Here is a 50,912-nt window from a genome sequence, read left to right as displayed (position 1 = left end):
TTCGAATATAGACAGACTCTTATACTTCTTTTCCATAAAATCAGCGTTTAACGACAATATAGCCTTATTCCAACCATTTAACAAACGCCTTATTCAATAGTTATTTTCCAAAACACTATACCTGACATTGTTTTTTAAATAACCCACCAACCGACATGAAATTCCATTTTCCAACACATCCCGTTTCCCGGTATGTAGTACTTGCCCTTGCCCTGGTAATTTTTTCTTCCTGGCAGCAGCGACCCGATCGAAGTGAGTTGGATAGTTTGCTGGAGAAGGTTCGCCGGCAGATTGATGTGTATGCCCTTGATTCCGCTAACCGTACATTGGATCTGGCGCTAGACCAAGCCCTTTATCTGGGCGATTCCAACCGTATCCGAAGAATCTATGGCGACAGGGGATACATACTAAACCTTACCGGAGAGTACGAGGCCAGTATTACGGCCTACAAACTTGCCTACGCCTACGCAGAAGGACTCCGGGATTCCAGCCTGATGGTCGCTTTCTCCAGAAGCATCGGACTTAATTTCCAGCGAATGGGCCTCCATGCCGTCGCCCTCGATCAGTATTTGGCAACCCTGGAATTGGCAAAGAATGTTTCTGATAAGAAAATAGTGGCCAATTTAAATAACTCTATCGGTGTGCTGTACCAGCAAAACAATGCGCCCGATGTGTCTATGAACTACCTGCGACAGGCGCTAGCGCTTTACAACGCTATTGGTGACCAGGAGGGTGTGGCCTATGTATACAATAACATGGCGATCAATTTTCAACAAAAAAGCGAGTTCGATTCCTGTATTTATTACAATGAACTGGCACTTGAACAAAAGAAAACCTTGGGTGACTTGCGAGACATTTCCTCCACCTTCAATAATTTGGGAGAAATTTTCCTGGATCTGGCACTTTTGGATTCCGCCTACGCGTATTTACAGGAGGCCTATTCCATCCATCGCCAATTAAATGAACCGGAGTCGATGGTAATCAGCTATAACAATTTTGCTGACTACTGGCTAAAAAAGGGCGACTACTCCCGCAGTGGAGAATATTTGGATTCGGCTGCGCAAATTATCCGGGAGATCCAAACCAAAGAACTGGCCATCAAAAACGCCGCCTTACGCGTGCAGCTGTACGAAATCACCCATCGCTATGACCGGGCACTTCAAACCTATAAGATTTGGGACAGCCTGAAAACCGATTTGTTTATGAATGAAAAAATCCAGGTACAAGAGCTTGGAAACATGTATTTACTGCGGGAAAAAGAGTTTGAGAAAGAACAAGTCGCCCAACAAGCCAATTTGTTCGAAATCAAGTCCGCCCAATTCCAAACCACCAGTCTGCTGCTCGGTGTCGTGGGAGTATTGCTCACCTTCTTTTCGCTAATCACGTACCGAAACCTCAACACCCAAAAACAGCAATCCAAACTGATACAGGAGCAAAACTATGTAATTAAGGCACAGCAAACCGAAATTCGGCACCGCACCAGCAATAGCCTGGCCAAGATTCAAACCGTAATCCATACCATCCGAAGGAAAGCCACCGACTCCGGTACCAAGTCGGAACTGGTATTGGCAGGACGTATCCTGCAAACGGCGGCTTCCCTGGAACGGCATCTGTACGACGTAGAGGACGAACTCGAGGTGCCATTGGCTGAATACCTTACCGGACTGCTGGACCTTCACCGGGAACTATTCCGATTGGAAAAAAGTACGACACAACTTACTCTGGACTGCAGAGAAGACATTGTGCTTCCGGTCAATCAAATCCTGAGCCTGGGAATTCTTCTGGACGAATGGCTGCGAAATAGTAGCAAATATGCCTTTGCAAACACCCAAAATCCCCAGATCTCCATTCAACTCCAGGAGGAAAACCAAGTTCTTACGCTGCACTACCGGGATAACGGATCCGGCTTGACGGAGAATCAGCAAAGGAGGGGTACCGGAACCGAGTTGATCGAAAAATTTGCTCAAGACCTCGACGCAACACTAACCACCGAAAGCGATGCGGGAATTCACCATTGCCTTCGCTTCAAAATCGAAACAAAACCCACCCAAACAGACGTATGAAAATCCTGATCGTAGAAGACAATCCCTCCATTGGCGAAGAAATTGCGCTTTCCATAAGCGAACACTTTGCCGAGGACCCCCACGAAATCCTTGGGCCGGCCGAAACCTACCAGGCAGCACTGGAAATCGTGCTGCACCAGCAACCGGAAGTGGCCCTACTGGACATTGCACTCGGAACCGATGTGGATGCCGGAATCCGCCTGGCACAATACCTCAATCGTTCGTACCCCATCCCGATCGTATTCTTATCCGGTTTACCCCGCAGCCTGGGATTTAATTTGGCCAAGTACCTCATGCCCTTTGATTTTATCCCGAAGCCAGTGGACTATGATCGATTAATGGACAAAATCGAACTTGCCACCATCTTTCAATCTCAACGCAGCAAAGTGGAGTCCATGGAGCCCAACCAGAATGGCATTCAGAATAAATCCATCTTTGTCGCTACCTCGCACAACGAGGCCACGGCCATACCGATTAAAGAGCTCATTCTGCTGGAAGCCGATGACAAGCTCATACGTGCCTATACTACCGACAATAGTACCCCCATTCCCTTTACCAGCCCCGGACTCAAAAACTTTTACCGGGACAACCTGTACCTGCTCAAAGATTTTCACCGGATCAATCGAAAGTACGTGATCAATCTTCCCATGGTCACGCAGGTTAAGGACAATCACGTGATCCTTCCGCGGAAGGCAAAAACCGGCGAAGATCCCTTTTTCCGCATCCCGATCCCCAGAAATGGCGACGCCAGAAAGCTCCTCTATGCGCGGCTGGGTTTTAAACTTAGACCCGACTGACCCGCCGGGAAGGAAAAAATCTGCCGAAACGGAATCGTTTCGGCAGTACTGTAAATAAAAATAACCCGTCAAAATTGATGCAACCCCTTCCGGAATAACTGGAGAAGGAATTAACTTCCGATTGACTCCTCTACTTTCACGAGCTCAATATTTTCAAAGGAAAGCTCAACGGTACCCAAGGGTTGATCACTTTCCTCAGAAAGTAAATTCCCTTTTACTGAACCCGAGGCAAGCCCTGATCCAACATCCAATTTCTGAAACGTCAGTTCTACTTCATTGACTAGTCTGGAAACGTAATCGTCATCACTTCCCACACTGTGTAGGCCTACAAAGGTTTCGTCAGAAGAATTCCCATAGGTAACCCCCGCAATAATGTCATTGCTGAAAGAGGTAAGGCTTATGAAAATCATTTCATTTCTGTCGGGTTTCAAAACCATTCCGACCAAACTAACCATTTTATAAGTTATACCAGGGATACCCTGAAAATCGGTATACATTACCGATTTCAGTTCTGCGGTAAAGGATTCGTTTCCAATTCTTCCGCTGAATTCCCCCTTGGTAAATAATTCGATACCATCGGCGGTTGCCAGAAATTCACTCGGGATTTCAGCGATAAGGTCCTCCTCAGGTTCCATGTCATCATCTGAGGAACACCCGGAAACAATCATGGCGGCAATTAGACAATAACGTGTCAATAAAGATTTCATGTTTATATACATATCTAGTGGTAAAGAAAGTAACAGTTGAGGTAGATACTACCCATCAATAGGACCTTCGGATCTAATCGTTGATTACACGTGATCAGGCCCGCTCAAAACGCTGCATATCGGCCAATACGGCCCACCGAGATCCTTTTGGTATCGGAAGTAGTCGCTGTTGCAACCGAGCCGATAGTAGCGTCGGGTAAAACCTCCCGAAGGTCTTAATCGAAGACCCTCCCCTTGTTTCTTTATGGATGTCCGTCGACGGTGTCGACAAGCTCCCGGGCCTGTTTTTCGCTCAATCAATCCCGCCGGAAACAATCCAGACAACTTCGGTGATTTTCTACAAGGGGGTCGGTGCGTGGCTGAGGTTGCGTTCCGAATAATTGAAAGGCAGACTTATGCCAATTCCGACTAGTTCTCGACACAACCTCCGCACCCATTCAGAAACGTTTACCGCCCAAAGGTGACTCCCACATTGATCCCTGTCCCCATGCCGGTGTTTCCCCGGGAGGAATACTCCAGCATCAGACCGAATTTTCTGGAATCTCCAGGGTACCAGCGGGTACCCAAAACCACCCCAAATCCACTGAAGCTGAGAAGCGATCCGATCTCATCAAAGGGCTGAGGCATATAATAGCCATAGGTAAGCCCAAAATAAGGTTCCAATCCGGCAGCATTTACCTCTCCACCGGAAAATTTCTCTACTGCCTGCAAGGCATAACCGACAAAACGGCCAGTAATTCCGACAGCAACTGTGCTCTCGGTGGATACCCACTCGCGCATATCAGCGCCAACGGCAAGACCAACACTCAAAAAATCAGCAACCCCTTTTTCCATGTAGAGTGCTACGGGCGGAACAGATACGAAACTACTATTGCCACCGAAAGTCGGATCCACAGCGATTGTGTAAAAGGATTTGTTCGGTTCCGATTGGGCAAGTAGGACCCCACTGTTAAGAAAATAGCCGAACATACAAGCTACTACGAAAATGATTTTTGTTTTTAAACGATTCATGATTTTTATGTTTACGTTTTTAATTTTTTTTATAATAAATTTTGTTTTTACCGGCTTTCAGACCAAGTCAGTAAAGCATCCATTATCGGCCGCAAACTCGGACCAATAGGTAGTTCTGAGCCAGGTCGCTAATTATCCGCGACCGGACCGGGTAGTTACGTGCAAGCGCCGTTTCGATTTTTGACTTTTTTCATTTTTTTTGCTTTTGTAGCGAATTCATTGTACAATTGGGAATTGATGCATCGGTACCCACGAAGCAATCCACGATTGATGGAAGCGGGAGCAGCGGGGTACCCTACAACCGGGCCGTTTTTTTACCGCTACTACCTGCCGATCTGTGGCTGTTTCTTGATCCAATGTACCCATCCCCAGGGTATGGATCGGTCTAAAATTCGGCAAGCTGCCCTACAATTCCGTAAAGATGGCGTATCTGGGAGTAAGGCCATTTGTGGTAAACCCCGTTAATCTACGGATGAGCTGCAAATTTTTTCGAATAAGCTACGGAATCACCCCCTTTACCCGCAGTAAAAGGCAATGGGCGAAAGGTCCAACAAGGTATCGGACACATTGCAAAAGCCATCGGGAGGACAAAAATTGCAGAAAAAACTGGAATGAGCAGACCGAGTCTTTACAAAGCATTGGCCGATGGAGCGAACCCACCATTCGAGACAATCATGAACGTTTTAAAAGCTATCGGTGGACAAATAAATGTGACACCAAGTGCTTAAAAAAAAATAAAAAACGACACCACAACAATGGGTACAATGCGTAAGCTCCTAAGGTCGTTTACGACATCTTACCCGGGGCCGTTTCAGTAGGAGATCACCCCGGATTGAAGGAATCGATCTGCAGCACAGGCACTGGCCACACGGACAGATGGTCTTTGCTCCTCGAATCCGCCGCCCAACCCAAGGACACCTATACCGAGTTAGTTCCCAGCAGCCTCCATCCGCTAGTATCCCTGCGGCTAATCGAGCCGAATGCCTCGCTCCCGAACGAAGGCCAACCAGGCCTCGGCCTTCGCCCCTTTCAATACCCGGGGAAATTTGTTTTGACCGCCTTCTTTTCCCTGGGACCGCAGCCAGTCGTAAAAAAAGGAAACTGGTAGCTTGGTCAGAACCACTTTTTTAAGGGCATGGGCCCGCTCTACGGCGTAATCGTCGTTCAGCCGCTTTAGCGTCGCGTCGATGCGGTCCATCAGCTGCTGCGCATCTACCTCGTCCTCGGTGCCCACAAACCAATGATGCATAAACAGGGCACCATCCGGCAAGCCCAATACGGTAAACTCGGAGCTATTCATAGTCAGCTCCCTGGACACCAACTCCATCGCGCGGTTCATGTTGTCCATGGACAAATGCTCTCCGCACAAACTCAGAAAATGCTTCGTGCGTCCGGTGATCCGTATTTCACTCTCCAAAACCGAATCAAACCGGATCACATCGCCTATCAAGTATCGCCAGGCACCGGCACAGGTGCTAATAAGCAAGGCATAGTCGGTATGCGGATGCACCTGATCGATTGACAGCGTTTGGGCTTCGGGATGCATGTCCCCATTTTCGTCGAAGTTGGCGTCGGTAAAGGGAATAAATTCGTAAAAAATTCCGTTGTTCAGCACCAGGCGCATGGATTTCCGGTTCGGTAGGGCCTGAAAAGCCAAAAAGCCCTCGGAAGCCAGGTAGGTTTCCATGTAGATCAAAGGCCTACCCAGCAATTTTTCGAACCCCTTTCGGTAGGGTTCAAAGGAAACCCCGCCGTGAACAAAAATTCGTAGGTTGGGCCAGATTGCGTGGATACTGTCCACCCGATAGGTGGCAACAATTTTCTCCAGCAAGATCTGTAGCCAGGCAGGAACACCCACGATGATCCCAATATCCCAGTTGGGTGCCATTTCTACAATGCGATCGATTTTCTCTCCCCAGTTTTTATTCCTGGAAATTTTCTTGCCCGGCTTGTAAAAGCGCTGGAACCAGACCGGGAGTCTTCCGGTGGTAATCCCACTCAGGTCTCCCGAAAAAAACGTCCCATTGAATTCCAAATCCGTGCTTCCTCCCAACATCAAAATGCCCTTGGTAAATAACTCATCCGGAAGATCGTATTTCGATAAGGAGAGGATTTGCCGAACGCCGGTTTTGCGTATCGCCCTCACCATGTCTTTACTGATCGGGATGTATTTTGAGGCCGCACCGGAGGTGCCGGAGGTCAGGGCAAAATACCGGATGGCTCCCGGCCAGGTAAGGTTTTTACTTCCCTCCTTTAGTCGGAACCACCATTCCGCATACATCTTTTCGTAATCGTACCGGGGAACCCGGGAAGAAAATACCCGGTAAAAATCATCGTTGCTCGTTTTAAACGCTCGCAGAATGTGATCGAATTCGTATTTTTTTCCGAATTCGGTGTCCCTGGCCCGTATCATCAGCTTTTTCAGTTCCTGCTTTTGCAATTCATGCGGAGAACTGTATTCCTGCTCCAGGGATTCCCGCAGGCGAATACCTTTTTTAAGCAATGTACCAAGGATAGCCATTTTCCTGAGATGACGATTTGATCAAATTTACTGGATTGCATGCAACTACCTAGCAATCATTCAAAAAATATTTTTACCTATCCGGTAACCCTGGACCCGCCTTGGGATACCTGGAAAAAAAATCCAACCAAATTTGACTCATCGATCGTAGGAGCGGCCGACTCGAAACCCGTTGTTACGTTTCAATTCGTTCGGCAGAAAACGGGCAAAAAAAAACAGAGGTTTCGACGCGAATCGAAACCTCTGCTTGGGATAGTAATCCTGAGTCAGGAAGGAATTAATTTCCTCCGTCCCACCAGGTACGTGTGATCCAATCATCGCCTCCCATTCGGGAAACGGCGGCATTCAGGGATTCCCCGTTTACTCCGCTTTCACCGGCTGGATAAGGCTGTCGGCGAGGAATCTGACCGGAGGAAAAGTTACCCGGAAAGTTAACGGGCGTCAACTCAGGATAACCGGTTCGTTTCCAGTTATTCCATGCCTCCACGAAATTGGCAAAAAGACTGGTGGTAACCCAGATTTGTTCGTTGATCATTTTCAGCGAAGCGTCTGTGGTAGACTGATCCAGTGGATTGGCATCCGTATAGTCCGTGATGTCTTCGATAGCTACGGTTCTGCCTCCAAATTTACCGATGGAAACAAAGGCCGCTTCCACGCCATTTTTGTAATACTCGGCTGCTGAGCCGGAAGCCAAACCGCGCACGGCGGCATCGGCCAACAGCAGTTGTACTTCTGCGTAGGTTAGCGCGAATACGGGCGCATCCCGGTCTCTGTAAATTGCCGTTGGTCGGGAATAGGCGCCAATGATGGCGATATCTCCACCCGTACCGGTTGGTCCGGGGTACTCCGGATGCGTGGTAATATCAAACGCGCCTCCGGTCAGGTCAAAGCCATTGGGCAGGCCGATTTGAACGGCCGGATCGCTGTTTCCTTCCACCACGCCGTCTCTATTGGCAGCCAGTCCCGCAGGGGGTACCTCGGCAACAATGGATAGTCGTGGATCGTTGGTGGCTTGCAGGAAGTCGATCGTTTTATCGGACCACCTTACTTCGTAGATGTCATCCACCACGTTCAGTGCGTTGGCACTTTGGTTGGAATAGCCATTTGCCTGATCGGAAGGTATCAGCGCGTCGTCATCCGGGGAAGTAAACACCCCACCGGCGACCGCTTTTTGCACCCATGTCTGAGCGGCAGCAGGATCCACCTTCACAAGGCGCAGCGCCATTTTTAGCATCACGGAGTAGCCAAACTTCCGCCATTTTTCCAGGTCTCCCCCATACATCACGTCGTTACGGATAGGGTCGCCTGCTGGATTCAAACTAGCAAGGGAAGTCTCCAGATCAGTCAACATGGCCATGTAGGCTTCCGATTGGCTGTCGTACTTGGGTTGGGTGATTCCCTCTTCTGCCTGCAGCCCTTCGGTGTAAGGAACGTCCCCGTATACATCCGACACAAAGGCCAAGGTGCTTGCTTTGAAAATCCCGCCCACGGCATCCAGATTGCTTAGATCCTTGGTTCGGGCAAGGCTCTGCATCTGATTGATACGGGAAGCGATTTGATAGCCGTTGTTCCAAACGCCCTGAATATAGGAGTTGGTACTTCCGGAAATCACGTACTTATCTGCGTTCGAATAGTAATTGGCCCCTCCGGTGGAGGTAGAAGCCAGGGACTGAATCCACATACTTTGAAACAAAATCGGTCCGGAATAGCCCGTTAGCATGTTGCCATAGCCATAGGTGGCCACCGGCAAAATCAGGTTCGGATCGAAAACATCTGCACCGGGCCTGTTGGGATCCGTATTCAGCTCTGCAAATCGGTCGTCACAGGAGGTGACCACCAGAAAGCTGCTTAGAAGAAATAAACTTATGTACTTTTTCATGATTAGTGCAATTTGAAATTTAAATTGAATCCAATGGAACGGGTAGGAGGCAAACTGGTACCTTCTATACCGAGGTAATTGATGTTGGATCCAAATGTTGCCTCGGGATCGATATTATCCGTCTTTCTCATTAAAATCGCCAGGTTTCGTCCGACCAGTGAAGCCGTCAACCCTTTGAATACCGGTACGGAATTAAACCACTTCTGCGGGAAGGTATACCCCAGGGTCAACTGCCGGAGTTTGATAAAATCGCCGTCCACGACGCTGGTACGCGTCACGTTTTGTACGAGGGCCTGGTAATAGTTTTCTGCCGGAGCGGTAATTTCGTTCGTGGTTATGCCCTCTTCTCTACCCACCAAGGTATTTTGGTGCAATCCGCGGAAGTGCGAATAAAACTCCGTTGCAGACAATACCTTGTTTCCAAAGCTGTAATCCACCAAAAACGAGAAACCGATTCCCTTGTAATTGAATTCGTTATTCCATCCACCGTAATGGGTTGGAAGGACCGAACCCCAGTTTTTGAGTTCTCCTCTAACCGGCAGGCCGGCATCGTTCACGACGATATCGCCATTGGCATCGTACTGGTAATCGTAGGCCCGTATCTGGGGACCGGGAAGACCGGGAACGTAAGCCGTTACGGCATTTCCCAGGGTAGCCCTGTTCTGTCCGAGGTTGATCGGGTTGTTGTCCAGATTCGTGCTCAATACTTCGTTTCTCACGTTGGTGAAATTCAACGAAGTCCTCCAGGTGAAATCGCTGGTCTGTATGGGAACGCCGGTGATCATTACTTCCAATCCTTTGTTGTTGGTCGAACCGGTGGCTACTACTGCACTGCTGAAGCCAGAGGCGATGCTGTAGCTGGCATTCATGATCTCGTTATTGGTAGTTTTGGAAAAGTACGCCACGTCAAACGTCAATCGACTGTTGTAGAAACTCAAGTCAAACCCGAATTCAATTTCATCCGTAGTAAACGGTTTCAAGAACAGGTTGGGCAAACCCAGGGGAGAAGATCCCGCGGCCACGCCATTGAAGGAATTGGCCGAGTTGTAGTAAAACTGCGTCTGATAAGCCGCAAACGGCTCTCCACTCGTTACCGCATAGGAAGCACGAAGTTTACCGAAGTCCAACGCAGGAACATTCAGAAACTGATCAAACAGGAATGCACCCGTCACCGATGGAGAGAAAATGCTGTTGTTATCCGTAGGCAAGGTACTGTAGACATCGTATCGTCCGGTGGTGGTCAAGGTAAGGTAATCCTTGTAGCCGAAGCCCATGGAATAAAATCCCGAAAGCACTTCCCGTTCGTTGAATCCATAGGAACGGTTAAACACCTCCACGTTGAATGGCGAGTACAGCTCGGGGATTACAAATCGGGTTCCTCCCACGCCTACTTGCTCAAATCGGTTGTTCCGGAAGGTTCCTCCAGCCAATGCATCGAGCGAGATGTCGTTGGTCAGCATCAGGTCTGCCCCAAACAAGGCATCCACGTTTAATTCCGATCGGGTAGAGAGGCCTCTACCATTCAAGTTTCCTTTCAAGTCGGAAGAATAGGCCAGTCCGGTAGGGTCCACGGAGAAAAAGTCGTCGTTGGACACGTCATTACCAACCCGTAGCAAGGCATAAATTTTCGGTGCGAAGCTGTACTTTGCAGACAGCGTGGAGATGGTTCGCTTTCTACCCCGGTCGTTTATCCCCTTATTGGCGATAAAATACGGGTTGGTCACGAAGATATCGTCACTGAATACGATCTCCCGTCCTTCTTCGTCGTAGCCCGGAGCAAAAATGCTGGGCGCTACGTTCGGTGCCAGGAACAAGAAGTTATTCGGATTTTTCGGACCGTCACTCAAGGCTGGAATGTTGGTACTTTTCTGGTCAATGTAATTGATCATTGCGGACACATTGAGTTTATCCGTAATGTTCTGATCCACATTCAAATTGATATTCAACCGGTCATTTCCACTATTTGGAACAATGGAATTGGAGTTCAAATTGGATAGGGACAGTCGGAAGGCACCGTCATCGCCCAGGCCTTTTGATACCGCTACCGTATTGGTCACGTTGGTACCTACATCGTAGAAATCCAGGTAAGTTTCGTCAGAAGGAACATAGGGATACTGATTGCCATCGTATGCGATCGCAGAACCTCCCATGGGCTCACCCCAGGCAAACCTACCTGTAGTACGCGCGTCGGAAGCCGATTGGGGCCTACGTCCGCCTCTACCCTGACCGTATTCGTTTTGGAAATTGGTGAAATCCATCGCCTGATCGGTCATTACGTTTAGGTTGTAAGACAGGGCCCAATCTTCACCTTTTTTTGCACTTTTGGTCGTTACCAAGATGACACCATTGGAAGCCCTGGCACCGTACAGTGCAGAAGCGGCCTGTCCTTTCAGTACCGTCATGGATTCGATATCATCCGGACTTAAGTTACCGATACCGTCGCCATTGTCCGATCCGCCCCATTGCCCGGCAGCTCCCCGCTGGGTATTGTCCATGGGCACGCCGTTGATAACGAATAGCGGAGATCCCGTTCCCGAGATGCTGGGAAGACCCCGAAGCACGATATTGGAAGAACCCTGCGGTCCGCCATTGGTACCCTTCACCACCAGACCGGCTACCTGGCCGATCAATGAGTTGGCTACGTTTGGCTCACGCGCCTTGTCCATCACGTCGCTACTGATCGTGGAGACCGCATACCCCAATTTTCGCTTTTCTTTGGTCAAACCCAGAGCGGTCACCACTACTTCGTTCAACTCACTTGCGTCCTCGCTAAGTTCAACGTCCAGCCGGGAACGATTCCCGACGGTGTATTCCTGGCTGGCAAATCCAATGAATGAAAATACCAAGACCGTGTTGTCGGTCACACCGATGGAATAGTTTCCGTCCATATCCGTGGCCGTTCCGGTTTGATTGGTCTTGTCCAGCACCGATACGCCAGGGATTGGCATGCCATCGGCCTCCGACACGACCGTACCTGTCAGGGTACGTGTTTGGGCATGACCTTCGAAGCTCAAAAAGAGCAGCAAAGCCAAGCCGTACGAGATTGATAAAATTTTTCTCATAACTAATTAATAATGTTAGGAATAGATTGTTGAAACCGTTTCACCGAACTTTCCGCAAGAAACCTCTTATGAAACGTAACTAGTTGACTAATTGATACTTATGACTTAATAGCGTATTGCTTACACCGCAGATCGTTTGCCGCCAAAGAAATTACCCGTTAAGTCTACCAATGAGCTTAGTTGGCATAAAGATAGGCAAATCCTAAACCCTTAGAAAAGAAATTTGTATTTTTTTTATAAAAAAACCGGATCTTTTTAAAGATTATATACAAAGTGGCGGTGATTTTTTTGAAAGTTTCCGCGAAATGCGTGTATAGGCCACACATTATTGATGAAATTTGTGGAATTTGGGTAAAAAAAATCGGATTAGTACAGCTTCCTACCGAATAAAACGCATGCGTGCGGGAACGTATCAGGTTAAATCACCCCGTTTTAATGCCGCTACCGCATGGTCTACTGCCCGGGCGGTAAAGGCCATGTAGGTCAGGCTGGGGTTTTGGGTGCCGGTAGACGTCATGGAAGCACCGTCGGTAACGTAGACATTCGGGCAGGCATGCATCTGGTGAAATTTTCCCAGCAGCGAGGTTTGAGGGTCCCTTCCCATCCGTACGCCACCCATTTCGTGGATATCCAAGCCGGGTGCCTGTCCGCTATCGTTTTGGCGAATGTCTTTGCATCCCGCTTTTTCCAGCATTTCGGCTCCCTGATCCAAAAAGTCCCGGAGGGATTTTTCGTCGTTATCGTCGTAGCCCACGTCCACACGCAACTGGGGCATCCCCCATTCGTCGGTGAGGGTCTCGTCCAGGTAAACCCGATTGCTTTGCTTGGGGATGGTCTCTCCCTGCATCATCATGTAGATGCCCCAGGGCCCCGCCTCGGCGTTGGCTGCTTTAAACTCCGCACCAAAATCTTCCGAACGGGCTCCTCCCCAACCACTTCTTCCTGCAGAATAAAAACTCATGTACCCCCGCAGAAAGTCCATTTCCTGTTTTTTTACATTCCTAAAATTAGGCAACATGACCGCAGTAGGCCGCCTTCCATAGTAATAGGAATCCAGGTGCCCTTCAATTCGGGCCGAAATGGAACCCCGGTAATTGTGAAAGGCAATATGCGTTCCCAGCAGACCGTTGTCGTTGCCCAGGCCATGGGGGAAACGGCCCGATTTGGAGTTCAGCAAAATCAGGTTCGAATTCAGCGCAGATGCGTTCACGAAAACGATCTTAGCGAAATACTCCGTGGTTTCTTTGGACAGCGCATCGACCACGCGCACCCCCGTGACTTTGCCTTTGGCATCGTCGAATATCAGGGAATGTACTACTGAATGAGGCCTCAGCGTCAGATTACCCGTGGCAGCGGCAGCCGGCAAAGTAGATGCGTTGGAACTGAAATAAGCACCAAAGGGACAGCCCCGTTGACAAAGGCTTCTGGCCATGCACTGTCCCCTTCCCTGTGCGATGTGATGCGGCTGCGGTTGGGTCAGATGGGCACAGCGTCCAATGACAAATCTGCGGTCAGGATAAGCTTTCAGGATTCGCTCCTGAACCAGTTTTTCGACGGTGTTCATTTCCCAGGGCGGCAAAAACTCCCCGTCAGGCAGCGTTTCCAATCCGTCTTTGTTGCCACTCACGCCAATAAACCGCTCCACATAACCGTACCAGGGCGCGAGGTCCTCGTACCGAATCGGCCAATCCACCGCAAAACCGTCTCTTTCGGGTCCTTCAAAGTCAAACGCACTCCACCGCTGCACTTGTCGGGCCCAGAGCAGGGACTTCCCCCCTACCTGGTAGCCACGAATCCAGTCAAACGGCTTATCCTGAATGTAGGGATGCTCCTTGTCTTTGACAAAAAAATGATCGGCATCGTCCTTAAACGCGTAGCAACGAGAAACCACGGGATTCTCTTTCCGGAGTTCCAGGGGCAACTGACCCCGTAGCGGAAACTCCCAGGGAGGCGTATGCATGGTGGGATAATCCTTCCGGTGGCTTACCTGCCTGCCCCGTTCCAGGACAAGGGTTTGCAATCCTTTTTCACACAGTTCTTTCGCCGCCCAGCCTCCGCTAATCCCGGAGCCGATAACAATGGCATCGTATGTATTCTTCGTCATCATTCGTCGTCTTTATTCGTACCGCAAGGACTCAATGGGATCCAGCCTGCTTGCTTTGTAGGCAGGCAAAAGTCCGGAGACCAGACCGACGACCACGCACACAACAAAGGCGAAAATGATCCAAACCCAGGGAACCAGGAACCCGCCCGGCCCGACGGTATTTCCCACCAGGTTGCCAATGCCAATACCCATCACTACGCCCAAAAGCCCTCCCATCACACATATAACAATGGCTTCGATCAAGAATTGTTGCCGGATCCATTTGGGCGTAGCGCCCATGGCTTTCCGAATACCGATTTCCCGGGTGCGCTCGGTCACCGATACCAACATGATATTCATCAGGCCGATAGCTGCTCCCAGGAGTGTGATGAATCCGATCCCAAAACCTCCAATCCGAAGGAATCCGGCGATTTCCTCCAACCGTTCTCCCAGGGTTTGGGATTTTACTACTTCAAAGGAATCGTCCATCCCAATCCCGTCTTCCCGGACAGCGCGCATGATACCCGTTGCCTGGCCCATTTCGTATTCCAATTTGAGTGGATCCTGTCCCGCTACCGTTATCGTGTACCGAAAAGTGCCTCGCTGATCCAGGTTTCTGGCATTGAGGATGGGGATGATAATGGCCCTATCCGGCCCGGTATCCCCCCCGACACCGCCTTGACGCTCCATGACACCAACGATCGTATACCTTCTGCCAAAAAACGTCAGGTGTTGATTGACGGGGTTTTCGCCGTCTTCAAACAAGGTGCTTTGAATCTCGGTGCCTATTACGCACACGTTGTTTCCGTATTGGATTTCAACATTGCTAAAGCTTCTTCCCTTCTCCAAGGCGATGCCTTTGATCAAAAAATAGTTTTCGTCCCCGCCAATAATTCGGCTATTGGGGTTGGTTTTTTTGGATCCCCTGGAAACTTCCGCCGAACCGGTGACACTGGTGGTAATGGTAGAAATTCCGCGTTGATTGAATTTTTCTTTGAAGGCCTCCGCCTCCCGAAAAGAAATGGCTGGATAGTTCTTCTGCGCTACTCCGGCAGTAGTAGCCCTGCCCCCGGAAAACCCCCGGCTCCTCACATCGAAATTGTTTGCCCCGAAACCGGAAAGGCTCTCCTCAATCTGCGCCTTCATGGCGTCGATGGCCGTCAGCATGCCTACCAAGGAGGTGATACCTATGGCGATGATCATGGCTGTCAATACCGTGCGCAAAAGGTTAGTGCGTACCGACCGAAAGGCCTCCCGAATATTTTCAATCAAATTCATGTCTGTTCCGATACGGACCAAAATTCATTTTCTGATCCAACTATTTTTCTAATGTTACGCATAAAATGTTTTTAGGCAAAGCTTTTCAGGTTTTTTAACACCCGCACCAGCCTTCAATGCATGCGATCTCCCCGGATTTCCAGGTGTGCCATGACCTCTTTTTCAAAATCCAACCATTCTTTCCAGCGCTTTTCCACTTTTTCCGGGTCTTGATAGGTCTTTGCCAACTGAATAAAGTTTACGTAGTGCCCTGCCTCAGAAACCATTAGCTCGTGGTAGAATTTTTTTAATTCCTCGTCATGCAGGTTTTTTGACAGCAACTTGAATCGTTCACAGGACCGGGCTTCGATCAGCGCATTCATGAGCAAATGCTCCGTGAGCTGCTCGGTGCGACTCCCCCCTTTTCGCACAAACGACTGCAATTGTACCACGTAGGCATCCTTTCGGGGATGCCCAAATCGGTAGCCGCGTTTTCGGATTTGCTGCATGACCGCTTCAAAATGTGCCCACTCCTCGGCTACAACGGGACTGAGCCGATCCACCATGACTTCAAACTCGGGAAACTTCAGAATCAACGAGATGCACGAAGAAGCGGCTTTTTGTTCGCAATACGCGTGATCCACCAAAATTGCTTCCAGGCTCATTTTCGCCACATCCACCCAGCGAGGATCGGTGGGAAGCTGCAAGCGCAACATTTTATTTTTTGTCGTTTCTTTCCAGTCCATCGTTATCCTTAGTCAAAGAAATACCAGCTAATTCCCAAATCCAACATGTTCTTTAACCCGGTATAGCCCGGGGTGATAAAGTAGCCGTCATTTTCCATAAATCCGGCATTTAGGTGGTTGTAACGAAATAATACACGGGTCCGGTTAATCCTGAAATTTAAAAAGGCATCGGCTACCGGATAGGCGTACACGTTGAATTCGTTTTGCAGGTGAAATTGTTGGGTAGCCGGCATGTACGCCGGGGCAAAGTTGCCCGAACGGTACCGTACTTCCAGCCCCATTTGTACGAAAACATTTTCATCAAACAAGGGTCCATCAAAGTAAATCCGGGAATTGATAAACCATTCCGGAATCCGAAATGCATCGGCGGCCCCGCCGGTAATGAGGGTGTAGCGAACGTCCGACTCCCAATGAAATTTCCCCGAAAGCACCAGATCTCCTGAGAATCCAGGAATGACCATAAAGGCCTCCGAACCTGCCTGATCGGGTACCTGCTCCTCGTTGTAAAACACGTAATTATTGATTCTGTTTACCGTCAGGTTGGGGCGAAGTGTACTTTTGCCCAGATTTACCTTGATCGTTCCTTTAATCTGGTCCACGCCTATGTTGGAAAAATCGTTATCCCAGCGGTAATGGTTGCCGGCATACCGTTCCTGTGCGAGTGTCGGCTTGTAGAGTGCCTTGGTATACCGCACATCCAGGTAGGGCGAGATAAACAATCCGGATATCCGGTACCCATCCGGAATCAGGTATTCGCCTTCCGCCTCAAAGATCCAGTTTTCATTGATTTCTCCCCGAAGTGCACCCCCTAAAAACAGCTCGGTAAACGAATTGTTTTCGGAGAAAAAACGGCTGGCCATGCGCCCGGTGCGAAGCTTAATGTAGGCATTGTAATACACCGGTCCCAGGTCGCCTTTAAAGCCGAATTCGTTCTTCCATTCCGAATAATGATTGTGATTATTGGTGGTATCCGGTTTGCTGTGCACCAGGCTGCTGTCTGAGGAATTAAACCGGTTTTCGTTGAAGAAATCGGCATCGGAAGTCCCCAGGTTTGAAAAGAAAGTGACCTCCTGTTTCTTTTTATCAAACACCTGGTAGACTTGCCAGCCTTTGACGATTTCGTATTGCTGGTAGAGGTGGTACGCCTGCCGCAAATCCCTGGCCCGGGAATTTCGCAACCAGACTTTGGAATCTTCATAGGTGAAATACAGTGAAGTGGTGTCGACATCCGGAGGAATGATGCCGCCTTGTTCGTTGACATTGTGCTTCATCCGGGTAAAACTTGCCAGCAATCGGTATTTCCCGTTAGGAGACACGTAATTGGTATGCATCTCGTAGGAATCGTTGACCACATTGTTGTCATCCCTTCGGGTAGGGTTCAGGGTTTTCCGGGCGCGAATGGTCCGGTAGGCGATGCCCACATTCCAGTTTGGCTGGATATTTCGTACAAATTCCACATCCAACTTGTTGCGGTTGCCGCCACCAAAAAATGCCGCAATGTGTGTATGCGGCGATTTGGTGTCAAAGTACCGGATACTATCTGGGGAATGGTAATACAGGTCATAGGCATGAAACCCAGAGGTCCGTCCGATCTGCAGGGGTACCTCGTAAAAAATGGGGCGGGCGGCTGTGCCCAGATTTCCGAGATCCTGATAGGTATACCAGGTATCGGCTACCGGCTCGTAGTTGTGAAAACCCGTCAGGGAGGTATCGAGCGCTACCTTTTCAAAGCGATTGTCCCGGACGTATTTCTCGTAGAAGTACAGGGAGGTATTGGGGCCGTAGACCATTTTCGTAGAATCATCGAGCAAGCCCCTCCTGGGGCCCTCTTCTCCGTCAGCCGGAGGGCTTTGCTGCGCCTCTGCGGTCGTCAGACCACACAGCATTGCGAATAAAAAAGCTACAAAAAAGATACCCTTGCTATGCTTCACTATCAAATTGTTTGTCGGTTATCATTTGCTCCACCTGTTGCAGGAGTTGTTGCCTGTCCCGGGAATCCATAGTCACCGCCACGGGCAAAACAAAAACGGGTATCTCCGCCAACACAGACTGAAACGCTTTATCTTTCAATTTTACGGCATCTTTTTCTGTGGTCAAAACGGCGGGCCGGTACTTCCGATAGTTCGTACAGGTCTGCTGGATTGCACGCAGGTCGTTCATCGTATAGCGGTGGTGATCGGCAAAGGCCATCACCTCCAATACGGTATGGTTTTTTGAAAGTTCTTCCACAATCGGCCCCGGATCAACGATACCCGTGACCAGGATCAAATGCCGGGGTAGTGCTTCTGACTGGGGCCCAATGCTGTAGGGCTCGCCATAGGAAAGTCCGGAAAAATAAATCGGCACCCCTTCCCGGGCATAGCGGCGAATTTCCCGGCGGTACCATTCCTCCTCCTGCAGCGACAAGGGCATGGGGCATTTGGTGACCACCACGATGTCTGCCCGGTTTGCATTTTTCCGGCTTTCCCGAAGTCTTCCCTGCGGGAGCAGTTTGTCTGAAAAAAACGGGCGCCCGTAGGTAGTTAGCAGAATCCGCAAATCGGGCGCCAGGTACCGGTGTTGATAGGCATCGTCCAACAAAATGGCCTCGACTGGGCCGCAGGTGGCCAGGATCATGGGAATGGCGAGTACCCGTTCTTCCCCGACGGCGACACGCACGCGCTCCTTAAACTTTTGGTATACCTGAGAAGGCTCGTCCCCAATTTCGGACGGGCCGGTGCTGTCATCGGCCACCAAAAACCCCCGTGTTTTTCGCCCGTACCCCCTGCTCAAAACGGCCAGGCGGTAATCATTGGCCAGCTGATGCAACAGAAATTCGATAAAGGGTGTCTTGCCGGTACCGCCTACGGCCAGATTCCCGACGACCAGGGTGGGGACGTCGAAGGCCTGACTTTTCTTCATGCCCAGATCAAACATCTTGTTTCTGAACGCCGTAGCTGCCCCATACATGCAGGCAAAGGGAAACAGCAAGAATTCAGAAAGGCGCATTGTGGTTTTTTTTGTAAGTTTGATTGGAAAAACAAACGCAAATATATGGTTTATTTGATTAAGGATGTCATATCTCATTTGGAATCCATCGCACCGCCCGCCTATCAGGAACATTACGACAACTCCCGCCTGATCACCGGCGACGCCGATGCGGAGGTTTCCGGGATTCTTTGCGCGCTGGACACAACCGAAGCGGTCGTAGAAGAAGCAAAAGACAAGGGATGCAACCTGATTATCGCCCACCATCCCATTCTGTTTAAAGGGATTAAAAGCCTCACCGGCAAAACCTACGTCGAACGAACCATCATCCGGGCCATAAAAAACGATGTTGCCATCTATGCCATCCATACCAATTTGGACGCGGTACAGCAGGGGGTTAATCAGAAGATCGCCCAAAAGATCGGCCTGCAACAGCCCCGGATTTTAGCACCGAAAAAAGGAATTTTAACCAAACTGACCACGTTTATACCGGCCGAAAATGCGGATGAGGTGCTTCAGTCCTTGTATCAGGCTGGCGGAGGCACAATCGGTCAATATGCACATTGCAGCTTTCGGGTCGCGGGAACGGGTACCTTTTTGCCCTTGGACGGCGCAACCCCTTACCTGGGCGCCGCTGGGACAGAAAGCCGGGTAGAAGAAGTGCGCGTGGAGCTCATGTTTCCCAACCACCTGCGCGCCCGCATGGTGCAAACACTGAAAGCGGCCCACCCCTACGAAGAAGTTGCCTATTACCTGCAAGCCCTGGAAAACGAACACCAGGAGGTGGGTTCGGGTATGATCGGTCAACTTCCGGAACCCATGGAAGGGCGGGAATTCTTACGCCATGTAAAAAAATCGATGGGGTTACAGGTGCTCAAACACACGGCACTCTCCGGCAAAAAAATTCAGCAGGTAGCACTTTGTGGCGGGGCCGGGATTTTCCTACTTCCTGCCGCTATTCATTTAAAGGCGGATGTATTCATCACGGCAGATATCAAATACCATGAATTTTTTGACGCCGACGGACAAATCACCCTCGCAGATATAGGGCATTACGAAAGTGAAATTTATACAAAAGAACTTTTAAAAGATTTATTGTCGCAAAAATTTAGTAATATTGCAACCTATTTGACAACTATCGTTACAAATCCAATAAGTTACCTATAGTACATGGAAAGTCCAGTCGCACAAAAGTTAGAAGCCATTCTTAATCTTCAGAACATCGATTCCCGCCTAGATGCTATTTTTAAAGTCAGGGGAGCCCTCCCCGAGGAAGTTCAGGATCTGGAAGACGAAATAATTGGCTACGAGACCCGACTGAACAAATTCAATACGGACATCGAGGCGATGGAGACTGAGATCAAAAAGCACAAAGATGCGATCAAGGAATCCGAAAAATTGATCAAAAAATACCAGGATCAACAAATGAATGTGCGGAATAACCGCGAATACGATGCCATCACCAAAGAATTGGAACTACAAGATCTGGAAATCCAGGTATCAAAAAAGAAAATAGCCGAAGCGCAGGTACGGATAGAAGGGAAACAGCAAGACATCGCCGATCTCAACGAGATCCTAAAAGACAGGCAGAATGACCTGGACCAGAAGAAAGGAGAACTGGATACCATCGTGGCAGAAAGCGAGTCGGAAGAAAAGAAATTAAAAAACGAGCGCGAAAAGGCTGCAAAAAAAGTAGAAGACCGTCTCATCAAATCCTACGATAAAATCAGAAACAACGCTAAAAACGGACTGGCGGTAGTTTTGGTGAAACGGGGTGCCTGCGGTGGCTGTTTCAATATCGTACCTCCCCAGCGGCAAGCCGAAATACGGGAACGTAAAAAAATCATTGTTTGCGAGCACTGTGGACGAATCCTCGCCGGTGTCGAGGACGAAATTGTGGAAGAGACCACGCCGAAACGAAAACGCAGCAAAGCATAACCATTCAGATCAGCTAAAACCGGAAGCCCTCCGGTTTTTTTCTTTTTTGGGCTTCAGTAAAAACTTTTGTTGGTTCGTATGCGTTTATTTTTTATATTACGAGCCTATGAAACAGGTTATTTACATCCTTCTATTCCTCGGTATTGCGCAGGTTTCGCTGGCCAAAGAAGGTCCGCAAAAGACCTTTCTGATACTTTTTGACCAAACTGAGCTGGCTGCCTATCAGTCAAGTGCCGCGAAAATGGAATTGAGTTTCATGGATTCCTTTAAAACGCGCACCTACACTGGCAATTCGGAGCATGCATTGATCGTCACCGTTCCCTTCTCCGACTGGACCGTCTGCGAAATGGGAAGTTCCCTGGTCCGCATTTCCGAGGGTCAGGAAGTTCCTCTTGAATCCGTGGCCTTCCGGATCATTGATATGAACGAATGCCAGGAAAATTTTCAGTCCTTGCTTTCCGAGTCGGCGGAGCAGTCCTCCGCAAAAAAAGTAGCTACTATCAAACTCACCTTATAAATCACGTAGCTTTTTTAACGGCGACGGGTGGTAGGTGTCCAAATAAATGGTGCTGTCTTCTTCCTGACGCAATTCATAGCAACACAGGTTTTCGTGCCGAAATACATCCATGTACCGCAAGTCATAGCCAAGCAGCACTGTCATTAGGATGCGGATTGCTCTTCCGTGCATGCAAATCAGCAGCTGATTGCCTCCCTTGGAAAAAATATGTGCCATGGCTCGTTTCAGGCGAATGACTACATCCACGGGAGATTCCCCCCCGGCGATTTTGTGATCGAGCTCCCCCTCCGACCATTTTGCCAGCATATTGAGGTAGTATTGATTTTCGTCGTGATCCATCGGTAGTCCCTCGTAATCGCCCCAGGAAATCTCGTTTAGATCCGGGAGTTCCTCGTGATAGACATCCGGGGTAAGAAACCGCTCAATGGATTGCCTCGTTCGTATCAGCGAAGAAAAATAGATCCGATCAAAGGGTACCTGTTTAAAATTTTGGTAGAATGCGGCTGCTTGTTTTTTGCCTGTTTCATTGATGGGAGCATTTATTCCACTTCCCTGCACCACGCCTTTCAGGTTGAAATCTGTCTGACCGTGCCTAACTACAAATATTTTTTTACTGCTCAAGATTCTTTATTTTTGGAATTCCGTTCAAAGAAAAAAATTTTATCCCATAAAACATGGTATTTAAGAAAAAACCCGACCTGGATTTTTTAAATCAGATGGGAAAGGACAGCATGACTGGATTTCTGGGCATCCGATACACGGCGTTTGGTGAGGACTACCTGGAAGCCGAAATGCCGGTTACCCTTAAAACCAAACAACCCTTTGGTCTGTTACATGGAGGAGCGAATGTGGTATTGGCTGAAAGTTTGGGATCGGTCGCTGCCTTGCTCTGCCTGGAGGATGCCGCTGCCTATCCAGTAGGCCTTGAAATCAACGCCAACCACCTGAAGGGGGTCAGAGAAGGTAAGGTAACCGGCAGAGCTACTCCCATTCATCTTGGAAGAAGCACCCAGGTATGGGAAATCAAAATATCCGACAAGGATGGCGATCTTTCCTGTATCAGCCGTATCACCCTGGCCATCATTCGAAAGTAACTTGCATGGAAACGATTAACGTAGCGCGCGACACTTCCCAAAAGCTTTTTCTGGAATCCTTCATCGCCAGGGCTTTTCGGGACAAGCTGCCTTTTGCCATCTGGAAGAAACCCAAGCTGGGCCTGGTGGAAATGATTCTCGACAAAGATCCCCAAACGCATACACCGGATACCCTGGACCTGGACGAACTTCCGGAAGGATTTCTAATTCATCCCTTTCAGCGCTCCGAAACCAACCAACCGGTGTACATAAAGGCTACGCTGTACGAACGGTTAATCCTGGGAGAAAATGTACCGATAGCGGGCAGGGAATGGGACCGTGAAGAAATCGCCGATCAAGCGAACGAAGCCTTTATTCGAAGCGAGATTGCGGCGCTTCCCGCCCGGAAGGACAGCAATTCCTCCAAGAAAGCGCAGTTCATTGCGACCGTTTCAAAAGCAGTCGCTTGCATTGAGCAGGGAGCGTTTTACAAAGTGGTCCCCGCTCGTTTGAAAAAAAAGAAACTCCCGCCAGACTTTGATTTGGCTGGGGTGTTTTTAGCCTTGTGTGAAGCCTATCCCAATGCCTTTGTCAATTGCTATTTCAGTGAAGGGAGTGGTTGCTGGATTGGTGCCAGCCCGGAGACCCTAATCCGAACAAAAGGAGACAGCTTCTATACCATGGCATTGGCGGGAACCCAGAAAGCAAGGGGGGACAACCCCCTGAAAAATGCCGCATGGACGCAAAAAGAAATTGAGGAACAGGCACTGGTGAGTCGGTACATCGTCAATTGTTTTAAAAAAATCCGCCTGAGAGAATACCAGGAACTTGGTCCCAAAACAACGGTGGCCGGTGGGCTACTCCATTTAAAATCGGAGTTTTTGGTCGACATGCGGGCCACGAATTTTCCGCAACTGGGCTCCGTCATGCTGAAATTACTGCACCCCACGTCTGCCGTGTGCGGCATGCCAAAGGAAAACGCACTGGATTTTTTGGATTCTGAGGAGACGTTTGACCGTACGTACTTCTCTGGCTTCGTAGGACCGGTAAATCTGGACGGAGAAACCGACCTCTTCGTAAACCTTCGTTGCGCCAGATTGGAAAATAACGAAGCACTTCTTTTTGCCGGCGCCGGCATCACGGAAGATTCCGTTCCTGAGAAAGAGTGGGAAGAGACGGAATTAAAATGCACAATTTTAGGAAAGTTCATCCAAACCAAAAAGTCCCGTTGATACTCCCTCAACTTAGCCATCTGGCCTCTATTTGCGCGAAAAGCGGCATTACACAGGCCATTTTATCGCCAGGATCCCGCTGCGCCCCGATTGCTTTGGCCTTAATACGGCATCCCCTGATCCACTGCCGAACCATCCCTGATGAACGATCTGCTGCATTTATCGCCCTGGGGATGGCTCAACAACTGAACAAACCGGTGATTCTGGTATGTACCAGCGGATCGGCCGCACTAAACTACGGCCCGGCACTGGCCGAGGCATTTTACCAACAGATCCCCTTATTGGTACTCACAGCAGACCGTCCGGCTGAATGGATCGATCAGTGGGACGGGCAAACCATCCGGCAAGACAACCTCTACGGAAGGCACGTAAAGGGCAGCTTTACCTTCCCTGACGACGCCGGAATCCCGGACAAACTTTGGCATGCCAAACGGCTGGTAAAGGAAGCCCTTTCCCTTGCCAGATGTTTCCCCATGGGGCCCGTGCATATCAACATCCCGGTACGGGAACCGTTTTATCCCAAAGCCGACGAACAGTATGGGTTTGACGTCACCGATCTCGAACCCGTATTGGAGATACAACCGGGCAACCAAATCCTGGGAACCGACGCCGACGGTAAGTTACGGAATCAACTGAAAGCTTTCCATCGAATGCTACTCATCCCGGGCCAACAACGCCCAAGTCCCAAAATTTCTGCCGCTTTAGCGGAAATTATCAGGAATCAACAGGCCGTCGTGATTACCGACACGATCAGTAACCTGGCGCAGGAGGAATCGGTTACCCACCATGATTTTTTTGTTGACGACCCGACCCGGCAGGAGGAAATGGCACCCGACCTGATCATCAGTTTTGGCAAATCCATCCTTAGCAAAGCCCTGAAGCAGTTTTTGCGAAAAAGTCAAACCGCACATTGGCACGTGCAACCCGAAGGGACTGTTCCCGACCCATTTAAAAAACTAAGCCAGATCATTCGGCTGCAGCCAGAAACCTTCTTGCAGTTCTTTTTGGGGGCGGCAAATCCTACGGACGCTGATTTTGCGCAGCAGTGGACGCAAAAAAACCAAGCCGTTCGTGACAAGCTCCCGCGGTATTTGGGAGAACTGGAAGCATTTGGGGAGCTTCAAGCGTTGCAGCAGATTTTGCCGAAGCTTCCCCCTTTCGGGAAGGTCCATTTAGCAAATAGCCTGGCTGTACGCAACGTTAATTTTCTGGGGCGGCCCCTGTCAAACGTGGAGATCATTAGTAACCGGGGAACCAGCGGGATCGACGGCTCCAATAGCACCGCGGTGGGATGCACATTTACGACCAAAGAAACCGTCACATTGATTACCGGAGACATGGCCTTCTTTTACGACCGCAATGCCTTCTGGCACCAGTACCAGCTGGCTAACCTTCGGGTATTGCTTTTCAATAATCAAGGGGGAGGTATTTTCCGGATGATCGACGGACCTGCGGCCTTGCCCGAATTAGAAGAGTATTTCGAGACCCGCCAAAAGCTATCCGGTGCGCACCTGGCGGAAGAGATGGGCTTTGATTATTGGAGCGTAGAAGATCTTTCTTCGCTACAAAACTGTCTGGATACATTTTACCAAAAATCCCTGAAACCAAAAATTCTGGAGATTAAAAGCAGCAGCGAAACCAATACCCGAAACCTAAAGCTGCTGAAGGAAAAAATTCGCATGCATTTGGATAAAAATAATTTGTAAACTATTGTTCTGAAAAACAAGGGGACTATAGAAAATACAATTAGTTTTTTCTAAATTTAGGGCAGAAAAAAGACCTGTTGACATGAACAAACAATTCACCGATAAAGAGAGCGCTCCTCTTGGAAATATTGAAGAATGGGAGGATGATTTAAAAATCAGGTATCCAAAACCCAAGTCCGAACAAGCCAAAGCAAAGGGCGATTACCGCAACTACCACGACTCCGAGCGAGTGGATACCGTCCGGGATTTTTATCGGTTGAACCACCACTACCAGACCTACGACTTCGTCACAAAAAAAGAGCAGGAGTTTCTGAAATTTGATAAGAAAGAGATGCCCTTTTGGGAGGCAATCGACTACCTCAATACCCTGGTAGACGATTCCGATCCCGATACCAGCCTGGACCAACTTCAGCACCTGTTGCAAACCTCAGAAGCCATCCGGGCTGACGGCCACCCCGATTGGTTTGTGCTGACGGGTTTTATTCACGACATGGGGAAAGTGCTTTGCCTGTTTGGAGAACCCCAATGGGCCGTGGTGGGCGACACCTTTCCGGTGGGATGCAAGCATTCGGACAAGATCGTCTATCCGGAGTTTTTTGAGGGAAATCCCGATTACGAAGACGAACGGTACAACACCAAATACGGCATTTATGAACCCAATACGGGCCTGGACAATGTAAAAATGTCCTGGGGTCACGACGAGTACCTGTACCAAATGACCAAAAATTACCTGCCCGAACCGGCCTTGTACATGATTCGATACCATTCCTTTTACGCGCAGCACCGGGAAGGTGCATACGATCACCTGCTCAATGATCACGACCGGGAAATGTTCAAATGGGTGGATAAATTCAATCCCTACGACTTGTACTCCAAAGTACCCGTGCCCCCGGATGCAAAGGCACTGCGCCCTTACTACGAGGATTTGGTAGCAAAATACCTACCGGACACACTGAAATTTTAAGCTTTTATAACCCTCATAAACCGACGTGTTGCTGCCCGGAATTCCGGGCAGCAATTTAGTTTTATACCATGCTTACAGCCCTGACGTTTATCGGATTTACCCTTTTTGTCGCATTTTTTTCCTGGTACAAATTGAGAAAAGACGATATCCGCTCCAGGGATGGGTATTTTCTGGGAGGGCGCTCCCTTACCGGTGGCGTGATCGCCGGATCGATGATTTTAACCAATATATCCACCGAGCACTTGATTGGCCTGAATGGTTCTGCCTACAAAAACGGAATGATCATCATTGCCTGGGAAGTGACCAGCGCCATCGCCCTGGTCATTGCCGCTTTGTATTTTTTGCCGATCTATTTAAAGATGGGCCTAACGACCATTCCTCAATACCTGGAAAACCGGTACGATAGCAGCACCAAGACCTTGGTCGCGTTCTTGCTGATGGTGTCTTTTGTGGTGACCCTACTCCCCATCGTGCTGTACACGGGGGCAATCAATCTGGAAAGTATTTTCAGTGTATCCGAAGTATTGGGCGTGAGTTTATCGGAAGGCATCTGGATCACCGTGGTGACCATTGGGGTGATTGGCTCCATCTATGCCATCTTTGGCGGGTTAAAAGCTGTGGCCCTGTCCGATTCCATCAATGCAATTGGCCTGGTCATCGGCGGGCTGATGGTCCCCGTTTTTGCACTCTGGGATATCGGCGAGGGTAATATCATCGATGGCATGAGTAAAGTCTATGCTTTTGCACCAGAAAAATTCAACGTCATTGGCAAAGCCGACTCTGTCCTGCCTTTCGGAACCATTTTTACCGGATTGATGATCAATCAACTGTATTTCTGGGGCATGAACCAAACCATCATCCAACGGGCATTTGGCGCCAAAAACATGGCGGAGGCACAGAAAGGACTGTTATTTACCGGTATCTTCAAAATCCTGATTCCCCTGATCATCGTGCTACCCGGCATCATTGCTTACTATTACTACAAAGATCAATACTATGACAACCAGGACTTCATCTACCCGGTTTTGCTGATGCGGGTGATGCCCTTCGGCCTGCTTGGATTTTTTGCCGCCGTGGTGCTGGGGGCCATATTGAGTACCTTCAACAGTGTCTTGAATTCCGCAGCCACGATCTTTAGCCTGGACATCTACAAAAAACTCATCAATCCCAACTGCTCAGACAGACGATTGGTCCGCGTGGGAAGATTGAGTTCACTGGTCCTTGCCCTCTTTGCCATCGGTATCGCCCCCCTGGTTGGCAATGCCCCGGAAGGTCTCTATCAACTCATGCAACAGCTCAATGGAATATTTTTTATCCCCATTGCTTCTATTTTAATCGCCGGCTTTTTCATTCCAAAGGTCACGGCAAGAGCTGCCAAAATAGGCCTGGTTACCGGCCTGACTTTTTACCTATTGACGAGTTTTGTCTTCGATTCCGGCATTCATTTCATTCACATTTGGGCGATCGAATTTGTCATGAACCTGGTGCTGATGGTTACGGTCAGCCACTATTTCCCCGGCAAGCCCAACACCTTTGTAAGTCAACCACCCGTATTGGAAATGAAACCCTGGAAATACGCAAAACCCGTATCGGCCGCTTTGTGCGTGGTAACCGTACTCATCTATATCTGGTTAGGCAGTTAATTTCTCGTCCTGGCGGGCTGATTTTCGGCCAGGTTGGAAGGAATTCGTCTTTACCGGTATCTACCATTCATTTTATCTACAACCCTTGTTTTTTTAGGAATTTTTTTCCTTTTATTAAATTATTTTCAGAATTTTAGTTTGATTATTTACTGAACGGCAACGGTTTAATTTGTTTTTATTTCTTTATTAGCGTTAATTTTCCTTTGTGAACGGTATCCTTCTTGGGAATTTTCTTGTTATTTTTGTATCGTGAATCGCAAGTATAAAAAAATAGCCGCCTTTTTGTCCAAGTACCTCCTCAGCAACCTGCTTGCGCTATTTTTGGTGGGACTTTCGGTGGCCGAAGGTGAAGAAGCGATCCATCAATTCCCTAAAACAGGGATTCACCTGGACGTGTCGGATTTTGATTACCTCGATTTTCCTACATCCCTGAGCCGGACCCAATCCAGTAGCCAGCAATCGAGAGACATGCTGCTTCCGGTTTTTTATTTGCGCAACGATCCCTTTCACCTGTTACAGTTTTTTCACTCCGTAGCACCCGGGGCCTTTCCCCCATTGGATACCTGGAACCAAATCAGGCACATTGTGTCCCTGGTGATCTGTTCCAACGCTCCCTGAGGCACATTCCTGCCACTTACGTTAGCTGGAGGATTGGCTTTTATCGAACACCTATCATCCGGAATTCCCAAAAATAACCGTAATACCGATGTGCCGCGTTGTGTGCTACGATCGCATGCTACCTGCGCATTCGTTGGCTGAAAACATTGCGTTCTATTGTTTGTTTAATCCCAATTCTGAAATGAATACGAAAAATTCTGGGCTCCGGTATTCCGGTAGCAAAATTGCCCGTTTGAAATCCCTCTGGAAAGTTATTGGTTTCCTGGCGATAGGGAGTGCTCTTTTTTCCTGTAACGAAGGAAGTGGCAAAAACAATAAAAATGCAGAGGTCCTGGAAGTACCAGTATTTACCTTGATGCCGAAAGACATAGAAGTGCCTCAAACGTACGTGTGCGATCTGCAGGCAATTCAGTTTGTGGAGGTTCGTTCCAAGTTGGAGGGTTTTGTGGAACAAATCTACGTGGACGAAGGGCAGGAAGTTCGCAAAGGCCAACCGCTATTTCAACTCTCTTCGGCAGAATACAACGAGCTCGTCAACTCGGCAACCGCCAAACTTATGCAGGCCAAAGCAGAAGAAAAAGCAGCCAGTCTGGAAGTAGAACGACTAAAAGTGCTGGTGGATAAGAAAATCTACTCTTCCTCCGAACTCGAACTGGCCCAATCTAGAAAGGAAATGGCGGAATCTGCCATCCTGGAGGCCGAATCCATGCTTAAAAATGCCCAGGTAGGCCTGTCGTATACCACCGTGAGGGCTCCCTTTGACGGCATTGTGGACCGTATTCCTTACAAGACAGGCAGTTTGGTGAAGAGTGGAGATTTGCTTACCAATATTACCGATATTAGCGAAATTTTCGCCTATTACCGCATTACGGAAAACGAATACTTGCGGTATATGCGGGGTGAACTGGACAAGGATGCCGACTCGGAACAAATGAACGAACAAGTTCGAGAAACACTATTGGACGAGCAGGAGGAAATTTCCCTTATCCTATCGGATGGGGTGGAGTACCCGTATAAAGGCAGATTGGAAACCATGGAGGCGGATTTTGAACAGGGTACCGGATCCATTGCCCTTCGGGTTCGTTTTCCCAACCCGGATGGCTTGATCAAGCACGGGGCCAGTGGCAAGGTGCAGATGAGCAACGAACTGAAAGACGTCTTCCTAATCCCCCAAAAATCTACGTTTGAAATCCAGGAATACAACTATGTATACCTGGTAGACAAAGACAATAAAGTAAATGTCCGAAGTTTTAGGCCGTTGCGGAGACACGGGCTTTTTTACGTGGCGCAGGATTTTGCCACCAACGATAAAGTGGTGTTGGAAGGAATTCAACTACTCAAAGATGAGGCTACGGTAAAGCCCAACCCGATTGGAGAAGAAGAAGTATACCGGTCCCTAAACCTATCGCTCTAGCCGTTTAAACCCCTTGACACATGTTTGATTTGTTTATAAAACGACCCATCCTGTCGACGGTAATTTCCATTTTGATTACCCTGGTAGGTTTATTAGCGCTTTTCGGATTGCCCGTCACCCAGTTTCCGGAAATTGTCCCTCCTTCGGTGACGGTGACTTCCCAATACCGGGGAGCGAATGCAGAGGTGGTAACCAAAGCAGTCACCACTCCGCTGGAACGCGCCATTAACGGTGTCCCGGGCATGACTTACATGTCATCGGTCAATACCAATGACGGTGTATCCGTTATTACGGTCTTTTTTAGTGTAGGTACGGATCCGGATCAAGCCGCCGTGAATGTGCAAAACCGCGTGGCCACGGTCGTGGACGAATTACCCGAAGAGGTAATCCGCGCAGGGGTAATGACTGAAAAAGAGGTAAACTCCATGTTGCTGTACCTCAACCTCATGACCTCTGATAGCACGCAAGACGAGAAATTTGTCTACAATTTTGCAGACATCAATATCCTTCCCGAGCTAAAACGAATAGATGGGGTAGGCCGAGCGGAAATCATGGGGAACCGGGATTATGCCATGCGCATCTGGCTGAATCCGGACCGAATGGTGGCCTACAACCTGACCCCACAGGATGTGAGCGAAGCCATTCAAAGCCAAAATGTGGAAGCCGCTCCCGGAAAATCCGGAATCAGTTCGGACCGGGACCCGCAGTCCTTGCAGTATGTTCTCAAGTACACCGGTAAGTTTAATACCAAAGAGGATTACGAAAACATTACCTTAAAATCCCTTCCGGATGGATCCCTGCTAAAAATTCGGGACGTGGCGGAAGTTGCCTTCGACTCGGAGGATTACAACATGGTATCGATGACCGATGGGCAGCCCTCCGCTTCCATCATGATCAAACAACGGCCCGGTTCCAATGCCCGGGAAGTGATACAGAACATCAAAGACAAAATGGGCGAACTGCAGGAAGCCTCCTTTCCCCCCGGGATGACCTTCAATATTTCGTACGATGTCTCCCGTTTCCTGGATGCCTCCATTTCAGAAGTTGTCAAAACGCTTATCGAAGCCTTTCTATTGGTGTCCCTGGTGGTATTTATCTTTCTTCAGGATTGGCGTTCCACACTAATACCGGCCATAGCGGTACCTGTCTCTCTGGTGGGAACCTTCTTTTTTATGAGCCTTTTTGGATTTTCGATCAACATGCTCACGCTATTTGCCATGGTATTGGCTATCGGGATTGTGGTGGACAATGCCATCGTCGTTGTGGAAGCCGTGCATGTAAAAATGCACCAAAACGGAATGAATGCCAAGGAGGCCACTTTTGCGGCCATGCACGAAATCGGCGGTGCCATTGTGGCCATCACGCTGGTGATGTCTGCCGTGTTCGTTCCGGTAAGTTTTCTCTCCGGTCCGGTGGGGATCTTTTACCGGCAATTCTCCCTGACCCTGGCCATCGCCATCGTGATTTCCGGTATCAATGCGCTTACCCTTTCCCCTGCCCTGTGTAGCTTGCTCTTAAAACCCGTACATCACGAAAAAGGAAAAGGCCTGCTCAGTCGCTTCTTTACGGGTTTCAATGAAAAATACGAGGCATTTGCTGGGAAATACGCTGGATTGATCGGCAAAACTGCCGGTAGAAAAACCCTCACATTCGGTATTTTGCTTTTGTTTTTTGGCCTTACGTATGGGATGACCTTCATTCTACCAACCGGATTCATTCCCAACGAGGATCAGGGAATGATTTATGTCAACGTGACGACCCCCCCGGGGTCCACCATGGACCGAACCCAGCAAATCATGGATGACGTGCAGGCGTCGATTTTGCCCTTTGAGGAGGTTGAAACCATCTCGACACTGGCCGGATACAGCCTGCTTACCGAAACTGCCGGAGCCTCCTACGGCATGGGCATGATCAATTTGGTGGGTTGGGATGACCGAGAGGCAAATGTCGACCAATTGATCGAAAAATACCAGGAACGGACCGCACACATTACGGGCGCTTCCGTACAGTTTTTTGCCCCCCCGCCCGTTCCAGGCTTCGGAAATGCCTCCGGTTTTGAATTGCAAATGCAAGACAAGACCGGTGGGGATTTGGCCTTCACTGCCCAAACTGTAGACGATTTTCTGACAGCTATCCGGGAAAGACCTGAAATCCAGGAAGCGTTCACCAATTTTGATCCTTCTTTTCCGCAGTACATCCTGCGGGTGGACCATGACAAAGCTGCAAAGTTGGGCGTGGATATCCGTGCTTCGATGGAGACCCTGCAAAGTTTTATTGGGAGCTATTACAGTTCCAATTTTATCCAGTTTGGGCAAATGTACAAAGTGATGCTACAGGCCTCGCCGGAATTCCGGACCAACCCGGAATCCTTGCTAAAAATGTACACCAAAAACAAGCAGGGTGAAATGGTACCCTATTCCAATTTTGTCAGCCTGGAGCGAATCTACGGACCGGAGCAACTTACGCGCTACAACATGTTTATCTCTGCCATGATCAATGGTGATGCCGCACCGGGATATTCCAGCGGTGATGCGATTCGGGCAGTCGAAGAAACTGCGGTCTCCATCCTACCCCGGGGCTTCTCCATTGATTGGTCCGGCATCACCCGGGAGCAAATTGCCTCGGGCAATCAGGCAGTATACATCTTCCTCATTTGCCTGGTCTTTGTTTATTTGCTTCTCGCCGCCCAATACGAAAGCTATTTGCTGCCACTATCGGTGATTCTGTCGCTGCCTGCCGGTGTTTTCGGTTCCTTTCTATTGCTGCAACTGACCGGATTGGAAAACAATATTTATGCGCAGGTTTCGCTAATCATGCTGATCGGACTGTTGGGCAAAAACGCAATTCTTATCATTGAAATCGCCGTACAGTCCAGGCAAAAAGGCATGGGAATCCTGGAGTCGGCCGTTCATGCGGCGGTGGAAAGGCTACGCCCAATTCTTATGACTTCGTTTGCCTTTATCAGCGGATTGATCCCACTCGCCCTCGCCACCGGCGCCGGAGCAGTCGGAAACCGAACCATCGGTACTGCCGCGGCAGGAGGTATGTTTATCGGTACGTTTGTCGGAATCATCCTTATTCCAGGTCTATTCGTAGCCTTCGAAACCCTGGCTGTTTACCTCAAAAAACAGCCCGATTCCATGCCGTCCGATCAGGCGGTTCATTCCGGTAGCCTAAAAACTTCGTAAGAGTGATGCATAGAACGAAAAACACCACCATCTCCCCCTGCCTGCTGCTATTCGCTATTGTCGGGCTGGGGCTCTATTCCTGCAAAGTAGACCAACCACTCCTCGATACCTACAACCAACCGCCGGAGGAATACCCCGAATTTGTCAACTCGAAAGCCGATAGTTCCAACATGGCGCTTGTCCGCTGGGAGTCTTTTTTTAGCGACCCACAGCTGCAGGGTCTTATTCGAAAGGGTCTGGAGCGCAACCAGGATGTTAACCGCACGCTGGCCCAAATAGAAGTTGCCCGGGCTGCACTCAGCCGGGCCCGCATGGGCCAACTGCCGGAATTGAACCTGCAGGCAGGGGCGGAAGTCAGAAAATTTGGCGATTTCACCATGGATGGCGTAGGAAACGACGATACCAATCTCTCGCCCACTGTCCCGGAAAACCGGCGCATCCCGGTTCCTTACCAGGACTTTATTCTCGGCGCCACCTTCAATTGGGAGGTGGATATATGGGGCCGGCTACAGATGCGGAAAAAGCAGGCCCTGGCCCAGTACCTGGCGTCGGAGGAAATGGTTAACCTTACCAAAACCTGGCTGATCGCCGAAATTGCGAGCACGTACTACACCATTGTCGGGCTGGACGAGGAAATTGAGACCTTGCTGACAAACATTGCCTTTCAGGAAGAAGCCTTCGAACTGGGAAAAAGCCTAAAAAACGCCGGTCAGGAGAGTCAACTGTCCATCGATCAGTTTGAGGCATTGATGCTCAATTCGAAAGGTATTCTGATCAGCAAGCGCAGGGAATTGAGACAAGCCGAGCTAAATCTGGCCTATCTGACGGGAGACTACCCCGAACGCGTGCAGCGCCAATCCTTGTCAGAGGTAACGGTGCTACCGGAGGTTTTGGAATTGGGGCTTCCCTCGGACCTGCTTCGGATGCGTCCGGATATCCGCGCAGCCGAGCAAAACCTGCAAGCCAATAACCTGGAAGTGGGTATTGCGCGAACCGCCTTTTTCCCCACATTTAATCTATACGGCATGGCCGGGTTCAACGCTTTTGAATTCAGCAAGCTCTTTTTGAATCCAGGCTCTGCCGTCTACCAACTGGGCGGTGGACTGGTGGCTCCAGTATTCAATCGGAACCGAATCAAAGCCAGCTACGAATCGGCAAAAGCCCGCCAAAAAATCGCCCTGTACGATTACGAGCAGACCGTCCTCAGTGGATACCTGGAGGTGATCGGACTGGTAAACGACTACCGCACACTGAGGGAGGAATTGCAATTAAAAACGAATGAGGTACTGGTACAGCGGCGATCGGTAGACAACGCCAATACCATGTTTAAGGTAGGCTATGCAGACTACCTGGACGTGATCAACAGCCAATCCAATTCCCTGGCTTCCGAACTGGAATACATCGAATTGAAGATGCTGCAGCTGCAGCGGCTGGTAAGCCTGTATCGTGCATTGGGTGGTGGCTGGCAGTGAGGTAGCAGTTATCCTTTTCTGCTTTTGAAAAAAGCCTGCTCCGGATGCAAACCGGAGCAGGCTTTTTTATGCATCAACCAGACAGGAGATCGAAAGGACTTCTCTACGCCGAATCCTGTACGGGTACTGCTCCTTTTGCAGGTGTCGGGAATAGACTTTTACGTTTTAGACCGGAAGGCCCCGGCCGCGGGTTCCTGCTGACTAAGGCAGTGAAACGAGCCCAGCCCCCAAATCAGGTCCCAGGAATCCACGCCGACCACCTCCCTTTCGGGAAAGCAAGCGCCTATAATATCCAATGCCCGCTCGTCCTGGGCATCCCGAAAGGTAGGCACAATCACATAGGAATTGGCAATGTAAAAATTGGCATAACTTGCTGGCAGCCGAACCCCTTCGTAGATCACGGGAGCGGGCATGGGCAATGCCACGATCTCCAGAGCACTTCCATCCAGCAGTCGAAAGGATTCCAACAGCTTTAAGTTGTCCTGCAAAACCTTGTAATTTTCATCTTTCTTGTTGGATTCAACCACAGTCAGGACTTTGTTTTTACTGACAAAACGCGTCAGGTCATCCACGTGACCATCCGTATCGTCTCCAAGGATACCGTCCTTTAGCCAAAGTATTTGCTGGACGCCATAATAGGCTTTGAGGTAGCTTTCTATCTGCTCGCGACTTAAATGAGGATTTCGGTTGGGATGCAGCAAGCAGGCTTCCGTGGTGAGCAGCGTTCCCGCCCCGTTAAAATCCACCGAGCCCCCTTCCATGACAATGCCCGGTCGAAAACAGGGGATTCCCAGGTGGAGGGCTACCTTCCCTGGAATCAGGTTATCCAGGTCATAGGGCGGGTATTTATCGCCCCATGCATTGTAGCCCCAATCTACGATCGCTTTGCTCTTGTCCGGGTTTGGATGAATCAGGAAGGCCGGACCATGATCGCGGCACCAGGCGTCGTTGGTCGGAAAATGATGAAAACGGATGCGTTCCTCCACTACACCGGCCGTTGCCAATCGATCTTCTGCCAATCGCTGCATGCGCTCGTCAGCAACCAATAGGTTTACCAGCTCGCTCCTGGACAGGTAGGCAACAAATGTTGCGTAGGCAGGATAGATTTCGTTGATCTTTCCGGGCCAGGAGGCTTCTTTGTGCGGCCAGCTTAGCCAGGTGGCATCGTGGGGATGAAATTCCGCCGGAAAGAAATAGCCCAAATCGGCGGGGTGCATGGGATCCTTCCCTAAACTACCCTTGAAAAAAAAACTGGGGTCAATCTTCATCGAGAAAACGCTTGAGTATCGGCTGGTAACTATCGATGCGGCGATCCCGGAGGAATGGCCAATGCGTGCGGTATCCGTCAGACTGAGTCAGGCTTACTTCCACCACCTCCACCTGCTCTTCGAGGTGAGGCGCCTGATACAGCACCTTACCGAAGGCATTGGTAACGAAGGAACCTCCCCAAAACTGCATCTCACCCTCAACCCCCGTTCGGTTCACGGCCACCACGGGCACGCCATTTGCCACTGCATGGGCTTTCTGAATGGTCTGCCAGGCCTGGTATTGCTCTTCATTGGTAGCCGCATCCTGGGATTGGTGCCAGCCGATTGCCGTGGGGTAAAACAGAATCTCAGCCCCCATCAGGCTGGTGATACGTGCGGCCTCGGGGTACCATTGATCCCAGCAGATCAGAATACCCAATTTGCCATAGGCCGTAGAAAAAACCTTGTACCCCAAATCCCCCGGCGTGAAGTAAAACTTTTCGTAATACCCCGGATCATCCGGAATGTGCATTTTTCGGTATTTACCCAGGTAGCTACCGTCGGCATCCAATACGGCGGTAGTGTTGTGGTAAATGCCCTCTGCCCGCTTCTCAAAAAGCGAGGCAACAATCACCACTCCCAACTCCTTGGCAACACGGCCTAGTTCTTCTGTCGCAGGCCCGGGAATTTTCTCAGCGAGCGAAAAATTTCGGTAATCCTCCACATCGCAAAAGTAAAGGGATTGGAAAAGCTCTTGTAGGCACAATACCTGCGCTCCGGATTCAGCCGCATTTCGTATCGCTGCGATTGTTTTTTCCAGGTTCTTCTGTGGTTCGGCGCTACAGCTTAACTGCACCAACCCGATTTTTACAGATTTTTCTTTCAAACGATTACTATTTTTTTCTGAACGATTAGTTTTCTAGCGGGATGTTTGCGGCAACCTTCGGCTAGGGGGCCAGCAGGTGCATTTTTTCTTTGTGAATGACCGGGTTGGCATACATCGAGAGAAAGTTTCGCACGGCCACTGCATTTTCCATCTCCACGCCTTTTCGGATGCGTGCCTGAAACTCTTCTTTTTCTTCTACGGAATAATGCTCCCGGTGTTCGTCGGTCTGGTTCAGCAGGTCCAGGGCAATGTAATTGGTAGGCCATAGTCGGTAGTTCCGTACAATTACCCGGTCCAGCTCTTCCACCAATGCCTGAAGCTGCTTGTTGACACTGTTTTCTCTTTCAAAAATAGTGTTTATTTCCTGATCCAAGACCTTCCCGACGGAAATGTGAATCCGCTTTTTTTGTCCCATGATGCCACTCATGAGGGTTCGGAAATCTTCGTTCTTTTGTTTGACATAGGTTTCCTCCCGCGCCTTTGCCAGCAGCTCGGGCATCTTCAAGACATCGGTCGGATCGTTTTCGTAAGAAATGGATACGGGAACAATCTTTAGCTTTAGGAAATATTCCTCCAAAGATAAGGATTCACAAGCTTTTGAAAGCATTTTAAGAACGCCTTTTTGCGTTAGGTCCATACCGTCTTTGGTCCGTCCTTCCCGCTGTGCGATCCACACGGAACGGTTTTGAGAAAAAATCGCTTCCCGGATAAACTCGGAGTTTAACTTTGAATATTCCAACATGGCCTTGTTGCTCAGCCCCCGGTACACAACAAAATTACGCGTTAGTTTGGAGAGCGTTCGCAAAAACGGCTTTTTTACCAGGTTATCACCAATGGCTGAGGTGGTCATGAGCAGGCCATGCTCGAACAAGGTCGCATTCAAAAGGGAGGTATCCAGAATGATGTCCCGGTGGTTGGAAATAAACAGGTACGCTGTATTGGGCTCCAGTTGCTCAAATCCGGAGGTAGTCAGTCCATTCGAACTGATATCCAATACTTTCCGAACGGAATGGTAAATGAAATTGATTTGAAAATCGCGAATGGAATGCGTCTTTAGCAATTGTTCTGTCCATTCTTCATCCCGTTGGTCCGGAAAGGTAAAATTCATTATCGCCTTCATCATCGGATGGGAGGCGACTTCCTTCAAGGCTTGGTTGACTTCGCTATCATAAAAAGGTCTTATGGAATCAAATTTCGACATATAGTATCTTTTAGCAGGGCGCAAATTACAAAAAATGCCCCAAAGGTTCTTTCCTTTTGTCAAACATTAGGCTTGCTACCAAAAAAAGCCCCGTTGTTTCGGGGCTTTTTTATTTTATTTTGTACCGACAGCAGCCCACACCTACAAAAGCGCCGGCTGCGATTGGTTTAGAGTTCCTTCACTTCAATGTCCTTCCAGGAGATTTTCAGACCACCTCCGCTGTGGATTTGAAGGGCTATTTGCCCCTCACCCTGTCCGATTTTTTCGTCGCTGAAATCCACCATTTTCTTTCCATTGAGCCAGGTAACCACCCGATCGCCTTTTACCCGCACCTTGATGTCGTTCCACTCACCAAACTTTAGGTATTTGTCTTTTTCGGCATCTGGTTTGATCAACCATCCCCTACCATAGGACTCGTACACCCCTCCCGTATCGTTGCCTGGAGGTGCCACCTCTACCTGCCAACCGGACACCTTGGTTCCTTCAAAAGTTGACCGGAAAAAGATCCCGCTGTTTCCATCCTGATCTTGCTTAAATTTTGCGGTCAACTCAAAATCTTTGTAATCTTCCTCGGTTCCCAGGTACCCATATTCTGCGTCAGGTCCACTTTCGGAAACCAGAATCCCATCTGCTACGTACCACTTTTCGGTACCGTATACGATCCATCCGGAGAGATCTTTTCCATTAAAAAGTGAGGTTTGGCCCGCGGCAGTAAACACCAAGCCGACCAACGCGGCCAACAAAAGGCCGGACTGTTTTGCTATTGTTCTCATTATCTAGTTAGTTTATTTAAATTAGTGGTACATGCAATTTGTTTACACCAGTTTCATTTGAACCGGGTCCCAGGCGATAAATTTATCCTGGAAATAACTATCGTTGCACAAAAGTGCAGGAGCGGCCGCACGGAAAGCAAAAACAGGATCTTCCGCCACGGTTCCCTTTTCACGAATCGCCCGGAAAAAATTCCCAAAATGATCGTAATGTGCTCCTTTGTATCCGGGTTCAACCTTGTACACCATTTCATTGGGAGGCAATATACGCTTGCGGTCGGAAGCCCCTCCCCGCATTTGGGCCTGCGCCTCCAAAAACGGATCGTCACTGGATGCCTGTTGATTGGTTTTGACCACTACTTCGTCCCATTTTACGTCCATGGAGCCCTTACTCCCCACAATCTTTAGATAGGTGGACCCACTGGTGCCGTCTACAAAATTGCAGCGCAGGGACAAATTAAACCCGGGATGCTCCTGACTTTCGGGATACTGAAACATACCCAACAATACATCCGGAACCTCTCTGCCGTCCTTCCAATACCGCAGTCCCCCCATGGATGAAATCTTGTTCGGCCCCAGAGAATTGGTAATGAAATGAAGACTGGTAAACAGGTGTACAAAGAGGTCCCCGGACATACCCGTTCCGTAGTCCAGGTAATTTCTCCAGCGAAAAAAGCGCAAAGGGTCAAATTCCCTTTCGGTGGTATTGGAAACGTACCGTTGCCAATCCACGGTATTTACGGATGCATCTTCGGGCACGTGGTACTGCCAGGCTCCTTCCGGTGAATGCCGCGCCCAAAAGCCCTCCGCATAATTGATGTCGCCAATGGCCCCCTGGGCGAGCAATTCCTTCGCCTTTTCGTTTCCAAGGCTGGAAATCCCCTGACTTCCTACCAGGAATACCTTGCCTGATTTCTTCCAGGCATCGATCACTTCCTGTCCTTCTTTCACCGAATGAACCATGGGTTTCTCGCAATACACGTGTTTTCCGGCATTCAGCGCATCCACGCTAATCTGTTTGTGCCAGTGGTCGGGCGTTCCTATCAGTACCGCATCGATATCGCTTCGTTTCAACAACTCTTTGTGGTCCTTGGTAAGAAACAAATGCTGTCCCCACTTTTCTTTCGCTGCCTCCAACCGGCCATCGTATAGGTCACAGACCCCTACTACCGATACGTTTTCGTGCTGAAGTGCGGTGTTCAGGTCTTGGGTCCCCATGATCCCGGCACCGATCAGTGCAATTTTCAATTCACGGTCATCGACGCTTTTTTTAGACAATCGATCCAGGCGAACCACATCCGGTACCGGCTGCCCGGCAAATGCGGTCGGGGCCAACGCCGAAGCGGCACCGGCCATTCCCAATCTTTTTAAAAATTTTCTGCGGTTATTTTCCATTTGTTTACAGTTGATCCGACGATGAATTTGAAACCTTTCGGGAAATACGCCCCAGTCCTTGCCTGGAACGCCAGAGGAAAATTAGCCCCTTGTTCGCTGCTACTCCTCGTGCATTGCCTTCCGTCTTTAGGTACCCAAGCCGGTGCGGCAAAACGCGCCGTTTTGAGGAACCCTACCTCCCGATGAAAGGACGCCACCCATTCGCATCCGTCGGTGATAGGCGAATTGGTCAACCAAACTTACTAAAATTTTTAGATTATCGTTTCTGGAAATCGGATTTGTGCCAAACAAAAAATCACCCAAAAGGGATTTAGCGGTGCCCGTTGAGATTCCAGCGATTGATTTGCAGGAAATTCACTGATCGGGTTGCCCGTCTTGGGTATTATCGTCGTACCTGTACTCTTCGTCCATCATTCGCTGCCGGGGCCATTGAGGGGCCAGTTCTTTTTCTTCCAGACTCACCAATTCCCCATTTTCAAATGTCGCAAGTATATAAAAGCGATCGTCGTTGGTGAGACGGTATACTTTTTTGTTCTCGTTCAACTGACTTATGACCGCTTCCTTATTTTGCCGAAGAAATTTGCTTTCCGACATGCCCAATTGGTAGGGAATCCGTGGCTGAAATACGGCGCAAGCGCCCAACAGAAAAACTACACTCAGGGTAGCCAATGTTTTTATCATCATATCAAAACAGATTTTTAGTGAGAATAGGTAGTTATCCTCAGAGACAACCAAAACCCGGCAATAATTCGGCCAAAAAATTAAGATTTGATAGCGAAGCAATTAGCTGCTTGCTGGTAAAATAGTTTTGTTTGAGATGAAAATTTACCTACCTTTGTACTGAGCGGCACGACCAGCTCCCGCTAAATCCCCCAGGTCCGGAAGGAAGCAAGGGTAGGTGGTTGTAGCGGTGCGATGCCGCTTATTTTTTTCCTTTTTATTTTACGCTCCCCATCTTTTTGATACTTTTGACGTAAATTTATCGGCACATACACTCAAACTTACTACTCGCACATGAAATTCTTTATCGATACCGCAAACCTAACCGAAATAAAAGAAGCCTACGACCTGGGTGTTTTGGACGGTGTGACCACCAACCCTTCCCTGATGGCCAAAGAAGGCATACGAGGGGACGAGAACGTTCGAAACCACTACAAAGCTATTTGCGACATCGTGGATGACAAGGTAAGCGCGGAAGTGATTGCCACCGATTTTGAAGGGATTGTGAAGGAAGGTAAGGAGCTGGCTAAAATAGATGACAAGATCGTCGTAAAAGTTCCCATGATCAAAGACGGCATCAAGGCCATTAAGTATTTTTCCAGCGAAGGTATCCGTACCAATTGCACGCTCGTATTCTCGGCCGGTCAGGCCATTTTGGCAGCGAAAGCGGGTGCCAGCTACCTGTCTCCGTTTATTGGCCGCTTGGATGACATCGCCTTTGACGGGCTGGATCTCATCGGGCAAATCGTACACATTTACCAAAACTACGGATTTGAAACCGAGGTATTGGCGGCCTCTATCCGGCATACCATGCACCTGATCAAATGTGCGGAACTGGGAGCCGATGTGGTCACCTGTCCACTTAAGGTAATCACGGGCCTGTTAAATCACCCGCTTACCGATAAGGGATTGGCTCAGTTTCTGGCAGATCATGCCAAAGCAAATTCCTGATCGGCTGGTTTTTCGCCAATCGTTCTCCGCAAATGAACGGCACCTGACACGAACCAAAACATACCGGCTATGTACATCATCAAAGTAAAAGGGAAAGCAAAAATCCCGGATTACATACAGATCCGGGACGAAAACTTTGTGTTGGTAGCCTATTTCCGGGCAGACCGCCCGCTAAAGAACATTGAAAAATTCGGACTGCAAGGAAAGGAAGCGGAACTGGAACAATTGATTCGGGAATTGCCATTTGGCAAACTCAAAAAACTCAGTATTTAATATGGTCTTTTCGAACGAGCCGGTGGTGTCGGTGCAGCAGGCCTGTATCTTTCAGGGTATCAACACCATATTGAAGGACGTGACTTTTACGATCGAAAAGGACGAATTTGTATTTCTAATCGGAAGAACGGGAAGCGGAAAAAGTTCGCTGCTAAAAACCCTGTATGCCGACCTCCCCCTTATCATGGGCCAGGCAAGGGTGGCCGGTTATTCGATCGACAAGCTGAAAAAAAAGGAAATCCCGTATTTGCGCCGCAAATTGGGAATTGTGTTCCAGGATTTTCAACTTTTTCCGGATCGGACGGTGGCCGAAAACCTGTATTTTGTCCTCCGAGCTACCGGCTGGAAGGATAAAATCAAGATGAAAAACCGGATGATCGAAGTGCTGATGGGCGTGGGTCTGGGCGGCGCAGCATCCAAGATGCCGCACCAACTTTCCGGTGGAGAACAACAGCGGGTTGTCGTTGCACGGGCTTTGCTAAACGAACCCTCCATCCTTCTGGCGGACGAACCTACCGGTAACCTGGACCCGGAGGTGGCGGATGGTATCTTCCATTTGTTCCAGGAAATCAATAAAAAGGGCACCGCCATCTTGATGGCTACCCACAATTACGAGTTGCTCAAGAAGCATCCCTACCGCATACTAAAATGCGAAAACGCCAGGGTGTTGGATAGCAAAACTACCACCATCTCCCTGGGTAACACCGGTCTCTAATCGGTCCTGTCTATCGTTGCTCCCTCTTGTTCCAGATTTCTACTACCGCACCGGAGCCAGTACCCGGAACAGCCTGCTTTGGCGCTGTAATTGCTCCTTCCTACCGACACCATACCTTTGCGCGCTTCAATTATTGATAGCAGCTACGGTTTTTTGGAAACTCGTTGCCAAAATCCTGACAAGCCTTGGCCCCAAAAGCCCATGCTCTGGGTCCCCCGGAACAATCCGCTACCGCCCGGTGTTTGCTACATGTTGTATCTGTCCAATCGTCCGCTACCATGGAAATCGAACATTTTTTTCAATGCCCATTTTGCTTCTCCGAAATCTCCATGCTGCTCGACCCCAGTGTAACCGAACAGGAATACATTGAGGACTGCGAAGTCTGCTGCAACCCCATTCAGATCAGTTATGGAATGGAAAATGGAGATCTTAGCTGGTTTAATGCAACTGGTGTGGATCAGTGAAATTTTATAATTTTTTGCCTTGAATATCCTTTTCAAAAGCCTATTTTAGAAGGCGAATAAAGGTACAGCTATGGTAAAAAAACTACTGCTTGGTATTATTTTCTGGGGAACGATGCTATCGCTGCACGCACAAAACCAGATTAGGGAAGAGATAAAAACTGCCGGACAAATTTATGCCTATGCCCAGTTGCACGGAGACCACGAGATTCTTTTGGATTTTACCTACCCCGCACTGATCGAAAAAGCCGGAGGTAGGGATGCCATGAAAAAGCTGTTGAAACAAATACAGGAAACCAAGCAAGCACGCGGTCAGCGCTTGGCTTCCCTTGAGTTTGGGGAGGAAATCGAGGCCGTGCAAGTAGCGGATGAGGTTCATGCGATTGTACCCGTCACCCTGGTTACGAAAGTTCCGGGAGGGACCCTGATTTCGGACAGCAACCTAATTGCCGTAGGTACGGAAGACCGTGCCAACTGGTACTTTATCGAGACCACCTCTCTGGAGGAGAAAAACATACAGAAAGTACTCCCAACCTGGGATTTCAGGCTGGCGCTTCCGTTTAAAAAGCCCCCGGTATTCAAAGAAGACAAGCGTTAAGACCGGCGGGTAGTATTATTCGCCGGATTAACCGCCCTTTTTTCTTGCCGCGGCAAGCGCATCCCATTCTTCTGCTTTCACTTGGCCAAAGCCGTTAAATTGACCGGCTCCTTGCAGCCATTCCCCCCCGTCAATGGTGATCACTTCTCCATTGATATAAGCCGAATACGGAGAAATCAGGTAGGCAGCCAGATTGGCCAGTTCCTGGTGCTCCCCTACCCTCCCCAAAGGAATGCGCCGAACGGGGTCAAACTTCTCCGCCAGATGCCCCGGCAAAAGCCGCTCCCAGGCGCCCTCCGTCGGGAAAGGACCCGGTGCAATGGCATTGGAGCGGATTCCGTGTGGCGCCCATTCCACTGCCAGTGAACGGGTCAGGGCAAGAACGCCCGCCTTCGCGGCTGCACTGGGTACCACGTAGGCGGAACCGGTAAAGGCGTAGGTCGTCACAATGTTTAAAAAAACGCCAGGTTTGCCATCCTGTATCCAATCCTTCCCCGCGATCAGGGTCATGTTGGAGGTCCCTTTAAGAACGATGTCCAAAATGGTGTGAAAGGCATTTGGTGAGAGCCGGTTGGTAGGACTGATAAAATTAGCCGCCGCATTGTTTATCACCCCATCAATTTTCCCAAAATGCGCCTTCGCTTCCTGATACATCTCGGAAAGCGCCGCATAGTCGCGTATGTCACAGGCAAGCGGCACTACCTGTCCCCCGGTCACCGCCTCCAGTTCCGAGGCCGTGGCTTTCAAGGTTTCGATTTTCCGGCTACAAATTACCAGCTTGGCACCAAGCTCCAAAAAATAACGGGCCATTGCTGCCCCCAATCCGGTACCGCCACCGGTCACCAGTAGCACTTGCCCTTCCAGGGCTCCGGCTACCAGCATTCCTTTCTGATAGTGCATCTTATGTCCTTTAACTGTTACATAGCTCAAAATACATAATTTTCCATGCTTTGGGACGCGGGGATGGAAATTAATTAAACTTTCAGTAATTTCACCTCGGAGGAAGATCCGGATAACTCGGAGGATTCATGAAAAGAATAATCACATACGTTTCGTTACTCGTACTGTTTGCCTGTCAACCGGATGTCAACAGGGACCTGCAGATCAATCAATCGTTTGAGGGCGAAGAAGCCTATTGGGCATCCAAGAGCCTGGATGAACACCTGTACCTGGTTTTTCAGCCGTGGGCATTATTCGACGAGGAGTCCTTTTTGGATTCGCTGCCCGGATGTCCGGAAATCTCCCGGGATACGGCTGCTTTCTCCGTGACACTGAATTACGATCGGCCCGGTTGCACGGAGGTGCCGGTCGGCAGAAAAGGGTCCATCACGCTGGAATACGGCAGGGAGTCGCCTACCGAAGGGGATACGCTTCGGCTGACGTTTACCGATTACGAACGGGAAGGAACAGCGGTAGTGGGCCAGCGGGTTTTTCGATTTACCGAGCTGCTGTCCGGAGAGATTACGGTAGCTGAACTAACGAATTCCTTGCGCTTGCTTCATCCCGAGGGTTCTTCCACCCGGTTGAAACCCGCTTACCTACACCGGGCAACAATGGAATCAAATAAATTGATCGAACTCAGTAGTCAGAGACAGATGCAGGGCAGGAATTGGAGCGGTAATGCATTTGAGGTACTCGTGGACCCACAGAAACTACAATCCAGTGCCTGTCTGTCGGAATCGCTGCCCCGGCCCGCCTCTGGTACCGAAACCTGGACCATACACCGTACTGGCGGCAATCCGGTAACCCACGAATTGGTATACACTACCTCGGACGCTTGTGAATCAAGAACGACGATTCGCCTGGATGAAGGGGTGGATATGGAAAAAACACCCTGATTTACAAACTCAAATAGCCCGCAATGCCTGAAAAAAGGCGTCTTTTTTGGAATATTTTTCTTCGCACAGGCAGTTTACCAGAGAGGTAGATGCCGGCATTGGCTTGGAATGCTCTCCAATGGAATACCTCACCTAATTCCCAAACACCTGCATCTGGCTACCTTAGAAACAGCGAATGTGGCAAGCCGGAGAAAAAGGGACAATATGACTTTGTGGAAATACTGAAAACCCGTTTTTTTAAATGAAGATCAGATGTTTCCGGGTTTATTACCATTCTACGCTGCAACTATTTGATTCTCGGTCAAGTAGCGCTATGATGTCAATAGCCCGGTCCCGAGACGCCGAACTGGGTCCTTCCCACATGAACCAGGGCATCGCCGGCATTGACTACCGGTTGGTTGTTTATTCCAATCACGTGGCCGGAGGAAGGGCTTTTGACAGGTACCTTCACCTGTCCATAAGGGTCAGATATTTTTGCCAATACCTGCCCCTTTTTCACTTCATCTCCCGCAGAAACGGACGCATTGAAAATCCCGGATATTTTGGCTCTTACCCAGCTACTGTCTTGGATTTTGAGACTTCTCACCGGAGGATAGGTGCCGTCTATCATGCCCAGGTAACTCAATAAACGGCCGGTACCCATGATACCTTCCTGGATCACCTGCTCATCGAGGCGCATGGACTCCCCCCCTTCGAAAACAAGTATGTGCTTTTTATGCTTATACGCCTCCTTTCGAAAAGACCGATCGATATGCGGTGAGTTTACCGTAAAGTTGGCGCCAAATACTTCGGCAAGCTCTAATCCTTTTTTGTCTTTGAAATCCACGCGCACCTGGGGGAAATTGGAGAGCATGCGTCCCCCGGTGTGAAAATCGATGCCAAAATCGATTTGAGGGATTATTTCATGGGTCAAAATATACGCAATTTGCGAGGCAAGTGAGCCTTTACTGCTGCCTGGAAAGCTCCTGTTTAAGTCCCTACCGTCTGGAAATGTGCGGGAGTTACTCAAAAACCCGTACACATTTACGAGGGGAATAAAAATCAGGGTACCGCGTTTCGGCTCGAAAATCGCCTCTTCCAGCATCCGCTTTACCGTAACAATGCCATTAATCTCGTCTCCATGGACACCGCCGCTTATCAGCACCGTGGGGCCGGGGTTGCTGGAACTCCGAATAAATACCGGCAAATCAATCAAAGTATGCGTAGGAAGCCGGGCGATAGCTATTTCGATATTTAACGTTTGCCCCGGCCGAATCCGGATGCCATTGATCACCATTTCTTTCATATCACACCTTTTTTACCACATGCTTTACCCGCTCCAGAGAAATCCCGGCCCTGTGGAAAATACCAGAATCTTTTTCTATTTGATCAAATAATTCGTAATTCGTGCATAAAATAAACAATGAAGATACGGGAAAATTTTTCTTTACGCGCCTACAATACCTTTGGGATAGACAAAAAAGCGCGCCTCTTTTTCGAAGCCCATAATTCGGAAGATGTTTTGGAAGCAATCTCGCAGGCAGATGCAATGGGGAAGCACCTGTTTGTATTGGGAGGGGGAAGTAACGTTCTTTTGGTAGGAGACATTGATGCATTGGTGCTGAAGATTGCCATTCAGGGAATCGAGAAAACGGAGGAAGATGAGGACACTGTTTTACTCAAGGCAGGAGCCGGGGTGATTTGGCAGGACCTCGTGCATTTCTCTTTAAATATGGGGCTGAGTGGTTTGGAAAATTTATCCCTTATCCCCGGTACGGTGGGTGCTGCACCCATGCAGAATATCGGTGCCTATGGCGTTGAGCTACAATCCGCTTTTGACCATTTGGAAGCCATAGAAATTGCCACCAAAAACCGTAAAATAATAACCAAAGCTACCTGCGCTTTTGGGTACCGGGACAGCATTTTCAAAAACAAATGGAAAGGCCGGTACATCATCACCCGGGTAGCTTTTCGCTTGTCAAAAAAGCACCGGCCGATTACCAGCTATGGCGATATCGAACGTACACTAAAAGAAATGGGATCACTTCCCGCAACCCCTGAAAATATCAGTAGGGCGGTCATAAAAATCCGGCAACAGAAGCTACCGGACCCAAAAAAAATTGGAAATGCAGGGAGCTTCTTTAAAAACCCCAGCATTCCACTTGGTGAATTTTCGTTACTGAAGGAACGCTTTCCAACCATCCCAGGCTTTCGATTAGGAGAACTGGTCAAAGTACCCGCAGCCTGGCTGATCGAGCAAGCCGGCTGGAAGGGAAAACGATTCGGGGCGATCGGCGTCCACGAAAAACAACCTTTGGTCTTGGTGAACTATGGAGGTGGAGAAGGGTCGGAAATTGTGGCACTAAGCGAAAAAATTCAGGCAGATATCCGGGAAAAATTTGGCATCACGCTCGAAAGAGAGGTCAACCTAATCGGTCCCGATGAATGGGCCAAAACCTAGGGTTTCCGCGGGGTACCCACGGGCTGCCACATTTAGATCAGTTGGTCCGGGATACGAAGTGTTTTCTTGTACTGCTCCGCTTGTACGCCAAATTTTTCAAGAAATTGAATCCCCTCATCAATGCCAATGCCTTTGTACGCGGCATAGGAATATAAGTACACCACTTTTTGAATTCCCATGGAATAGATGATCCTGGCGCAGGGCAAACAGGGCGCTAATGTTACATAAAGGGTAGATCCCTCCACAGATGCTTTGTTTTTTACCGCATAGAGGATGGCATTCTGTTCGGCATGCAGGGCGAGGGAGCAACTGCCTTTGCTATCCCTGCTGCACCCCTCCTCGGGAAACTCCTCGTCGCAGTTATGGGTACCGGAGGGAGGGCCATTGTATCCAATCGAAATAATCCGGGTATCCTTAGTCAATACCGCCCCCACGTGCTTTTTTATGCAATGGGACCGTTGAGCAAGACTCACCGCCAACTCCATGAAAATATCATCAAAATCTGGTTTATTCATACGCTTTCTTTTTTTTGGCTGCGGACCGATTACGCCCCCCGTCTAGCGTGGAATAAAACCGGCCCCTTTTTCGTTTACGAAAAGCTGGCATAAAATTAGTTATTTATCTATTTATAAATCAGGGATTCTGCAGGATAAAGAAAAAAAGGGGAAATAAAAGTTTAATGTGAAATTATTTAATTACTTTTGTCCCTGGTATTTTGCTTTTCAAAAACAGTTTTATGTATTTTAATGATTAAGATAGTTCTTATAGACGATGATCCCATCAGCATTTTCGTGACCGAAAAACTGATTCAGAGAAACCTCATGCAGCCCTGCAAGGTGTTTTCTTTCGATAATGCGACGGATGCGTTGCGGGACATCTATCATATTGGCCCGCACTATCTTTTCCTGGATCTGAATATGCCTGAAATGACCGGCTGGGACTTTTTGGAAGTGTTTCAACCGGTGCAGTCGGAACCGGAAATTTATATTTTGAGTAGTTCAATAGACGAACGGGACATTATCAAGGCCAATCAATACCATCAGGTAAAAAAATACCTTTCCAAACCCTTGATCAAGCAATACATCAACCTTATTTTCGGTAAATACAGAAAAAATCTGTCTTGATCGTTCATGAATTTATACGTGTCTTTAAGCGGCCATATGCCCGCCAGGATACCGCCTATTGGATATAGAATCCCTGACTACCGTCCGGCAGGTCGCCCGTTTGATAATCGTCCCTCCCTGTGCTGCTTGCGTCATGCCTGTCTGCTTCGAGCAGGCTCGATTTCCCATTAAATTCTTTTTTTTAAAAACTACTTTTGCCAAATTGAGTTTACATAGTAAAACCAAATGTACATGGCAACAGCAAATCCTAAATTAATTCTGGCCCTTAGAAAGACAATCTCGAAGCTAAAGAAAGGTGCTCCCTATCAGTGGGGCCACATGGGAGCCTGCAATTGCGGGAACCTGGCACAGGAAATTACCCAGATCAGCAAATCGGACATTCACCGGTTTGCCATGCAACGCAGTGGGGACTGGAGCGAGCAATTGAACGATTATTGCCCAAGCAGTGGCTTGCCCATGGATCTGATGATTTCGGAGTTGCTGGGAATCGGGCTGAGCAGGGAGGACCTTATCCATCTGGAACGATTATCCGACCCCGAAATTCTTGCGCTGATACCGATGGACCGGCGCATGCATCTGGTAAAAAATAAGAAAGAAGACCTGCTGCTTTACCTGGAAACCTGGGTTCGTCAACTTGAAAACGAATGGGCTGAAAACCAACGAACTACCCTTCCCTCAGGTGGTAAAAAAATAATTCCCACAGAGGTGTTGAGTTAGTTATAAAAATTTCATTAATTAGCGCAAAAAAACAGCCTTTCTTAACACTTGACGCTTATGAATGAAGATTTTGAAGACGAGTTCGACGAAGAAGACGAATTCAGCAGTGAATTTGACGATCAGATTTACGACGAAGACGAAGATCATGGTCTGGAAGAAGATGTTTTTATGGATTTTGAGGACGATGGGTTTGACGACACGGGAGACGACTTTTCGGACCGATTTCCCTTTGATGAGGACGAAGAGGAAGAGGAAGATGATTTTATCTAGTTTGGGTTGACGATCGATGAAGTTACCAGTCGCTTCTCAATCCTCCACACCTGATTTGATTCCTTTTTATTTTTATGCTTTGTTATCCTCGTTTTCGATGCTAACTTGCAATCACAAAAGCTTTCATAACCATTAGCGTATGTTATTAGAAATATTTAATTCCCCCATTGCTTCAGGAGCACAAACCTTTTGGCTGATCGTTGCGATTTTAGTAGGCTTGGGAGCAGGACTCTCCGCCATTGATTTTAGAAGTACGGTCTTTAAAAAGGAAAACAAAGAAGATTAAAAAGGGCTTCTTGGAAAATCCAATAAAATTTGACCACGCAGGATGAAACTATATCCTTCGTGGTTTTTTTATGATTATTTGCTCTGATCGACAGTACAATTCCGCTACGGTAAAGTACAATTTTCTGGTGAATCGAGTACCTCTTTTTTGCTTTTTTGTCAA

General features: G+C 48.9%; 46 protein-coding genes and 1 other RNA gene. 27 read left to right on the top strand and 20 right to left on the bottom strand.

The genetic code is table 11. The annotated features are described in order from the left end of the window. The first annotated feature begins 155 nt into the window (after positions 1-155). Positions 156-2,063 (top strand): histidine kinase dimerization/phosphoacceptor domain -containing protein, encoded by a 1,908-nt coding sequence (locus GCU44_RS19695; protein ID WP_154858927.1) that lies wholly within the window; start codon positions 156-158, stop codon positions 2,061-2,063. Further along, positions 2,060-2,860, top strand: a complete 801-nt coding sequence (locus GCU44_RS19690; protein WP_154858925.1) for a LytR/AlgR family response regulator transcription factor — start codon at positions 2,060-2,062, stop codon at positions 2,858-2,860. The genes GCU44_RS19695 and GCU44_RS19690 overlap by 4 nt, the downstream gene beginning before the upstream one ends. 110 nt (positions 2,861-2,970) lie before the next feature. Here GCU44_RS19690 and GCU44_RS19685 read toward each other — a convergent pair whose 3' ends face one another. Beyond that, entirely contained in the window at positions 2,971-3,567 is a 597-nt protein-coding gene (locus GCU44_RS19685) for a hypothetical protein (RefSeq protein ID WP_154858923.1), read from the bottom strand. A 447-nt stretch (positions 3,568-4,014) separates the two neighbouring features. Further along, complete coding sequence (locus GCU44_RS19680) at positions 4,015-4,578, bottom strand: hypothetical protein (protein ID WP_154858921.1); 564 nt, start codon at positions 4,576-4,578, stop codon at positions 4,015-4,017. Positions 4,579-5,135: 557 nt separating this feature from the next. Here GCU44_RS19680 and GCU44_RS19675 point away from each other — a divergent pair. Beyond that, on the top strand, positions 5,136-5,306 hold the full coding sequence (locus tag GCU44_RS19675; protein ID WP_154858935.1) for an addiction module antidote protein: 171 nt from the start codon (positions 5,136-5,138) through the stop codon (positions 5,304-5,306). A gap of 239 nt (positions 5,307-5,545) precedes the next feature. Here GCU44_RS19675 and GCU44_RS19670 read toward each other — a convergent pair whose 3' ends face one another. The 8 genes from GCU44_RS19670 to lpxK form a co-directional block, all read right to left on the bottom strand. Beyond that, positions 5,546-7,099: a GH3 family domain-containing protein gene (locus GCU44_RS19670; RefSeq protein ID WP_154858919.1), complete on the bottom strand. Its 1,554-nt coding sequence runs from the start codon at positions 7,097-7,099 to the stop codon at positions 5,546-5,548. 277 nt (positions 7,100-7,376) lie between these two features. Next, positions 7,377-8,978: a SusD/RagB family nutrient-binding outer membrane lipoprotein gene (locus tag GCU44_RS19665; protein ID WP_174238278.1), complete on the bottom strand. Its 1,602-nt coding sequence runs from the start codon at positions 8,976-8,978 to the stop codon at positions 7,377-7,379. Between the two features lie 2 nt (positions 8,979-8,980). Then, positions 8,981-12,040: a SusC/RagA family TonB-linked outer membrane protein gene (locus GCU44_RS19660; RefSeq protein ID WP_154858916.1), complete on the bottom strand. Its 3,060-nt coding sequence runs from the start codon at positions 12,038-12,040 to the stop codon at positions 8,981-8,983. 412 nt (positions 12,041-12,452) lie between these two features. Then, positions 12,453-14,144: a GMC oxidoreductase gene (locus tag GCU44_RS19655; protein WP_154858933.1), complete on the bottom strand. Its 1,692-nt coding sequence runs from the start codon at positions 14,142-14,144 to the stop codon at positions 12,453-12,455. 12 nt (positions 14,145-14,156) lie between these two features. Then, complete coding sequence (locus GCU44_RS19650) at positions 14,157-15,401, bottom strand: ABC transporter permease (protein WP_092178175.1); 1,245 nt, start codon at positions 15,399-15,401, stop codon at positions 14,157-14,159. Between the two features lie 113 nt (positions 15,402-15,514). Continuing rightward, positions 15,515-16,126 carry a tRNA-(ms[2]io[6]A)-hydroxylase gene (gene miaE / locus GCU44_RS19645; protein WP_174238277.1) on the bottom strand — a complete coding sequence of 204 codons (612 nt, stop codon included), beginning with the start codon at positions 16,124-16,126 and terminating at the stop codon, positions 15,515-15,517. An 8-nt stretch (positions 16,127-16,134) separates the two neighbouring features. Beyond that, the gene (locus GCU44_RS19640) at positions 16,135-18,057 is read right to left on the bottom strand and encodes a putative porin (protein ID WP_317175349.1); all 1,923 of its coding nucleotides are present in this window, start codon (positions 18,055-18,057) and stop codon (positions 16,135-16,137) included. Further along, entirely contained in the window at positions 18,047-19,114 is a 1,068-nt protein-coding gene (lpxK, locus tag GCU44_RS19635; RefSeq protein ID WP_154858914.1) for a tetraacyldisaccharide 4'-kinase, read from the bottom strand. Before lpxK ends, GCU44_RS19640 begins: the two co-directional genes overlap by 11 nt. Before the next feature lie 45 nt (positions 19,115-19,159). Here lpxK and GCU44_RS19630 point away from each other — a divergent pair, with 45 nt between their 5' ends. The 3 genes from GCU44_RS19630 to GCU44_RS19620 all read left to right on the top strand — a co-directional run bounded on the left by GCU44_RS19630 (position 19,160) and on the right by GCU44_RS19620 (position 21,548). Further along, the gene (locus GCU44_RS19630) at positions 19,160-20,260 is read left to right on the top strand and encodes a Nif3-like dinuclear metal center hexameric protein (RefSeq protein WP_154858912.1); all 1,101 of its coding nucleotides are present in this window, start codon (positions 19,160-19,162) and stop codon (positions 20,258-20,260) included. Between the two features lie 3 nt (positions 20,261-20,263). Beyond that, positions 20,264-21,031: a zinc ribbon domain-containing protein gene (locus GCU44_RS19625; RefSeq protein WP_092178167.1), complete on the top strand. Its 768-nt coding sequence runs from the start codon at positions 20,264-20,266 to the stop codon at positions 21,029-21,031. 106 nt (positions 21,032-21,137) lie between these two features. Beyond that, on the top strand, positions 21,138-21,548 hold the full coding sequence (locus GCU44_RS19620; RefSeq protein ID WP_154858900.1) for a hypothetical protein: 411 nt from the start codon (positions 21,138-21,140) through the stop codon (positions 21,546-21,548). Here GCU44_RS19620 and GCU44_RS19615 read toward each other — a convergent pair. After that, the gene (locus GCU44_RS19615) at positions 21,543-22,169 is read right to left on the bottom strand and encodes a histidine phosphatase family protein (RefSeq protein WP_154858898.1); all 627 of its coding nucleotides are present in this window, start codon (positions 22,167-22,169) and stop codon (positions 21,543-21,545) included. The two genes, GCU44_RS19620 and GCU44_RS19615, sit on opposite strands and share 6 nt — an antisense overlap. A 53-nt stretch (positions 22,170-22,222) precedes the next feature. Here GCU44_RS19615 and GCU44_RS19610 point away from each other — a divergent pair, with 53 nt between their 5' ends. From GCU44_RS19610 to GCU44_RS19570, 9 genes are all read left to right on the top strand, one after another. Then, the gene (locus GCU44_RS19610) at positions 22,223-22,642 is read left to right on the top strand and encodes a hotdog fold thioesterase (protein ID WP_154858896.1); all 420 of its coding nucleotides are present in this window, start codon (positions 22,223-22,225) and stop codon (positions 22,640-22,642) included. Between the two features lie 5 nt (positions 22,643-22,647). Next, a complete protein-coding gene (locus GCU44_RS19605) occupies positions 22,648-23,853 on the top strand; it encodes a chorismate-binding protein (protein WP_154858894.1) in 1,206 nt (401 codons plus the stop codon). Next, positions 23,808-25,559 carry a 2-succinyl-5-enolpyruvyl-6-hydroxy-3-cyclohexene-1-carboxylic-acid synthase gene (gene menD / locus GCU44_RS19600; protein WP_317175348.1) on the top strand — a complete coding sequence of 584 codons (1,752 nt, stop codon included), beginning with the start codon at positions 23,808-23,810 and terminating at the stop codon, positions 25,557-25,559. Before GCU44_RS19605 ends, menD begins: the two co-directional genes overlap by 46 nt. Positions 25,560-25,641: 82 nt before the next feature. Continuing rightward, positions 25,642-26,523, top strand: coding sequence for an inositol oxygenase family protein (locus tag GCU44_RS19595; RefSeq protein ID WP_154858890.1), 882 nt, complete (start codon positions 25,642-25,644; stop codon positions 26,521-26,523). 68 nt (positions 26,524-26,591) lie between these two features. Then, the gene (locus GCU44_RS19590; protein ID WP_154858888.1) at positions 26,592-28,166 is read left to right on the top strand and encodes a solute:sodium symporter family transporter; all 1,575 of its coding nucleotides are present in this window, start codon (positions 26,592-26,594) and stop codon (positions 28,164-28,166) included. Between the two features lie 282 nt (positions 28,167-28,448). After that, complete coding sequence (locus GCU44_RS19585) at positions 28,449-28,784, top strand: hypothetical protein (RefSeq protein ID WP_154858886.1); 336 nt, start codon at positions 28,449-28,451, stop codon at positions 28,782-28,784. A gap of 181 nt (positions 28,785-28,965) precedes the next feature. Beyond that, the gene (locus GCU44_RS19580) at positions 28,966-30,198 is read left to right on the top strand and encodes an efflux RND transporter periplasmic adaptor subunit (RefSeq protein WP_154858884.1); all 1,233 of its coding nucleotides are present in this window, start codon (positions 28,966-28,968) and stop codon (positions 30,196-30,198) included. A gap of 20 nt (positions 30,199-30,218) precedes the next feature. Then, entirely contained in the window at positions 30,219-33,386 is a 3,168-nt protein-coding gene (locus GCU44_RS19575; RefSeq protein WP_154858882.1) for an efflux RND transporter permease subunit, read from the top strand. Between the two features lie 5 nt (positions 33,387-33,391). Continuing rightward, positions 33,392-34,858: an efflux transporter outer membrane subunit gene (locus GCU44_RS19570; RefSeq protein WP_154858879.1), complete on the top strand. Its 1,467-nt coding sequence runs from the start codon at positions 33,392-33,394 to the stop codon at positions 34,856-34,858. Between the two features lie 158 nt (positions 34,859-35,016). On the opposite strand, the gene GCU44_RS19565 is transcribed toward GCU44_RS19570, so the two are convergent. The 6 genes from GCU44_RS19565 to GCU44_RS19540 form a co-directional block, all read right to left on the bottom strand. Then, a complete protein-coding gene (locus tag GCU44_RS19565; RefSeq protein WP_154858877.1) occupies positions 35,017-36,126 on the bottom strand; it encodes an agmatine deiminase family protein in 1,110 nt (369 codons plus the stop codon). Next, positions 36,116-36,991, bottom strand: a complete 876-nt coding sequence (locus GCU44_RS19560) for a carbon-nitrogen hydrolase (RefSeq protein WP_092178143.1) — start codon at positions 36,989-36,991, stop codon at positions 36,116-36,118. Before GCU44_RS19560 ends, GCU44_RS19565 begins: the two co-directional genes overlap by 11 nt. 61 nt (positions 36,992-37,052) lie before the next feature. Next, positions 37,053-38,192, bottom strand: a complete 1,140-nt coding sequence (locus GCU44_RS19555; protein ID WP_154858875.1) for a 1-acyl-sn-glycerol-3-phosphate acyltransferase — start codon at positions 38,190-38,192, stop codon at positions 37,053-37,055. A 167-nt stretch (positions 38,193-38,359) separates the two neighbouring features. After that, positions 38,360-38,965 carry a 3-keto-disaccharide hydrolase gene (locus GCU44_RS19550; protein ID WP_092178139.1) on the bottom strand — a complete coding sequence of 202 codons (606 nt, stop codon included), beginning with the start codon at positions 38,963-38,965 and terminating at the stop codon, positions 38,360-38,362. 42 nt (positions 38,966-39,007) lie between these two features. Then, entirely contained in the window at positions 39,008-40,357 is a 1,350-nt protein-coding gene (locus tag GCU44_RS19545; RefSeq protein ID WP_154858873.1) for a Gfo/Idh/MocA family protein, read from the bottom strand. A gap of 354 nt (positions 40,358-40,711) precedes the next feature. Beyond that, positions 40,712-41,041 carry a hypothetical protein gene (locus GCU44_RS19540; protein ID WP_241685036.1) on the bottom strand — a complete coding sequence of 110 codons (330 nt, stop codon included), beginning with the start codon at positions 41,039-41,041 and terminating at the stop codon, positions 40,712-40,714. Between the two features lie 154 nt (positions 41,042-41,195). On the opposite strand from GCU44_RS19540, the gene ffs reads away from it, so the two are divergent. The 6 genes from ffs (at position 41,196) to GCU44_RS19510 (ending at position 44,075) form a co-directional block, all read left to right on the top strand. After that, positions 41,196-41,288: signal recognition particle sRNA small type (gene ffs, locus GCU44_RS19535), an RNA gene on the top strand. Positions 41,289-41,371: 83 nt separating this feature from the next. Further along, a complete protein-coding gene (gene fsa / locus GCU44_RS19530; RefSeq protein ID WP_092178133.1) occupies positions 41,372-42,028 on the top strand; it encodes a fructose-6-phosphate aldolase in 657 nt (218 codons plus the stop codon). 69 nt (positions 42,029-42,097) lie between these two features. Then, positions 42,098-42,301 (top strand): fructose-6-phosphate aldolase, encoded by a 204-nt coding sequence (locus GCU44_RS19525; RefSeq protein WP_092178131.1) that lies wholly within the window; start codon positions 42,098-42,100, stop codon positions 42,299-42,301. A 1-nt stretch (position 42,302) separates the two neighbouring features. Continuing rightward, positions 42,303-43,016: a cell division ATP-binding protein FtsE gene (locus GCU44_RS19520; protein WP_154858871.1), complete on the top strand. Its 714-nt coding sequence runs from the start codon at positions 42,303-42,305 to the stop codon at positions 43,014-43,016. Between the two features lie 278 nt (positions 43,017-43,294). After that, positions 43,295-43,480, top strand: a complete 186-nt coding sequence (locus GCU44_RS19515; protein WP_092178127.1) for a CPXCG motif-containing cysteine-rich protein — start codon at positions 43,295-43,297, stop codon at positions 43,478-43,480. 70 nt (positions 43,481-43,550) lie between these two features. Then, positions 43,551-44,075: a hypothetical protein gene (locus GCU44_RS19510; RefSeq protein WP_154858869.1), complete on the top strand. Its 525-nt coding sequence runs from the start codon at positions 43,551-43,553 to the stop codon at positions 44,073-44,075. Positions 44,076-44,102: 27 nt separating this feature from the next. Here GCU44_RS19510 and GCU44_RS19505 read toward each other — a convergent pair whose 3' ends face one another. Further along, entirely contained in the window at positions 44,103-44,975 is an 873-nt protein-coding gene (locus GCU44_RS19505) for an SDR family oxidoreductase (RefSeq protein ID WP_092178123.1), read from the bottom strand. A gap of 128 nt (positions 44,976-45,103) precedes the next feature. Here GCU44_RS19505 and GCU44_RS19500 point away from each other — a divergent pair, with 128 nt between their 5' ends. Next, positions 45,104-45,913 carry a hypothetical protein gene (locus GCU44_RS19500; protein ID WP_154858867.1) on the top strand — a complete coding sequence of 270 codons (810 nt, stop codon included), beginning with the start codon at positions 45,104-45,106 and terminating at the stop codon, positions 45,911-45,913. A 319-nt stretch (positions 45,914-46,232) separates the two neighbouring features. Here GCU44_RS19500 and GCU44_RS19495 read toward each other — a convergent pair whose 3' ends face one another. Continuing rightward, entirely contained in the window at positions 46,233-47,198 is a 966-nt protein-coding gene (locus GCU44_RS19495) for a succinylglutamate desuccinylase/aspartoacylase family protein (RefSeq protein WP_154858863.1), read from the bottom strand. A 117-nt stretch (positions 47,199-47,315) separates the two neighbouring features. Between GCU44_RS19495 and murB the strand changes: the two genes are divergently transcribed. Then, on the top strand, positions 47,316-48,353 hold the full coding sequence (gene murB, locus GCU44_RS19490) for a UDP-N-acetylmuramate dehydrogenase (RefSeq protein ID WP_154858861.1): 1,038 nt from the start codon (positions 47,316-47,318) through the stop codon (positions 48,351-48,353). 32 nt (positions 48,354-48,385) lie between these two features. Here murB and GCU44_RS19485 read toward each other — a convergent pair whose 3' ends face one another. Further along, the gene (locus tag GCU44_RS19485) at positions 48,386-48,868 is read right to left on the bottom strand and encodes a deoxycytidylate deaminase (RefSeq protein ID WP_092178115.1); all 483 of its coding nucleotides are present in this window, start codon (positions 48,866-48,868) and stop codon (positions 48,386-48,388) included. Between the two features lie 231 nt (positions 48,869-49,099). Here GCU44_RS19485 and GCU44_RS19480 point away from each other — a divergent pair, with 231 nt between their 5' ends. From GCU44_RS19480 to GCU44_RS23130, 4 genes are all read left to right on the top strand, one after another. Then, complete coding sequence (locus GCU44_RS19480) at positions 49,100-49,477, top strand: response regulator (RefSeq protein WP_154858859.1); 378 nt, start codon at positions 49,100-49,102, stop codon at positions 49,475-49,477. Between the two features lie 231 nt (positions 49,478-49,708). Further along, the gene (locus tag GCU44_RS19475) at positions 49,709-50,194 is read left to right on the top strand and encodes a hypothetical protein (RefSeq protein ID WP_154858857.1); all 486 of its coding nucleotides are present in this window, start codon (positions 49,709-49,711) and stop codon (positions 50,192-50,194) included. A gap of 57 nt (positions 50,195-50,251) precedes the next feature. Then, a complete protein-coding gene (locus GCU44_RS19470) occupies positions 50,252-50,464 on the top strand; it encodes a hypothetical protein (RefSeq protein WP_154858855.1) in 213 nt (70 codons plus the stop codon). A 139-nt stretch (positions 50,465-50,603) separates the two neighbouring features. After that, complete coding sequence (locus tag GCU44_RS23130) at positions 50,604-50,750, top strand: hypothetical protein (RefSeq protein WP_174238275.1); 147 nt, start codon at positions 50,604-50,606, stop codon at positions 50,748-50,750. Positions 50,751-50,912: the final 162 nt, after the last annotated feature.

The sequence above is a fragment of the Cyclobacterium xiamenense genome (assembly GCF_009467825.1).
Taxonomy (GTDB): Bacteria; Bacteroidota; Bacteroidia; order Cytophagales; family Cyclobacteriaceae; genus Cyclobacterium; species Cyclobacterium xiamenense.
The sequence above is the reverse complement of the archived record's forward strand: the minus strand, read 5'-3'. Positions and strand labels throughout refer to the sequence as shown.

Coding starts and splice junctions, on each gene's coding strand:
- menD (WP_317175348.1), top strand. CDS start 23,808: ATGCACAATTTTAGGAAAGTTCATCCAAACCAAAAAGTCCCGTTGATA.
- GCU44_RS19660 (WP_154858916.1), bottom strand. CDS start 12,040: ATGAGAAAAATTTTATCAATCTCGTACGGCTTGGCTTTGCTGCTCTTT.
- GCU44_RS19620 (WP_154858900.1), top strand. CDS start 21,138: ATGAAACAGGTTATTTACATCCTTCTATTCCTCGGTATTGCGCAGGTT.
- GCU44_RS19670 (WP_154858919.1), bottom strand. CDS start 7,099: ATGGCTATCCTTGGTACATTGCTTAAAAAAGGTATTCGCCTGCGGGAA.
- GCU44_RS19595 (WP_154858890.1), top strand. CDS start 25,642: ATGAACAAACAATTCACCGATAAAGAGAGCGCTCCTCTTGGAAATATT.
- GCU44_RS19520 (WP_154858871.1), top strand. CDS start 42,303: ATGGTCTTTTCGAACGAGCCGGTGGTGTCGGTGCAGCAGGCCTGTATC.
- GCU44_RS19690 (WP_154858925.1), top strand. CDS start 2,060: ATGAAAATCCTGATCGTAGAAGACAATCCCTCCATTGGCGAAGAAATT.
- murB (WP_154858861.1), top strand. CDS start 47,316: ATGAAGATACGGGAAAATTTTTCTTTACGCGCCTACAATACCTTTGGG.
- fsa (WP_092178133.1), top strand. CDS start 41,372: ATGAAATTCTTTATCGATACCGCAAACCTAACCGAAATAAAAGAAGCC.
- lpxK (WP_154858914.1), bottom strand. CDS start 19,114: ATGCGCCTTTCTGAATTCTTGCTGTTTCCCTTTGCCTGCATGTATGGG.
- GCU44_RS19570 (WP_154858879.1), top strand. CDS start 33,392: ATGCATAGAACGAAAAACACCACCATCTCCCCCTGCCTGCTGCTATTC.
- GCU44_RS23130 (WP_174238275.1), top strand. CDS start 50,604: ATGTTATTAGAAATATTTAATTCCCCCATTGCTTCAGGAGCACAAACC.
- GCU44_RS19485 (WP_092178115.1), bottom strand. CDS start 48,868: ATGAATAAACCAGATTTTGATGATATTTTCATGGAGTTGGCGGTGAGT.
- miaE (WP_174238277.1), bottom strand. CDS start 16,126: ATGGACTGGAAAGAAACGACAAAAAATAAAATGTTGCGCTTGCAGCTT.
- GCU44_RS19665 (WP_174238278.1), bottom strand. CDS start 8,978: ATGAAAAAGTACATAAGTTTATTTCTTCTAAGCAGCTTTCTGGTGGTC.
- GCU44_RS19650 (WP_092178175.1), bottom strand. CDS start 15,401: ATGAATTTGATTGAAAATATTCGGGAGGCCTTTCGGTCGGTACGCACT.
- GCU44_RS19555 (WP_154858875.1), bottom strand. CDS start 38,192: ATGTCGAAATTTGATTCCATAAGACCTTTTTATGATAGCGAAGTCAAC.
- GCU44_RS19470 (WP_154858855.1), top strand. CDS start 50,252: ATGAATGAAGATTTTGAAGACGAGTTCGACGAAGAAGACGAATTCAGC.
- GCU44_RS19475 (WP_154858857.1), top strand. CDS start 49,709: ATGGCAACAGCAAATCCTAAATTAATTCTGGCCCTTAGAAAGACAATC.
- GCU44_RS19685 (WP_154858923.1), bottom strand. CDS start 3,567: ATGAAATCTTTATTGACACGTTATTGTCTAATTGCCGCCATGATTGTT.
- GCU44_RS19575 (WP_154858882.1), top strand. CDS start 30,219: ATGTTTGATTTGTTTATAAAACGACCCATCCTGTCGACGGTAATTTCC.
- GCU44_RS19525 (WP_092178131.1), top strand. CDS start 42,098: ATGTACATCATCAAAGTAAAAGGGAAAGCAAAAATCCCGGATTACATA.
- GCU44_RS19630 (WP_154858912.1), top strand. CDS start 19,160: ATGGTTTATTTGATTAAGGATGTCATATCTCATTTGGAATCCATCGCA.
- GCU44_RS19655 (WP_154858933.1), bottom strand. CDS start 14,144: ATGACGAAGAATACATACGATGCCATTGTTATCGGCTCCGGGATTAGC.
- GCU44_RS19695 (WP_154858927.1), top strand. CDS start 156: ATGAAATTCCATTTTCCAACACATCCCGTTTCCCGGTATGTAGTACTT.
- GCU44_RS19550 (WP_092178139.1), bottom strand. CDS start 38,965: ATGAGAACAATAGCAAAACAGTCCGGCCTTTTGTTGGCCGCGTTGGTC.
- GCU44_RS19505 (WP_092178123.1), bottom strand. CDS start 44,975: ATGCACTATCAGAAAGGAATGCTGGTAGCCGGAGCCCTGGAAGGGCAA.
- GCU44_RS19680 (WP_154858921.1), bottom strand. CDS start 4,578: ATGAATCGTTTAAAAACAAAAATCATTTTCGTAGTAGCTTGTATGTTC.
- GCU44_RS19625 (WP_092178167.1), top strand. CDS start 20,264: ATGGAAAGTCCAGTCGCACAAAAGTTAGAAGCCATTCTTAATCTTCAG.
- GCU44_RS19610 (WP_154858896.1), top strand. CDS start 22,223: ATGGTATTTAAGAAAAAACCCGACCTGGATTTTTTAAATCAGATGGGA.
- GCU44_RS19590 (WP_154858888.1), top strand. CDS start 26,592: ATGCTTACAGCCCTGACGTTTATCGGATTTACCCTTTTTGTCGCATTT.
- GCU44_RS19605 (WP_154858894.1), top strand. CDS start 22,648: ATGGAAACGATTAACGTAGCGCGCGACACTTCCCAAAAGCTTTTTCTG.
- GCU44_RS19565 (WP_154858877.1), bottom strand. CDS start 36,126: ATGAAGATTGACCCCAGTTTTTTTTTCAAGGGTAGTTTAGGGAAGGAT.
- GCU44_RS19510 (WP_154858869.1), top strand. CDS start 43,551: ATGGTAAAAAAACTACTGCTTGGTATTATTTTCTGGGGAACGATGCTA.
- GCU44_RS19580 (WP_154858884.1), top strand. CDS start 28,966: ATGAATACGAAAAATTCTGGGCTCCGGTATTCCGGTAGCAAAATTGCC.
- GCU44_RS19500 (WP_154858867.1), top strand. CDS start 45,104: ATGAAAAGAATAATCACATACGTTTCGTTACTCGTACTGTTTGCCTGT.
- GCU44_RS19515 (WP_092178127.1), top strand. CDS start 43,295: ATGGAAATCGAACATTTTTTTCAATGCCCATTTTGCTTCTCCGAAATC.
- GCU44_RS19495 (WP_154858863.1), bottom strand. CDS start 47,198: ATGAAAGAAATGGTGATCAATGGCATCCGGATTCGGCCGGGGCAAACG.
- GCU44_RS19545 (WP_154858873.1), bottom strand. CDS start 40,357: ATGGAAAATAACCGCAGAAAATTTTTAAAAAGATTGGGAATGGCCGGT.
- GCU44_RS19540 (WP_241685036.1), bottom strand. CDS start 41,041: ATGATGATAAAAACATTGGCTACCCTGAGTGTAGTTTTTCTGTTGGGC.
- GCU44_RS19480 (WP_154858859.1), top strand. CDS start 49,100: ATGATTAAGATAGTTCTTATAGACGATGATCCCATCAGCATTTTCGTG.